This is a genomic window from Streptomyces sp. NPDC046308 (assembly GCF_055588065.1).
On sequence record NZ_JBVJFB010000001.1, the window covers coordinates 1,514,384 to 1,571,293 of the forward strand.

General features: G+C 73.1%; 50 protein-coding genes (1 of these 50 running past the window's edge). 15 read left to right on the forward strand and 35 right to left on the reverse strand.

From position 1 onward, the window contains the following. The 3 genes from ACZ6JT_RS06650 to ACZ6JT_RS06660 form a co-directional block, all read right to left on the reverse strand. Positions 1-548: the 5' portion of a class I SAM-dependent methyltransferase gene (locus ACZ6JT_RS06650; protein ID WP_469207820.1), read on the reverse strand. The gene continues 259 nt to the left of window position 1, outside the view; the window shows 548 of its 807 coding nt (coding positions 1-548); the start codon lies at positions 546-548; the stop codon falls past the left edge of the window. A gap of 82 nt (positions 549-630) precedes the next feature. Then, positions 631-1,518, reverse strand: coding sequence for a class I SAM-dependent methyltransferase (locus ACZ6JT_RS06655; protein ID WP_469207822.1), 888 nt, complete (start codon positions 1,516-1,518; stop codon positions 631-633). Between the two features lie 44 nt (positions 1,519-1,562). Continuing rightward, the gene (locus ACZ6JT_RS06660) at positions 1,563-2,675 is read right to left on the reverse strand and encodes a cytochrome P450 (RefSeq protein WP_469207824.1); all 1,113 of its coding nucleotides are present in this window, start codon (positions 2,673-2,675) and stop codon (positions 1,563-1,565) included. Positions 2,676-2,896: 221 nt separating this feature from the next. Here ACZ6JT_RS06660 and ACZ6JT_RS06665 point away from each other — a divergent pair, with 221 nt between their 5' ends. Continuing rightward, entirely contained in the window at positions 2,897-3,487 is a 591-nt protein-coding gene (locus ACZ6JT_RS06665) for a TetR/AcrR family transcriptional regulator (protein ID WP_362859835.1), read from the forward strand. A gap of 537 nt (positions 3,488-4,024) precedes the next feature. Further along, entirely contained in the window at positions 4,025-5,311 is a 1,287-nt protein-coding gene (locus ACZ6JT_RS06670; protein ID WP_469207827.1) for a cation:proton antiporter, read from the forward strand. 104 nt (positions 5,312-5,415) lie between these two features. Here ACZ6JT_RS06670 and ACZ6JT_RS06675 read toward each other — a convergent pair whose 3' ends face one another. From ACZ6JT_RS06675 to ACZ6JT_RS06710, 8 genes are all read right to left on the reverse strand, one after another. Next, positions 5,416-5,628 (reverse strand): LuxR C-terminal-related transcriptional regulator, encoded by a 213-nt coding sequence (locus ACZ6JT_RS06675; RefSeq protein WP_469207829.1) that lies wholly within the window; start codon positions 5,626-5,628, stop codon positions 5,416-5,418. A gap of 80 nt (positions 5,629-5,708) precedes the next feature. Further along, entirely contained in the window at positions 5,709-6,575 is an 867-nt protein-coding gene (locus ACZ6JT_RS06680) for a TauD/TfdA dioxygenase family protein (RefSeq protein ID WP_362859830.1), read from the reverse strand. Positions 6,576-6,643: 68 nt separating this feature from the next. After that, positions 6,644-7,951 carry an FAD-dependent oxidoreductase gene (locus ACZ6JT_RS06685; RefSeq protein WP_469207831.1) on the reverse strand — a complete coding sequence of 436 codons (1,308 nt, stop codon included), beginning with the start codon at positions 7,949-7,951 and terminating at the stop codon, positions 6,644-6,646. Continuing rightward, positions 7,948-9,672, reverse strand: coding sequence for a prenyltransferase/squalene oxidase repeat-containing protein (locus ACZ6JT_RS06690; protein WP_469207833.1), 1,725 nt, complete (start codon positions 9,670-9,672; stop codon positions 7,948-7,950). The genes ACZ6JT_RS06685 and ACZ6JT_RS06690 overlap by 4 nt, the downstream gene beginning before the upstream one ends. Positions 9,673-9,711: 39 nt before the next feature. After that, on the reverse strand, positions 9,712-10,710 hold the full coding sequence (locus ACZ6JT_RS06695) for a UbiA family prenyltransferase (RefSeq protein ID WP_469207835.1): 999 nt from the start codon (positions 10,708-10,710) through the stop codon (positions 9,712-9,714). A 1-nt stretch (position 10,711) separates the two neighbouring features. Then, positions 10,712-11,743 (reverse strand): polyprenyl synthetase family protein, encoded by a 1,032-nt coding sequence (locus ACZ6JT_RS06700; protein ID WP_469207837.1) that lies wholly within the window; start codon positions 11,741-11,743, stop codon positions 10,712-10,714. Next, positions 11,740-12,492, reverse strand: coding sequence for a fumarylacetoacetate hydrolase family protein (locus tag ACZ6JT_RS06705; RefSeq protein ID WP_469207839.1), 753 nt, complete (start codon positions 12,490-12,492; stop codon positions 11,740-11,742). The genes ACZ6JT_RS06700 and ACZ6JT_RS06705 overlap by 4 nt, the downstream gene beginning before the upstream one ends. 217 nt (positions 12,493-12,709) lie before the next feature. Further along, positions 12,710-13,777: a cytochrome P450 gene (locus ACZ6JT_RS06710; RefSeq protein ID WP_469207841.1), complete on the reverse strand. Its 1,068-nt coding sequence runs from the start codon at positions 13,775-13,777 to the stop codon at positions 12,710-12,712. A 787-nt stretch (positions 13,778-14,564) separates the two neighbouring features. Here ACZ6JT_RS06710 and ACZ6JT_RS06715 point away from each other — a divergent pair. From ACZ6JT_RS06715 to ACZ6JT_RS06755, 9 genes are all read left to right on the forward strand, one after another. Beyond that, entirely contained in the window at positions 14,565-16,100 is a 1,536-nt protein-coding gene (locus tag ACZ6JT_RS06715) for a class I adenylate-forming enzyme family protein (protein ID WP_469207844.1), read from the forward strand. 2 nt (positions 16,101-16,102) lie between these two features. Beyond that, complete coding sequence (locus ACZ6JT_RS06720; RefSeq protein WP_469207846.1) at positions 16,103-16,360, forward strand: phosphopantetheine-binding protein; 258 nt, start codon at positions 16,103-16,105, stop codon at positions 16,358-16,360. Next, positions 16,357-16,941: a flavin reductase family protein gene (locus ACZ6JT_RS06725; protein WP_469207848.1), complete on the forward strand. Its 585-nt coding sequence runs from the start codon at positions 16,357-16,359 to the stop codon at positions 16,939-16,941. Before ACZ6JT_RS06720 ends, ACZ6JT_RS06725 begins: the two co-directional genes overlap by 4 nt. Beyond that, positions 16,938-18,146: a cytochrome P450 gene (locus tag ACZ6JT_RS06730; protein WP_469207850.1), complete on the forward strand. Its 1,209-nt coding sequence runs from the start codon at positions 16,938-16,940 to the stop codon at positions 18,144-18,146. Before ACZ6JT_RS06725 ends, ACZ6JT_RS06730 begins: the two co-directional genes overlap by 4 nt. Before the next feature lie 75 nt (positions 18,147-18,221). Further along, a complete protein-coding gene (locus tag ACZ6JT_RS06735) occupies positions 18,222-19,073 on the forward strand; it encodes an alpha/beta fold hydrolase (protein ID WP_469207852.1) in 852 nt (283 codons plus the stop codon). Between the two features lie 44 nt (positions 19,074-19,117). Continuing rightward, positions 19,118-19,849 (forward strand): tryptophan 2,3-dioxygenase family protein, encoded by a 732-nt coding sequence (locus tag ACZ6JT_RS06740; RefSeq protein WP_469207854.1) that lies wholly within the window; start codon positions 19,118-19,120, stop codon positions 19,847-19,849. A 38-nt stretch (positions 19,850-19,887) separates the two neighbouring features. After that, positions 19,888-21,468: a tryptophan halogenase family protein gene (locus ACZ6JT_RS06745; protein ID WP_469207856.1), complete on the forward strand. Its 1,581-nt coding sequence runs from the start codon at positions 19,888-19,890 to the stop codon at positions 21,466-21,468. A gap of 4 nt (positions 21,469-21,472) precedes the next feature. Then, complete coding sequence (locus ACZ6JT_RS06750; RefSeq protein WP_469207858.1) at positions 21,473-21,721, forward strand: DUF6059 family protein; 249 nt, start codon at positions 21,473-21,475, stop codon at positions 21,719-21,721. Between the two features lie 219 nt (positions 21,722-21,940). Beyond that, positions 21,941-22,591 (forward strand): hypothetical protein, encoded by a 651-nt coding sequence (locus tag ACZ6JT_RS06755; protein WP_469207861.1) that lies wholly within the window; start codon positions 21,941-21,943, stop codon positions 22,589-22,591. Positions 22,592-22,638: 47 nt separating this feature from the next. On the opposite strand, the gene ACZ6JT_RS06760 is transcribed toward ACZ6JT_RS06755, so the two are convergent. The 22 genes from ACZ6JT_RS06760 to ACZ6JT_RS06865 form a co-directional block, all read right to left on the reverse strand. Next, a complete protein-coding gene (locus ACZ6JT_RS06760) occupies positions 22,639-23,175 on the reverse strand; it encodes a S26 family signal peptidase (RefSeq protein WP_469207863.1) in 537 nt (178 codons plus the stop codon). Between the two features lie 11 nt (positions 23,176-23,186). Further along, the gene (locus ACZ6JT_RS06765; protein WP_469207865.1) at positions 23,187-25,073 is read right to left on the reverse strand and encodes an ABC transporter ATP-binding protein; all 1,887 of its coding nucleotides are present in this window, start codon (positions 25,071-25,073) and stop codon (positions 23,187-23,189) included. Positions 25,074-25,087: 14 nt separating this feature from the next. Beyond that, positions 25,088-25,621 carry a TlpA family protein disulfide reductase gene (locus ACZ6JT_RS06770; protein ID WP_469207867.1) on the reverse strand — a complete coding sequence of 178 codons (534 nt, stop codon included), beginning with the start codon at positions 25,619-25,621 and terminating at the stop codon, positions 25,088-25,090. A gap of 19 nt (positions 25,622-25,640) precedes the next feature. Further along, positions 25,641-26,210, reverse strand: coding sequence for a MauE/DoxX family redox-associated membrane protein (locus ACZ6JT_RS06775; protein WP_469207869.1), 570 nt, complete (start codon positions 26,208-26,210; stop codon positions 25,641-25,643). Positions 26,211-26,290: 80 nt separating this feature from the next. Then, complete coding sequence (locus ACZ6JT_RS06780; protein ID WP_319728744.1) at positions 26,291-26,497, reverse strand: hypothetical protein; 207 nt, start codon at positions 26,495-26,497, stop codon at positions 26,291-26,293. A gap of 82 nt (positions 26,498-26,579) precedes the next feature. Further along, positions 26,580-27,440 (reverse strand): helix-turn-helix domain-containing protein, encoded by an 861-nt coding sequence (locus tag ACZ6JT_RS06785; protein WP_469207871.1) that lies wholly within the window; start codon positions 27,438-27,440, stop codon positions 26,580-26,582. Between the two features lie 25 nt (positions 27,441-27,465). Beyond that, positions 27,466-27,789 (reverse strand): hypothetical protein, encoded by a 324-nt coding sequence (locus ACZ6JT_RS06790; protein WP_469207873.1) that lies wholly within the window; start codon positions 27,787-27,789, stop codon positions 27,466-27,468. Between the two features lie 325 nt (positions 27,790-28,114). Beyond that, positions 28,115-29,104 (reverse strand): hydrogenase expression/formation protein HypE, encoded by a 990-nt coding sequence (hypE, locus tag ACZ6JT_RS06795; RefSeq protein ID WP_469208244.1) that lies wholly within the window; start codon positions 29,102-29,104, stop codon positions 28,115-28,117. 64 nt (positions 29,105-29,168) lie between these two features. Beyond that, positions 29,169-30,311 carry a hydrogenase formation protein HypD gene (hypD, locus tag ACZ6JT_RS06800; RefSeq protein ID WP_469207875.1) on the reverse strand — a complete coding sequence of 381 codons (1,143 nt, stop codon included), beginning with the start codon at positions 30,309-30,311 and terminating at the stop codon, positions 29,169-29,171. Further along, positions 30,308-30,643, reverse strand: a complete 336-nt coding sequence (locus ACZ6JT_RS06805) for a HypC/HybG/HupF family hydrogenase formation chaperone (RefSeq protein WP_469207877.1) — start codon at positions 30,641-30,643, stop codon at positions 30,308-30,310. Before ACZ6JT_RS06805 ends, hypD begins: the two co-directional genes overlap by 4 nt. Then, entirely contained in the window at positions 30,612-33,011 is a 2,400-nt protein-coding gene (hypF, locus tag ACZ6JT_RS06810) for a carbamoyltransferase HypF (protein WP_469207879.1), read from the reverse strand. The genes ACZ6JT_RS06805 and hypF overlap by 32 nt, the downstream gene beginning before the upstream one ends. After that, positions 33,011-33,832: a hydrogenase nickel incorporation protein HypB gene (hypB, locus tag ACZ6JT_RS06815; RefSeq protein ID WP_469207881.1), complete on the reverse strand. Its 822-nt coding sequence runs from the start codon at positions 33,830-33,832 to the stop codon at positions 33,011-33,013. Before hypB ends, hypF begins: the two co-directional genes overlap by 1 nt. Before the next feature lie 3 nt (positions 33,833-33,835). Continuing rightward, positions 33,836-34,231 (reverse strand): hydrogenase maturation nickel metallochaperone HypA/HybF, encoded by a 396-nt coding sequence (locus ACZ6JT_RS06820; RefSeq protein WP_469207883.1) that lies wholly within the window; start codon positions 34,229-34,231, stop codon positions 33,836-33,838. Between the two features lie 113 nt (positions 34,232-34,344). Further along, positions 34,345-34,449 carry a DUF6893 family small protein gene (locus ACZ6JT_RS06825; RefSeq protein ID WP_469207885.1) on the reverse strand — a complete coding sequence of 35 codons (105 nt, stop codon included), beginning with the start codon at positions 34,447-34,449 and terminating at the stop codon, positions 34,345-34,347. Positions 34,450-34,459: 10 nt separating this feature from the next. After that, positions 34,460-34,999, reverse strand: coding sequence for a hydrogenase maturation protease (locus tag ACZ6JT_RS06830; protein ID WP_469207887.1), 540 nt, complete (start codon positions 34,997-34,999; stop codon positions 34,460-34,462). Continuing rightward, positions 34,996-36,438 carry a hypothetical protein gene (locus ACZ6JT_RS06835; protein ID WP_469207889.1) on the reverse strand — a complete coding sequence of 481 codons (1,443 nt, stop codon included), beginning with the start codon at positions 36,436-36,438 and terminating at the stop codon, positions 34,996-34,998. Before ACZ6JT_RS06835 ends, ACZ6JT_RS06830 begins: the two co-directional genes overlap by 4 nt. After that, complete coding sequence (locus ACZ6JT_RS06840; protein WP_469207890.1) at positions 36,435-37,199, reverse strand: DUF6084 family protein; 765 nt, start codon at positions 37,197-37,199, stop codon at positions 36,435-36,437. The genes ACZ6JT_RS06835 and ACZ6JT_RS06840 overlap by 4 nt, the downstream gene beginning before the upstream one ends. After that, a complete protein-coding gene (locus tag ACZ6JT_RS06845; RefSeq protein ID WP_469207892.1) occupies positions 37,196-37,846 on the reverse strand; it encodes a DUF5947 family protein in 651 nt (216 codons plus the stop codon). The genes ACZ6JT_RS06840 and ACZ6JT_RS06845 overlap by 4 nt, the downstream gene beginning before the upstream one ends. Continuing rightward, positions 37,843-38,370: a hypothetical protein gene (locus tag ACZ6JT_RS06850; protein WP_469207894.1), complete on the reverse strand. Its 528-nt coding sequence runs from the start codon at positions 38,368-38,370 to the stop codon at positions 37,843-37,845. Before ACZ6JT_RS06850 ends, ACZ6JT_RS06845 begins: the two co-directional genes overlap by 4 nt. Then, positions 38,367-40,151, reverse strand: a complete 1,785-nt coding sequence (locus tag ACZ6JT_RS06855; protein WP_469207896.1) for a nickel-dependent hydrogenase large subunit — start codon at positions 40,149-40,151, stop codon at positions 38,367-38,369. The genes ACZ6JT_RS06850 and ACZ6JT_RS06855 overlap by 4 nt, the downstream gene beginning before the upstream one ends. 75 nt (positions 40,152-40,226) lie before the next feature. After that, the gene (locus ACZ6JT_RS06860) at positions 40,227-41,282 is read right to left on the reverse strand and encodes an NADH-quinone oxidoreductase subunit B family protein (protein ID WP_469207898.1); all 1,056 of its coding nucleotides are present in this window, start codon (positions 41,280-41,282) and stop codon (positions 40,227-40,229) included. Between the two features lie 71 nt (positions 41,283-41,353). Then, positions 41,354-43,063, reverse strand: coding sequence for an enoyl-CoA hydratase-related protein (locus ACZ6JT_RS06865; protein ID WP_469207900.1), 1,710 nt, complete (start codon positions 43,061-43,063; stop codon positions 41,354-41,356). 1,136 nt (positions 43,064-44,199) lie between these two features. On the opposite strand from ACZ6JT_RS06865, the gene ACZ6JT_RS06870 reads away from it, so the two are divergent. From ACZ6JT_RS06870 to ACZ6JT_RS06885, 4 genes are read left to right on the forward strand one after another with little or no spacing between them, the layout of a single operon-like run. After that, positions 44,200-45,972 (forward strand): fatty acyl-AMP ligase, encoded by a 1,773-nt coding sequence (locus ACZ6JT_RS06870; RefSeq protein WP_469207902.1) that lies wholly within the window; start codon positions 44,200-44,202, stop codon positions 45,970-45,972. 32 nt (positions 45,973-46,004) lie between these two features. Further along, positions 46,005-52,343, forward strand: a complete 6,339-nt coding sequence (locus ACZ6JT_RS06875; RefSeq protein WP_469207904.1) for an SDR family NAD(P)-dependent oxidoreductase — start codon at positions 46,005-46,007, stop codon at positions 52,341-52,343. A 1-nt stretch (position 52,344) separates the two neighbouring features. Next, the gene (locus ACZ6JT_RS06880) at positions 52,345-53,508 is read left to right on the forward strand and encodes an acyl-CoA dehydrogenase family protein (protein ID WP_469207906.1); all 1,164 of its coding nucleotides are present in this window, start codon (positions 52,345-52,347) and stop codon (positions 53,506-53,508) included. Positions 53,509-53,537: 29 nt separating this feature from the next. After that, positions 53,538-54,368 carry an alpha/beta hydrolase family protein gene (locus ACZ6JT_RS06885; RefSeq protein WP_469207908.1) on the forward strand — a complete coding sequence of 277 codons (831 nt, stop codon included), beginning with the start codon at positions 53,538-53,540 and terminating at the stop codon, positions 54,366-54,368. Between the two features lie 34 nt (positions 54,369-54,402). On the opposite strand, the gene ACZ6JT_RS06890 is transcribed toward ACZ6JT_RS06885, so the two are convergent. Together ACZ6JT_RS06890 and ACZ6JT_RS06895 are read right to left on the reverse strand one after the other, a co-directional pair. Next, positions 54,403-55,422: a TolB family protein gene (locus ACZ6JT_RS06890; protein ID WP_469207910.1), complete on the reverse strand. Its 1,020-nt coding sequence runs from the start codon at positions 55,420-55,422 to the stop codon at positions 54,403-54,405. A gap of 10 nt (positions 55,423-55,432) precedes the next feature. Then, entirely contained in the window at positions 55,433-56,818 is a 1,386-nt protein-coding gene (locus ACZ6JT_RS06895; RefSeq protein ID WP_469207912.1) for an MFS transporter, read from the reverse strand. Positions 56,819-56,910 lie beyond the last annotated feature (92 nt).

The following is a 56,910-nucleotide window of genomic DNA, read 5'->3' on the forward strand; positions in this document are numbered from 1 at the left end:
AAGGCCTGGTAGCCGTCCATGGCGCCGGTCAGCATCGCCCGGAAGTCGAACGGCGCGTCGGGCATCACCCGCTGGCAGACCTCGGCGATCGCGTCCGCCACCTCGGCCGGGAAGTGGAAGACGTTCCAGAAGGCCGCCAGCCGGCCGCCGGGGCGCAGGATCCGCGCGGCCTTGGCCGCGCCCGTGACCGGGTCGACCCAGTGCCAGGCCTGCGCGGCCACCACCGCGTCGTACTGCCGGCCGGCCGGATCCCAGTCCTCGAACGTCGCCACGTCCACCGCGAGGCCGAACTGGCGGGCCAGTTCGGCGAGTCGCGGATCGGGCTCGACGCCGGACACCTGACAGTCGATCGCCTGGAACTGCCGGGCGGCGATGCCGGTGCCGGTGCCGACGTCGAGGACGTCCTTGCCGGAACTGCCCGCGACGATCCGCTCCACCATGGTCTCGGGATACCGGGGCCGGGCCCTGTCGTAGCGTTCGGCGTCCGCGCCGAAGGACTCCGCGACCTGTCGCTGCTGATGTACTTCACCGTGAGAGTTAGTGGGCATGCGCCCACTTTAAATGGGCGTGCGCCCACTCGTCAACTCCGCCCGCGGAAAGCCCGCTTCGGGGCCCCGCGCGCCGGTCCGGCTACGCGGGAGCCTGCGCGACCACGACGCCGTAGCCGAAGCCCGCCCGCTCCAGGAGGGGCAGGACCGTCTCGTACTGCCGCACGACCTGGCCGCCGTACTTCCGCACGAGCTCCTCGTGGTCGTCGGTGAGCTTCCTGCGGAGGCAGTCGAGCGTCGGGGCCACCGTGTGCTCGGTGACGTCGGTCCCCTCGACCGGCACCAGCCCGGCCCGTTCCAGCAGGGACGCGTACTCCTCCAGGCGGATCGGCTTGGCCACCAGCGGGGAGTGCCCGTGCTCGCGCGAGTGCTCGGCCAGGTCACCCACGGCCCGGCGCATCGGGTCCGGCGCCGGGTCCAGGTCCAGGAGGTCCGTCAGCGCGACCCGTCCGCCGGGCTTGAGCACCCGCGCGACCTGGCGCAGCGCGCCGAGCCGGTCCGGCAGGTGGAAGATCGACTCGATCATCAGGACCGCGTCGAACGACTGCTCCTCGTAGTCGAGGACGGTGGCGTCCGCGCACCGGAACGCCACCTGGTCACCCAGGCCGGCCTCCTGCGCGTTGCGGACGGCGGCTTCGATCTGTACGGCGCTGTTGGTGATGCCGACGACCTGCGCGCCCGTCGTCTGCGCGAGCCGGACGGCCGGCGCACCCGAGCCGCAGCCCAGGTCGAGGACCCGGTCCCCCGGCTTGACCGCCATCTTGCCCACCAGCAGATCGGTGAGCTGCCGGGACGCCTCGGCCATCGACGCGGGGTCGGACGAGGAGGTCCAGTACCCCTCGTGCAGGCTCCCGCCGAACAATTCGGTCAGCAGGCCGCTGAGATCGTTGTAGAAGCCGGCCACCTCCTTCGACGGCGGGGCCTCCCCTCCCGCCTCCTGAGCGCCGACTGCCGTGATCTGATCACTCACTGAGCTCATCTCCTGTCGAATGGGGCGAAGGACGTGCGACGGAGTCACCAGGTGACGGGGAGTTCCCGCATTCCGCTGATGAGCCGCCCCTCGGCGTTGGCGAGTTCACCGGCGGGTACGGCCAGCCGCAGTCCGGGGAACGCGGCGAGCACGGCGCGCAGCGCCACCTCCAGCTCCATCCGCGCCAGTTGGGCGCCCAGGCAGCGGTGCGCGCCGTGGCCGAAGGTGAGGTGTCCGCCGGCGCCCTCGCGGGCGACGTCGAACCGCTCCGGCTCGTGGAACGCCTCCGGGTCGAAATTGGCACCCGGCAGGCTGGCGAAGACCACGCTCTGCGCGGGGATGACGACGCCGCCGAGCTCCACGTCACAGGTGGTGGCCCGTACCTGGCCGGCGTTCTCGCGGGCGCTCAGCGGCGCGTACCGCAGCACTTCCTCCACGGCACCGGGTACCAGGGAGGGATCGGCGCGCAACGCCGCCAGCTGGTCCGGGTGGTCGAGCAGGGCCGCCAGCCCCTTGCCGAGCTCGGTCGCGGTGGACTCGTTGCCGGCCATGAGCAGGCCGCAGCCGAGGTGGACGAGCTCCGTCTCGCTCAGCCTGTCGTCCTCGTCGCGGGCCGTGATCAGTTCCTGGAGCAGGCTGTCGTCGGGGGCCAGGCGCTTGGCCGCCACCAGGTCGGTCATGTACGAGACGACCGCCTCGAGGGCCTGCAGGGACTCTCCGGGCGGGTAGGCGGTGGTGGCCATGACGCGATCGGCCCAGCCGCTGAACAGTTCCCGGTCCCGTTGCGGAACACCGAGGATCTCGAAGATCACGGTGAGTGGCAGGGGGCGGCACAACCCGGCGACCAGGTCGGCGGTGGGCCCGGCGGCGGCGAGACGCGCGACGAGCTCGTCGGCGATCTGCTCGATGCGCGGCCGGAGGGCGCGGATCCGGCGGGCGCTGAACGCCCCCGCCACCAGGCGGCGCATCCGGGCGTGTTCGGGTCCGTCCAGGTCGTTGATCCCGGGTTTCGCCAGGACCGCCGACGGAACGACCACCGCGCCGATCCGGCGCGCCTCGGCCCGGCTGAACCGCGCGTCGGAGAGCACGGTGCGGACCTCGTCCATTCCGGTGACGAGCCAGCCCTTCTGGCCGGACTCGGTGGTGACTTCCCGCACCGGCGCCTGCCGCCATGCCGCGAGGACCGGCGCGGGTACCGTATAGGAGTCACGCCCTGCCACTGCCGCCGTTCGCGGGCACCCCGAGGGCATGCCTGTAGACGCGTTTAAGGGTATAGTGGGCATGCGCCCACCGTAGTGGGCAGATGCCCACTCGTCAACGCCTGGGCTCGTTACGCATGAAACGCACGAGGTGCGCGAGAAAGGCGAGGGAGGCCAGCATGCCGACAGGGGTAGCGATCCGCGACGTGTCCCAGCAGCTGTTCGACGCAGCCGAGCGAGTCCTGCTTCAGCACGGGCCGAACGCGCTGACCAGCCGGGCGGTCACCGCCGAGGCCGGCTGCGCCAAGGGCGTCCTGCACCGGCACTTCGCCGACTTCGACGCCTTCCTCGCCGAGCTCGTCCTGGACCGCATCGGCCGGATCCAGGCCCAGGCCGCCGCCATGTCGGCCTCGGTCGGGACGGGGACGGTCGTGGACAACCTCACCACGGCGCTGACGGACCTCTTCGAGTCGGTCGCCGTGGCGATCGTCGGCCTCGTCACCGCCCGGGACGAACTGCGCGCCCGGCTGCACCAGGCGGGCTCCATGGGCGTCCCGGTCCTGGCCGAGGCCACCGCGATGTTCGCCGCGTACCTCGCCGCCGAGCGCGAGCAGGGCCGCCTCGTGAGCGACGCCGACGTCGACACGCTCGCCCTCACCCTGATCGGATCCGGCCACCTGCTGTTCGCCGGCCGCGGGGGCGTGGCGCCCGACGTCGCCGACGTCCGCAAGGTCGTGAGCTCGGTCGTCGCCGGCGCCGCTCGACCGTAGCGGCGCCCCGGGACCCCGGACCGGGGTCTGCGGACCCGCCTCCGACCCGGCCCGAACCCTTCGGCGAGACGAGCGCGGCCCGACGGCCTCGTTGACGCGTGGGCGGTCGCCCACTATCGTGCGGGCATCTTCACCTCCGCGCTGACGCAAGCGAGTTGCGCCGTCGTCGGCGTCCATGACGCCGGGCCGGGTGCCGCTCGAGGGGACGGACCGCAGCACGGGATCAGGAGCTCCGGCGCCACGGCCCGGGGCCCGGTGCCGCGGCTCTGCGCCCGATCGGCGCTCCCCGTACCGAAACGCCCTCCGGGATCCGGCCGGACGTGCCGGTGCGGCACCGGCCTTGACGCCTCCACCGCCGAGTACGCCCGAACCTCCGCGCAGCCCGGAAGAACGGCGCGCCGGAGTCCCGCGGCCCCCGCCGCCCGCTCGGGCCCGGCCGGCGAGACGTCCACCGGCCGCCGTCACACCCGTGCCGTGGCAGACGAGTTGCCGGCCCGCCACGCCCCGGCTCCCACCCGTCCGACAGAAACGGGTCACATGAAAGCCCAGCACATCACGGAACTGCTCATCGGGCTCGCGACGGTCGTGCTGCTCGCCCGCCTGCTGGGCGCGCTGGCCCGGCGCCTGGACCAACCGGCGGTGATCGGCGAGGTCCTGGCCGGCATCCTGCTGGGGCCGACGCTGGCCGGCGACGTGATCTCCGACCACCTCTTCCCGACGGACATCCGGCCGCAGCTCACCGCCCTGGCCACGGTCGGGGTCGCCGTCTTCATGTTCACCGTGGGCCTGGACTGGGACCTCGACCGGGCCCGGCGCTCCGGTACTCTCGCGGTCACCGTGTCCCTGAGCTCCGTCCTCCTTCCCTTCGGCCTGGGCAGCGCTCTGGGCCTGTACCTCCTGCGGGACCACCACAGCCCGAACGACGTGGCGTTCGTCCTCTTCATTGGCATAGCGATGTCGATCACGGCGTTCCCGGTACTCGCCCGGATCCTCACCGAACGGGGCCTGGACCGTACGGCCTTGGGCGCCCTCGCGCTCGCCTGCGCCTCCATCGACGACGTCCTGGCCTGGTCGGTGCTCGCCGGTGTGACCGCCGTCAGCGGTGCGGCCGGTGTCGGCCAGTGGCGGCTCCTGCTCATGGTCCCCTACCTCCTGGGCATGCTGTTCGCCGTACGGCCACTGCTGCGGCGCCTGTCGGCGCGCGGCACCGGCACCGGCACCGGCACCGGCACCGGCCAGCTCACCCCGACCGGGTTCGCATGCATCCTCGCCGGGCTGCTGCTCTCCGCGGCCGCGACGGAGTGGGCCGGCCTGCACTTCATCTTCGGCGCGTTCCTCTTCGGCGCCCTCATCCCGCGCGAGCAGTCCGCGTCCCTGCGCGCACAGATCCACGACCGGCTCGGGCAGCTGAGCCAGACCCTGCTGCTGCCGGTCTTCTTCCTCACCGCCGGCCTGGCGGTCGACCTGTCCGGGATCGGCCTGGGCGGCCTCGCCGACTTGGCGCTGATCCTCCTGGTCGCCGTGGGCGGGAAGTTCGCCGGCGCGTTCCTCGCCGCACGCGGCCACGGGGTACCGGCCCGGCAGTCCGCGGCGCTGGCCACGTTGATGAACACCCGCGGACTGACCGAACTCGTCGCGCTGAGCGTGGGGCTGAGTCTGGGCATCATCGGCCGGGACCTGTACTCGCTGATGGTGGTCATGGCGGTGGTGACCACGGCGATGGCCGGGCCCCTGCTGCGGTGGTTCCTTCCCCGGCGCCGCCCCGAGGCCGAGGACGACTGGGAGCCTGTCGCCCGGAACGCGCCCGCCGCCGTCCGCCGCTGACTCCTGGTGGACCGCACCGGCGGACGGGTAAGGACGGTGGCCCGGCTGATGCTCAACCGGGCCACCGCCCCTCGCGTCATGCAGGCGCCTTCGGGAACGGACCGTCAGAACTGGACGATCCCGGAGGCGACCGCCCACCCGATCAGCCGCGACTTGGTGCGTGCCCCGACCCGCAGCCGGGCGTCCCGCAGGTGCTCGTCCACCGTGTTCTTCGAAATGCCCAGTCGACGGGCGGTTTCCTTCGCGGTCAGGCCCAGAACGGCGAGCCGGACCACCTCGGTCTGCCTGGGGGTGAGTAGTTGCGATGTTCCTAACACGTCACTCAACACCTCGCTTTAGCCTGCGCATGAACGCATATGAGATCGAGCTGTCCGTCGGATCCGTCGCGAAAAGGCCGTCAGTAGGACTCCTTGGCATTGATCCGGGCCGGCGCGTAGCGCTCGCCCGGCTTGGGCTCGTACCGCGCCCACCGGGCCTCGTTCCCGGTGGGCGTGTCGCCGAGCACGACGACTCGCAGACCCGTGCGGCGCTGCTCGTAGTCGTCGACGGCGTAGTGCTGCGTGACCCGGTTGTCCCAGATCGCCACGTCCCCCTGCCGCCACCGGTACCGGCAGGTGAACTGCGGAGAGGTGGAGAACTCGGCGAGGTACTGCAGGAGCGCATCGCTCTCGGTCCGGCTGAGCTGCACGATGTGCGAGGTGTGGGCCCGGTTGACGAAGAGCGAGCGGCGGCCCGTCTCGGGGTGGACCCGGACCACGGGGTGCTCGGCCCGGCTGTCCAGTCCGGGGATGTGGATGGCGTGGACGGCGGTGAGCCCGTCGAGCAGTTCCCGCAGCGGGGCGGAGAGCGCCTCGTAGGCCAGGTACTGGTTCGACCACATGGTGTCGCCCCCCACACCGGGGCTGCGCACGATCTGCAGGATCGACCCGATCGGAGGGTTCGGCGAGTAGGTCATGTCGGTGTGCCAGATGGGGATCTTGCCGTCCTGCTCCGAGTCGATGATCTGGATCTCGGGATGTCCGTCGAGGTGGGGCAGGTAGGGGTGGACCTCCAGTTCGCCGAGTCTGCGGCCGAAGGCGGTGCGCGCCTCGGGCGACCATCCCTGCTGGTCCGGGATGAAGAGAACCAGGTGCTCCAGCAGCAGACGGCGCAGCTCGGCGAACTCCTCGTCGGTGACGGCCTCCAGTCGCAGGCCGTGGATCTCCGCGCCGAGAGCAGCGGTCAACGGGCGGACTTCGAAGGCCGTCCCGCGTAAGTTCGACATGGTTGCAACCCTTTCACTCGTCTTCCAACCCCTGTATGGGTCGTGCTCGTTCGGTCCGCGGTGGCGGATCACCCGGCCCCGCCGACGGGCCGTGCCCTCCGGTCGGGCAGCAGCCCGAGCTGGACCAGCCGGTCCAGAGCGGTGAGCGGTCGCATGCCGAGGCCCGACATGTTGTAGGTCGTCAGGTGGCGCAGCCGGGGGCTCCTGGACGTTCCGGTGAGCAGGCGCCGGCCCAGCATCCGGCCGCCGCGCGAGGTGCTCGTCATCATCCGCGCGGCGTTGTGGCTCATGGTGTGGATCGCCTTGACGCTGCCGAGGCGTTCGCCCTCGTACGCGCGCAGCGCGGCATCGGCGGCGGCCGGATCGGTGAGGTCCACCGCGGCCAGCCGGGAGGCGAACGCGGCGGCATCGGCGATGGCCGTGTTCATGCCCTGGGCCGCCAGCGGGTGCACGCCGTGCGCCGCCTCACCGATCAGCGCGATGCCCGGCCGTACCAGGGACGGCGCCCGGAACTGGAAGACCGGCAGCAGTTGCCGGCTGTCCAGGCCGCCCTTCAGCGCCGTGGCGAGCGGAGCGAGGGCGGGCACGTCGGCGAGGAGCTCGTCGCACCACTGCTGGAGCCGCGCCTGGTCCGCCTTGCGCAGCTCGTCCGCCGCGACCTGGACGTAGACCCGGATCCGCTCGTCCGGCAGCGGATAGACCATCACCAGCCCGCGGTCCGTGACGTAGGCGGAGACCTCGTCGTCCGCCGTCGGCTTCCCTTCGAGTTCGAAGGAGAGCAGCCGGTGGTCGTACGCGACCGGGTCCGCGGTCATCCCGGACAGGCGGCGCAGGCGTGAGGACCTGCCGTCGGCGGCCAGCACGACCCCGGCGCGGATCTCGCGCTCGTTCCCGCCTTCGGTGACCCGCACCCCCACGACGCGGCCTCCGCCGTCCCTGACCAGGTCGTTGACCAGTACCCCGCGCCGTCGGCGCACGACGGCGCCGAGCGACTCCTCCAGGCATTCCAGGATCGCCGCGTAGTCGAGGGAGAGCATCCAGGGCCGCTGGCCGTCGAGCGCCCCGAAGTCCATGGTGAGCAGTTCGCTGCCGTCGGCGCGCCGGGCGACGAGCCGGTCGAGGCGGACGGCCCGCCGGGTCTCCAGCGCCGGCAGGACGCCCCAGCGGTGCAGGAGGTCCAGCGAACCGGGCTGGAGCACCTCGCCCTTGGCGACCGGGGGCTGCTTGCGCTGCTTCTCCAGCAGCAGGACGTCCACGCCCTGCCGGCCGAGCGCGCAGGCCGCCGCGAGGCCGGCCACTCCGGCCCCGCAGATCACGACACCGGCCTCCTCGGCTGGGTTCGTCTCCCGCACGTGTCCCTGCCCCGGGCCCCTCACACCTCCTCCTTCTCGGCAGCCGTCGTGGTCGTGGTCGTGGCCAGAGCGGACCGGTATCCGCCCAGTGCCGTCAGGGCGAGACCGTTCACGATGAGTCCGTCCACGTAGTAGGCGAGGTTGCGGACGTGCATGCAGACCTGACTCGCCGGCCACAGCCCGTCCGGCTGCTGCGCCGCCAGGATCCAGTCCGCCGCACGCCGGATCCGGGGGTCGTCGGCCGGCACCCCGCCGGCGAGCAGTGCCCGCAGGGCCCAGGCGGTCTCCTCCACCGTCCCCCGCGCGGGGTCGTCGCCGAGGATCCCGGTGTCGCCCGGCCCCCAGGAGCCGTCGGGGAGCTGGGCCCGCAGCAGGGCCTCGCGGGCCCGCCGGGCCACCGGATCGGCGGTGAGCCCGGCACGGCCGAAGGCCACCAGCACCATGGCGGTCCCGGGGATGAGCCCCCGGTACCAGAGGGCCTCGTAGGTGCCGTCCGGCCGCTGGCGGGCACGCAGCCAGGCCAGGGCCCGGCGCACTCCTGGGTGGTCCGGGGAGGCGCCGCCGGTCAGGGCGACGTCGACGGCCTGTGCGGTGACGTAGGGGCAGGGGCCGTCGTTGGCGAGTGTGGTGTCGGGGACGAAGGTCCCCCACGAGCCCGTACGGTCCTGCCGGGACTGGAGCCAGCGCAGCCCGCGGCGCAGTTGCTCCTCGCCTTCTGTCTCACCGCCGGTCTGGAGGGCGGACAGTACGTTGGCGCTGTCGAGGAAGTTCGGCCAGCCGCGCGGGCCTTCCCACCCCCAGCCGCCGGGCGGAGCATCGAACACGGGGAAGGGCTGGTCCTGCTGGCAGTCCCGCAGCCACTGCCGTGCCCGCGCCAGGCGTTCGTCACGGGCGTAGCCGGCCTGGGCCAGGCCGCGGGCCACGAAGGATCCGCCGATCAGGTCGAGGCCCTGCATGATGTGCCAGGAGCCGTCCGCCTGCACGTGGGAGCGCAGGTAGTCGACCGTGTCCGCGGTCATCGCGGAGGGGGCCCCGGCGCCGCTGAGACCGAGGCACACCACGGCGACCAGCCAGTTGTCCCCGCCGTATCCGCCGCGCTCGTTCTCGCCCGCTTCCACCCGGGCGAGCGTGCGGAGACCGGCCCGCCGGGCGGAGCGGTACAGGAGGCGGCCGAGCCCGGCCGGCGGGGCGAGGTGCGCCTGGAGGAACGCCATCGCGACGAACGGCGCCACCCGGAAGGACAGCCTGCCGCGCCACAGCCGGCGGGGCAGGAGGAGGAGCTCCAGCGGGATGCGCCGTGAGCCCTTGACGTCCCCGAGGCCCGCGAGGGCGAGGAACGTCCTCGCCAGGTGGGCGATGCCGGGATCGGCGAGCGCCTCCACTCCGCCGTGCGCGCGCACCAGGTCCAGGGCGCGGCGTACGGGCTCCCGGTGCCCGGCCGGATCCAGCAGGTGCAGGCTCGCCGCCGCGATCACCGTGGGGACGAGCTGGGTGGGGGCGCCGCCGACTCCGCCCCAGCCGCCGTCGGCGTTCCTGGCGGCCAGCAGCCACCGCGCTCCGCCATCGACGAGATCACGGGAGCGCTCGCGGTCGGCGATGTGCAGGGCGGCCACCGCTCCCGCCGTCCCCAGCACGGCGGTGGGCCGCCGGTTGGGCCAGGAGCCGTCGGGGCGCTGTAGGGCGAACATGGCGTCGGCGGCCTGCGTGATCGACGCCTCGACGCGACTGTCCAGAGCTGAGCACACGGAATGCGTTCTCCTTCTCCCCGCCAGGGGTCGGTCGGTTCATGAGGCGGACGGTGCGCGGTCCCCCGGTGCGAACTCGTGCCGGGAACGCATCGTCCGCTGGGTGCCGATGGTCAGTACGAGTGCCAGGGCGAGGATGCCGAGTGCCGCCGGCAGCCCGAGGCCCGGCACGAGGAGGGCGTCGGCGAGGACGAGGCGCTCGGCGACCAGCACTTCGTGCGAGCTGAGGGCGACGCGCGGGGTGAGGGCGCGCCCCGGGACGAGGAGCAGCCGGAAGGCTCCGCATCCGCCGATCGCGGCGAGCAGCACCAGCAGGAGGTAGCCGGTCTCCCGGCCCGGTACCACCGCCGCCCCCGCCAGCGCCGTCGCGACGGCCGCGCCGTAGAGGACCGCCGCCGTACGCGCCGCCGTACGCAGGCCGTGGCGCACGGCGAAGGTGGCGTATCCGCCCTCGCGGTCCCCGGCGACGTCGCGCAGGGTGCCGACGAGGTTCGAGGCGGCGTCGTGCGCCCAGAACACCGCGGCGAACAGCAGCAGTCCGGCCGGCGGAAACGGTGCCGCGGTCATCGTGCCGAAGACGAACGCCGCGCCGGTGAGGGCGCCGCGGACGATGTTGCCCCAGATCCCACGGGCCTTGAAGAGGCCGTTGTACGCGATCGCCCCTCCGATTCCGACCGCCAGGAGCAGGATCGTGTGCCAGTTGAGGAGCACCGCGACGACGGTCGCCGCCGCGGCCAGGACGGCGCCGCAGGCGAGCGCTGTCGGGGGTCGCATCCGGCCCGAGGGGATCGGCCGCTGCGGCTTGTCGATGGCGTCGAGGTCCCGGTCGAGGTAGTCGCCCAGGTAGTGCGCGGCCGTCCAGACCGCGGTGGGGACCAGCCAGGCGACCAGCATCCGCGCGGCCGAGAGCGGGGCGGAGTGCGCGGCGGCGGTCAGGGTGGCGCCGGCCAGACCGACCAGACCGGGATACCAGAGCGTGTATGGCCGCCAGGTGTGCAGGTGCGCGCCGAGCGTCCGGCCGAGCGGGGTGCCGGCCACGTCAGAACGCGCGGCCGGACGAGTAGTCCGCGATCTGCGCGAGCGTCTCGGTGCTCTCGCCGGCGGGCAGTCTCGTGAGGCAGTCCTTCGCGTCGGCGACCAGGTCGGCGGCGAACTGCTGCGCCGCCTCGCGGCCTCCGGTGCTCTCGACGATCTTGGCGACCACGGCGAAGGACTCCTCGCTCGCGGAGTCCTCGCGGAACACCCGCTCCAGCTCCCAGCGTTCGCTGGGTGAGGCACGCTGGTAGCTCAGCAGGATCGGCAGGGTGGGCCGCCGGTTCTCCAGGTCGCTCTCGCGCGGCTTGCCGATGAGCGCCGAGGAGTCGTCGAAGGCCAGGAGGTCGTCCCGGACCTGGAACGCGGTCCCGATCCGCATGCCGAAGGTGCCCAGGGCGTCGATCCAGTCCTGGCGGTCGGTGCCCAGCACCGCACCGATCCGGCAGGCCGCCTCGAAGAGCGCCCCGGTCTTCAGCTGAGCCATGGTCACGTATTGGTCCACGCCGCAGTCGAGGTCGCCGACGAACTCGGACTCCAGCAGCTGTCCGCGGCACACTCCCACCCCGGCCGAGGCCATGATGGACGTGACCGCCACGATGTCGGCGGCCGAGACCCCCGCGGGCCGGGCGCCGGTGAGGGCGGCGAAGGTCTCCAGGATCAGACCGTCGCCGGCCACGATGGCCGCGGGGATGCCGAAGGCCGCCTGGACGGACGGGCGCCCGCGCCGGATGTCGTCCTCGTCGATGATGTCGTCGTGGATCAGCGTGGCCACGTGCAGGTACTCGATGGCCAGGGCCAGTTCGGTCAGCTCTGCCGGGGACCCGCCGACGCACCGGGCCGACTCCAGCACCAGGAGGGGCCGGAGCAGTTTCCCGGCCGGGACCAGGGCGTGCTCGGCGATGGCGCCGAGCGGCTCGCGGCGTCCGCTCCAGATCGCGGTCAGCTCGCGTTGCAGCAGGTCGCCGCCGGAGAGTAAGGAGGTCAGGCTGGACAGCCCCGACTCCCCGGGGCGGGTCATGTTGTTGACGGTCGTCATCCCTCGCACTGCCTTTCTTCCGGCTTGCCGATGGTGGTGGTGAGGGTGCCGATGCCCGTGATGGACACCTCGACGCGGCTGCCGGGCGACAGCGGACCCGACCCCGCCGGTGTCCCGGTGAGGATCACGTCTCCGGGCAAGAGCGTCATGTGCTCGCTGACCGCCGCGATCACCTCGTGGACGGGGGTGAGGAGGTCACGGGTCGTCGCACGCCGGACGGTCTCGCCGTCCACCGCGCAAGTGATCTCCACGTCCGCCGGATCGAGGTCCGTGGCCAGCCAGGGGCCGAGGGGCGTGAACCCGTCGAAGTGCTTCGCCCACACGGGCGGGTACGGCGTCCGCGCGGCCCCGTCCGAATCGTCCGCGGCGGGCAGCGCGTACGCCGTGAGGTCGTTGGCGCAGGTGTACCCCGCGACCACGCGGGCCGCGTCCCCGGGCCGGACCCGCGTACAGCGCACTCCGACCACGACGGCCAGCTCGGCCTCGTACTTCAGCTCCCAGGCGCTTCCCGGATGGACGACGGTGTCTCCGGAGCCGGTCAGCGAGGACGGCGGTTTGAGGACGACCGCGCACGAGGCGGCGCCGGCCGGCCGGCCGCCGGCGCCGGGCACGTGACCCTCGGGCGCCCGGTTGAGCGCGACGCAGGCGATCTTGCTCGGCTCGGCGGGCGGCAGGAGGGTGACCTCCGGGAGCGGGCGGGCCGGGCCGTCGGCTTCCACCCAGCGGCCGGCCGCCCGGTCGTACGCCACGGGAACGACGTGGCTGCCGTCCCCACGAAGCTCCAGGCGGCCGTAACGGGGCCGCCCGTCATCGATATATCGACAGACAAGCATGTGCAGGTTTCCTTCCTGGCCGTGACAGACGAGGACGGACGAGGGGGGAGGGCCGTCACCGGGGAGGCCCGTCCACGCCGGGTGACGGGATGCCGTCAGATGCGGCGGGCACGCCTCACCCGGTGAGGTGGCCTCACCAGGCGACGGGCAGCGCCGTCAGCCCCAAGGTGACGTGGCCTCCGCGCCAGCGCAGGCTCTCCGGGGGCACCGCCAGGTGCATGTCGGGGAAGCGTCGGAGGATCGCCGAGAACACCGCTCGCATCTCGACCCTCGCCAGGGCGGCGCCGAGGCAGTGGTGGGCTCCGTGGCCGAACGCCAGATGCGGGTTGGGCCGGCGCCCCACGTCGAACCGCGCGGCGTCGGGGAAGACCTCGTCATCCCGGTTGGCGGCGTTGACGGAGATCTGGACGAGTTCGCCGGCGCGCACGAGCCGGCCGCCCAGCCGGACGTCCTCGGTCGCCACCTGGACCCGGTTCAGGTCGATGACCGGCTGGTGGCGGAGAAGTTCCTCGATCGCCGGGTCCAGCAGCCCGGGGTCGTCGCGCAGTCTCACCAGCTGATCGGGATGCCGGAAGAGGCGGAGCAGTCCGGCACTGATCGCGGTCTGGGTCGTCTCCAGCCCTCCCGCGAGGACCACGATGACCAGTGTGACGAGTTCCTCCTGGGTGAGCGCCCCCTCCTCGTCGTGCGCGCGGACCAGGGTGCTCAGCACGTCCTCGTCCGGCGGGGCTTCCTGCCCGAGCGCGGCGCGCTTCGCGTCGGCCGCGCGGGTCACGTAGCCGCTGAGCTCCCGCCACGCCTCCTGGTCGACACCATCGGCGCCCACCGTGGTGATCCGGTCGCACCAGTGGCCGAGCACCTCGTGGTCGGCGACCGGGACGCCCAGCAGTTCGCAGATGACGAGGGCGGGCAGGGGGGCGGCGACGTGGCGGACCAGGTCAGCGGGTCGGCCGTCCTTCTCCAGGGCGTCCAGCAGGCCGTCCGTCAGCTCCGCCACGCGCGGGCGGAGCGCCTCGATCCGGCGGACCCCGAAGGCCTTCGAGACCAGACGGCGGAGTTCGAGGTGCGGACGGCCGTCCATGTTCACGGTTCGCATGGGGCTTGCACCGGCTGCCGGCCGCGCGCCACCGGCAGCGGCCGACAGGTCGCGGGTGAAGCCCGCCCCGGAGAGCACCGTCCGCACGTCCTCGTGGCGCGTCACGAGCCAGGCGGTCCTCCCGTCCGGCAGGCGGACCCGGGAGACCGGATCCGCCCGGCGTAACCGTTCCAGCTCTTGCGGGACTTCCCCCGCATGGTCGGCCGAGCTCGGGTAATCGGCGATGTGGTCCATAGACTGAATTCCGATCTGCACGCGTTCGCGACGGAGCGCGCGCCGAAGCGGCCCACGATGTCGGACACCGCGCGGCACAGGTGACAGGGAATACCGGTGGACGTGTGAAGAGGAAATGACCGGAGGCCGGCGGCGCCTCAGACTCGGGCTCGGCCCGGGAGCGCCGAACGGGTCCACGGGAAACCAGGAGCACCCTGTTTCGGAATATCAGATGCCATCTCACTACCCCCGTACGATCGCAACTCTTCGGCAACGAAGCAGCGATGAGGGCGGAGTCGGGGAGCCGACCCGCCAGAACATCTCGCGCTTGTACCGCTTCCGTATCAATAGAAACATCGCCGAGGGACCCACGACGTAACAACCCTCATTTTGGAGGGTACCCAAGTCCCTTAGGATTGGCTATACTTCGCCCGCCGTCGGGCCCGCGTGGACGCGAGCGTGAATAGCTCACGACTCCCCTCTATTCGCAACTCATTTTCCGGAGCCCCGGCGAGGATCGCCGACGTCGGCCCGCGTGCGCGGAGTCGGTCCATTAGCAGACGAATGCCCGATCGGGTACCCCAGCAAAGTGAGGGTTGTTGGCGCAACCCCTGTCCCGGCAATGTGCCTGTTGCCGATCAGGACCAGGAATACCGAGAGAGGGGGGAGGTGTTCATCCATGTCATGGATGGCTCAACTACTGGAGAGAGGCCGGCAGCGCCAGGGCGAGCGGATTGCGGTCCGCGACGGCGAGAGGCAATGCACCTATGCCGAGCTGGACCGGCGGACCGACGCTCTGGCCACGGCTCTCCTCGGCCTGGGTATCGGCCGCGGCCACCGGGTCGTGGTCGTCTCGCACAACCGCCTGGAGGTGCTGGAGACCTACTTCGCCCTCGGCAAGATCGGGGCCACCGCAGTTCCGCTCCACTACGGGGCGGTGGCCGGGGAAGTGGCCTCCGCGGTGCGGAGGTTCGAGGCCGCGGCCGTCATCGGCGAGGCGGGGCTCCCCGGTACGGCGGATCTCGGCCACGGCCTGCCCGTGCTGCGGTACGAGAGTGAGGAGTACCGGCAGGCCGTTTCCCGCGAACCCGACCTGCCCGACGGCGAGGTTCCCGACGACGAGTTGATGTTCATCCTGCAGACGTCGGCGACGACGGGCCGGCCCAAGGGCGTCTGTGTGGACCACCGTTCGCTGCGCTCCGTGGCCCTGGGCTACCTGGCCGACGTCCGGACGGACCAGGACACCGTCTTCCTGCACTGCGGGCCACTTTCCCACGGGGCGATGGTGATCCCCCTGATCTACCTCGCTGCCGGCGCGACGGTGGCGCTGATGCGCATGTTCAGTCCGCAGGAGTGTCTCGCCACGATCCGCCGGGACGCGGTGACCCACCTGTTCGTCGTCCCGGACATGCTCAGGTTCCTGCTCAGGGCCAAGGGGTTCGCGCCGGAGCGGATGACCGGCCTCCAAGAGGTTGTCTACGGTGCGGCGCCGATGCCCCGGTCGCTGCTCCTCGAGGCCCACGAGGCGCTCGGATGCGGGTTCCGCCAGCTGTACGGGCTGACCGAAGCCGGCGGCCCGGTGGTGACCCTGCCTCCCGCCGACCACGACTACACACCGGGGGAAGCCCGGGGCCGGGCCGCGTCGATCGGCCGGGCCACCGCGGGCACGGTCGTCCGGAGCCGCGACGACCGGGAACACCCCTCCCCCACCGGGCGGATCGGCGAGCTTTGGGTACGCAGTCCGGCCGTCATGCGCGGCTACTGGGCGGACCCCGCGGCGAGCGAGGACGCCGTGCGCGACGGCTGGGTGCGCACGGGGGATCTCGGGACGGTCGACGAGCAGGGCTACATCCACCTCACCGGCCGCGTCAAGGACGTCATCGTCCGCGGCGGCCAGAAGGTCTATCCCGCCGAGGTCGAACAGGTCCTTCTCGGCCATCCGGCCGTACGCGAGGCGTGCGTCGTCGGAGTTCCGAGCGAGGACTGGGGCGAGCTCCCGTACGCCTGCGTCGTGACCGACGGACCGGATCCGGGGCTGGCCGGCGAACTGCGCGACCTCACCATCCGAGAACTGGCCCGCTACAAGCGGCCGGTGGAGTTCCTGACCGTGCCGGAGCTGCCGCGCAACAACGCCGGGAAGATCGACCGGCGCAGCCTCCGCGCGGCGGCGGCCGAAGCGGCCGCCCCGACCGCCCGACCGACGCAGGGAGAGTGAGCATGGCGAGCACCGAGCTGGAACACGTCCTCACCCGACTCGAGTCCCTCCTGGTGGAGGTCTGGGACGAGCTCCCCGACGGTACGCCGGTCCCCCGCGACGTCTCGCTGCTGGACCTCGGCGTCGATTCGCTCACCCTGACGATCCTCCTGGACCGTCTGGAGAACGAGTTCCGAGTCGAATGGGACGCGGACCGGCCCCCCTCCGCCTTCAGTTCGCTTCTCTCCCTCGCCGAGTCCGTGACCGGACGGTCGGAGTGAAACCCCTTCCCACCGCCGCCGCCGGCCCCGAGCCGGCGCGCGCCGTCGACCGGTGCCACGTCGACGGAGCCGGTTTCCGGTCGCTGATGAGCTCGTTCCCCGCCGGGGTGACCGTCGTGACGAGCACCGGCCGGGACGGGTCGCCCCGCGGAGTCACCTGTTCCTCGCTCAGCAGCGTGAGCCTCGATCCGCCGACCCTGCTCGTGAGCTTGAAGACACACGGCAGCACCCTCGACGCGATCAGGTCCCGGGGCCTGTTCGCCGTGAACCTGCTGCACGCGCGGGCGCGCCGTACCGCGGAGGTCTTCGCCTCCCCGGTGGAGGACCGCTTCGCACACGTCACCTGGCGCCCGACCGGGGCGGAGGGACTCCCGCGGCTGGTCGAGGACGCCTTCGCGGTCGCCGAATGCGCCGTCTCCTCGCTGTTCGACGTCGGCGATCACACGGTCGTCCTCGGCGAGGTGGCCGCGGTGGACGTCCGGCCGGACACACCGCTGCTCTACGGCCTCCGGGAGTTCTCCGCCTGGCCTGCGACCGGCCAGGACCACCGTGCCGACCGAACGAGGGGGATACCGCGATGACCGCAGCCGAACGCGGGGCCGGGCTGGCCGACCAGTCCGGAGACGCAGAGACCGTACTGGCCTGGTTTCGGCGGATGAGGAAGGAGGAGCCCGTCAGCCACGACGAGCAGGCCGGCGTCTGGCACGTCTTCCGGTACACCGAGGCGGAACAGATCCTGGCCGACCCGGTCACCTTCTCCTCGGACTTCAGCGATCTCACCCCCTCCCAGGAGGACGTCGACCTCTTCTCCCGGGGCAACCTCATCCGCAAGGACCCTCCCGACCACCGCAAGCTGCGCGCCTTGGTGGGCAAGGCGTTCACGCCGCGTGTGGTGGCCCGGCTGGCACCCCGTATCGCCGAGATCACCGCCGAGCTGCTGGACGACATGCGGGGATCCGAGCGGATCGAACTGGTCTCGGACCTGGCCTACCCGCTGCCCGTCATCGTCATCACCGAGCTCCTGGGTATCCCGGCCGAGGACCGGAAGACCTTCCGGCGGTGGGCGGAAGCCCTCGTGTCGCCGGACGGACAGACCGGGGGCCTCATCCCGAACGAGCAGCGCGTGCAGTCCATGGCCGCGGTCATGCGCGAGATGAACCCCTACTGCCTGGAGCACATCCGCTCCCGGCGCGCCCGGCCCCAGGACGACCTGATCAGCGCGCTCGCCGCCGCGGAGGTGGACGGCCAGCGCCTGGAGGACGAGGAGATGGTGGGCTTCGTCAGTCTGTTGCTGCTCGCCGGCCACATCACCACCACGGTGCTGCTCGGCAACGCCGTGCTGTCCCTGTCCGAGCACCCCGAGGCCGCCCGGGCCCTGCGCGCGGACCCGGGCGGGCTGCCCACCGCGATCGAGGAGGTGTTGCGCCACCGCGCGCCGCTCGCCCCCATGACGCGGAGGACCAGCAGGGACGTCCGGATCGGCGGGCACACCGTGCCGGCGGGCCGGATCGTCGTCACCTGGCTGTCCTCGGCCAACCGGGACGAGCACCGGTTCGCCGACCCGGACCGCTTCGACTTCCGCCGCACGCCCAACCCGCACCTCAGCTTCGGGCACGGGATCCACTTCTGCGTGGGCGCTCCGCTGGCGCGCCTGGAAGCCCGGATCGCGCTGGAGATGATGCTCGACCGGTGGAGCGGCTTCTCGGCCGGCCCGGACGTCGAGTTCCACGACTCGCGCGGGATCTTCGGCCCGAAGCGGCTCCCGCTGCGGTTGAGCTGGGCCTGAGCACGGGCCGGCCCGCCGCTGCGCCCGCGTCTGCGGGACACAGACCACGAGAACCAGAGAGAGGACGAGCCGGACATGGCGACGACCACCGACCCGACCGCACGCACGCTGGACGTGCCGGGCGCACGTATCTGCTACGAGACCAGCGGAGCGGGCCCGCTGCTCCTGCTGGTCGGTGCGCCGATGGGCAGCAGGGGATTCGCGACCATCACACCGCTGCTCGCCGAGCACTTCACCGTCGTCACCTACGACCCCCGCGGCATCCTGCGCAGCACCGTCGAGGACCCGGACGCGGAGGTGACGCTCGACCTGCTGACCGACGACGTGCACCGCCTGTTGGAGGCGCTCGGGGGGGAGCCGGCGTATGTCTTCGGCAGCAGCGGCGGTGCCTCCATCGGCCTCGCGCTGGTCGCCGGCCACCCCGAGCAGGTCCGCACCCTCGTGGCCCACGAGGCACCCCTGGTCGAACTGCTGCCGGACCGGGTGGAGTTGCGTGCCGGGATCGAAGAGGTCTACGCGACCTACGCCGGCGAGGGCCGCAACGCGGCGCTGAAGAAGTACGCCGCCCTGACGGGCGTCGAGCGCTTCTCCCGGCCGCCCGGCGGCGGCCGGCACGAGGTGACCGACCTGGAGTCGTTCACCCCGCCGGACGACGTCCGGGCCATCCTCGACCGGTTCTTCCTGCACATCCTGCGCCCCACCGCTCTCCACCGCCCCGACCGGGCCGCGCTGCGGGCCGTGGCCGACCGCATCGTGGTGGCGGGCGGTGCCGCCGCCGAGGGTCAACTCTCCCACCGGTCCGCGACCGCGCTGGCCGAGGAGCTCGGCACCAAGCTCTTCGAGTTCCCCGGCGACCACACCGGCTTCCAGGGCGAGCCCGAGCCGTTCGTCCGTCTCCTGCGCCAGGTGCTCACCGAGACGGCCTGAGCCGGCGCCGTGCCATCGACCGCGTGCTGCACCCGGAGTGACCCATGACCGATCTGACCACGACCGATCCGACCTACTCGGACTACCTGCAGGTGGACACCCTGCTCTCGCTGCAGACTCCCCGTACGCCCGCCACCGCCGACCGGGCGGTGGCACTGTCCGAGCACTTCTTCATCGTCGCGCACCAGTCCTGCGAGCTGTGGCTCAAGCAGGTGATCGCCGACCTCGACGCCGTGGTGAAGGCCCTCGCGCCGGAGTCCGGCCCCGAGGGCATCGAGACCGGCGTGGAGCTCCTGCGGCGGGCGGGCGATCTGCTCCGGGTGCTGCACGAACAGGTCTTGGTGCTGGAGCGGCTGCCCCTACGGCACTTCGCCGAGTTCCGGCCGTACCTCGGCACCGCGAGCGGGGCCCAGTCCGAGCAGTTCGCCCGGCTCACCCGGCTGATCGGGGACGGCCGGCGGGCCGGCGCGCTGTACGAGGCGTTCGCGGCCGCCGCGGCCTGCCGCGGCGCCTCGGTCGCCCAGGTGTGCCGCCCGGGGAACGACGAGGGCGGGCTGTACCGCGTCGGCGAGGGGCTGCTCGACGTCGGCGACGGATTCTGGCGCTGGAAGGTCGCCCACCTCGGTCTGATGTCGAGGATGGTCGGCGACGAGCCCGGCACGGGCGGCAGCAGCGGGGTCGACCACCTGGTGCGGCGCATCGTCCTGCCCTTCGCCGAGCTCCGGCGGCACCGGGGCGCGTCGCACGCTCCGGAGCTCGCCGGCAGCGCCGGCTGACGACCCCTTCGACTACGGAAAACCGAGGTGAGGACCAGATGATCTCCCGTGTGGTAATCGTCGGCGGCGGGACCGCCGGGTGGATGACCGCCACCTACCTCAAGGCCGCCCTAGGCGAGCGGATCGATGTGACCCTCGTCGAATCGGAGAACGTCTCGACGATCGGGGTGGGCGAGGCGACGTTCAGCACCGTGCGGCACTTCTTCGAGTTCCTCGGCCTGGCCGAGCACGAGTGGATGCCCGAGTGCCACGCCTCGTACAAGCTCGCCATCCGCTTCGAGGACTGGCGGGCCAAGGGGCACCACTTCTACCACCCGTTCGAACGCCCGCGGTCCGTCGGGGGCTTCTCGCTGGCCGACTGGTGGCTGCACCTGCGCCCGGGTGACCGGTACGACCGCGACACGTCGGTGCTGGCCGCGCTGTGCGAGGCGAAGAGCTCGCCCCGGTACCTCGACGGGACCATCTTCGAGCAGGAGGTCACGGCCGGCGGCGACCGCCCCATGCACCGCGCGGCGCCGGCCGGCCAGGGCACGCAGTTCCCGTACGCCTACCATTTCGACGCCACCCTGCTGGCCCGCTTCCTCACCCGGTACGGAACCGAGCGCGGCGTCCGGCACGTCGTCGACCACGTCCTCGACGTACGCCTCGACGAGCGCGGCCACATCCGGAACGTGCTCACCAAGGACCACGGCGAACTCGCCGGAGACCTGTTCGTCGACTGCACGGGCTTCCGCGGCAGGCTGCTGAACCAGGCCCTGGGCGTGCCCTTCCTCTCGTACCAGGACAGTCTGCCCAACGACAGCGCGGTGGCCCTGCGCGTACCGGTGGACGTGGCCTCGCGGGGAATGCGCCCGTGCACCACGGCCACCGCCCAGGACGCCGGTTGGATCTGGACGATCCCGCTGCTCGACCGGCTGGGCACCGGGTACGTGTACGCGGGCGACTACCTGTCGAAGGAGGGCGCGGAGCGGACCCTGCGGGAGTTCGTCGGCCCGGCGGCGGACGACCTGGAGGTCAACCACATCCGGATGAGGATCGGGCGCAGCGCGCAGTCCTGGGTGAAGAACTGCGTGGCGATCGGGCTCTCCAGCGGGTTCGTCGAACCACTGGAGTCGACCGGCATCTTCTTCATCCAGAACGCCATCGAACAGCTGGTGCGCCACCTCCCCGACCGGGAGGACGACGACCGCCTGCGTCAGGCGTACAACCGGCAGGTCGGGCGCGTCATGGACGGTGTCCGGGAGTTCCTCGTCCTCCACTACTACGCCGCCGCCCGCGACGACAACCAGTACTGGCGGGACACCAAGACCCGTCCGCTGCCGGACGGCCTCGCCGAGCGCATCGAGCAGTGGCGCACCAAACTGCCCGACGCGGACTCGGTCTACCCCTATTTCCACGGCTTCGAGCCCTACTCGTACACCGCGATGCTGTTGGGCCTCGGCGGTCTGCGGGTCCCGGCGCTCCCGGTGCTGGGCAGGCTCGACGAAGCCGAGGCGGTCAGGGAGTTCGAGCTGGTGCGCCACCAGGCGAAGACCCTCGTCGACCGGCTGCCGAGCCAGTACGCCTACCTGGCGCACCAGCACGCCGCCGCCGCGGGCCGGACCCCCGCGGGCGCCTGATCGCATGGCGCACCGAGAACGACACTGGCTGGTCAGGTTCACGGAGTGGATGCAGCCGGGGTTCATGGCCTTCGGCACGCTCTGGGGCCTCACACCGCCCCTGGAATGGATCACCGCGGACGAGGCCCACCCGCCGGAGCGCCCCTCGCTCCCCGGCCCTTGCCACCCGGAGTCCCTCGTCCCCGACCTCCCGCCCTCCCCCGCCGAGCGGGCGCTGTGGAGCCAACTCACCACCGGAGCCCGCGGCTCGTAGGGCTCCGGCCGGTACGCCGATGCGTCGATCGTTGTCAGCGGACGGCGATCTGTGCGCAGGGCAGGGGGGAGTTCGGCACGATACGGGATCAGGCCGAGGCGGCGTTGTCGGACCGTCGCCGCCACCGTGACGTGGGCCCGCGTCGGAGCGCCCGCCGGGGTCCGGACGATGAGGGCGAGGCGAGGTACCCGGCTCGGCGCAGGGCGCGAAGCGCTGGGTGTGGGCCGAGGCGAGGGTGACGCAGCGCCGGGCCGTGCGACCGGGCGACTCCTCGGGGAGCGCAGCCACGCGGGCGAGCAGCTCCACGGCCGCGTCGGCGTCGGCCAGGCGGGCGGCCGCCAGGCGGGCGGGGTCCGCGGCACGCCCGCGGAGGGCGAGGCCGAGCGTGGTGTCACGGTAGGGACCGGCGGGCGCGCCATGGAGGAGGTGCACCGCCTCGTCGAGGGCGGCAGGATCGCCGCCCTCCTCCACATCCATGACGAGGTCGCTCGCATGGTCCACCGAATCCTGCCACGGGTCGCGGCCGGTCACCTCGGTGAGCCGGGGCCACAGGGCGCGGGGTACGCGCCGGTGGTCGGCCGCGAACAGCAGCGCGAAGACCTCCATCGCCCGCGCCTGCTGGCCGGCGGACAGCTCGGCGTCACCGTGGGCGAGGGACCGTGCCCAGTGGTACGCGGCGACGGTGTGCAGGATGTCGGTGTCCACCGCCCGGGGGTCGCCCCGCTCCAGGCCCGCGAGCCCGAGCAGCTGCGCGGCGGCCCTCGCCCCCGCCTCGTCGAGCACGGCGCCCGGCGCCTCGCCGTCGCCGAAGTCGCGGATCCGGTCGGTCAGTTCCCTGAGCAGTGCGTCCCTCACGCCCGTACCCCCTGAGGTCCCAGGGTAGACCGGCCGGTGCCGGCCGGCAGGCGGATGCGCCGTCAGGGACGGCGCCAGAGGTCCCGCAGGAGCCGGCCCAGGACGGCCGAGGCCGGGAAGTAGCCCAACTGCCGCGAATCCAGGCTGTGTCCGGGGTTGTCGCCGACGAGCACGAGCCTGCCGGGCGGCACGTACCGCTCCGGTACGCCGGCCAGGGCGGGGACGAGGTCCCGCGGCACGGGGTCGCCGGGCACGGCGAGCACCCGCTTGATCAGGTGGGCCCCTTCCGTCCGCGGGTTGGCGACCACGACGACCCGGCCCCGGCGGGCCTTCGTGCCGCGGACCACGAGGACCCGGTCCCGCTCGTGGTGGGTGGGCTCCATGCTGCGGCCCCGAACCGTGACCAGGACCAGTCGGCGGGCCGGCAGCGCGGTGAGGGTCCGCGCGAGCCGTCCGAGCCGGGATCCGTGCGCTGCGGGGGTCCGGGGCGAGGGCCAGGACACCGCGAGCGCGTCGAGCTCCTGCCGGCTCGGCATCACCCCGGCCGCCGGATCGTACGAGGGGCCGCGCCCGGAACCGCGGCGGGCTGCGGCGCGCACCGGACGGGGCCTCACCGCGGGACCGCCGTATCGCGGACCGCCGTATCGCGGACCGCCGGGGCCTGGTGCGGGGCCCCGTCCCGGTAGTCCTTGGCCTGCAGGTGGAACAGGTCGGCGTACGCCCCGCCCGCCGCCAGCAGTTCCTCGTGGTCGCCCTGCTCGACGATCCGTCCGTTCCGGAGCACCACGATGACGTCGGCTTCCCGCACCGTGCCGAGCCGGTGGGAGATCAGCACGCTGGTGCGTCCGGCGCGGAAGCTCCGCAGCGAGGCGTGGATCTCGTGTTCGGCCTCGGCGTCGAGGCCGGAGGAGGGTTCGTCGAGGATCATCAGTTCCCGGTCGTGCCGCATCAGGGCGCGGGCGAGGGCGACCCGCTGGTGCTGTCCCCCGGACAGGAGGACGCCCACCGAGGGGTCGGAGTCGTCCGGTGCCGTCGTGAACGTGCGGGAGAGCAGGGTGTCGTAGCCCTGGGGCAGCGCGGCCAGCACGCCGTCGATGCCCGCGCGGCGGGCCACCTCCCGGATGCGCGGGCGGTCGCCCAGTGCCTCCAGGTCGCCCAGTCCGATGTTCTCCGCGGCGGTGAGGTCGTAGTGCATGGAGTCCTGGAAGACCGCGCCGATCCGCGACCGCAGCTCGGCCGGGTCGATCTCCCGGATGTCGACCCCGTCCCACAGGACCGCGCCCCGCGTGGGGTCGTAGAGCCGGCACAGCAGCTTCACGAAGGTGGACTTGCCCGCGCCGTTGAGGCCGATCAGGGCGAGGGCCCGGCCGTGGGGGATGAAGACGTTCACGCCCCGCAGCACCCACGGCAGTTGCTCGGAATACCGGAACCACACGTCCCGGAACTCGATACCGCGGCGCATCGAGGGCAGCGGTGCGGGCCGCTCGGCCAGGGGCAGGTCGGATCCCAGGGCCGTGACGGCCCGGTAGCGCCCGAAGAGGAGCAGCGCCTCGGCCGTCGACGCCATCTGCGTGGCCAGCGCGCCGAGCGCGCCCTGCACGGCGGTGACGGCGGCGACGAAGAGCGCGATGCCGCCCACCGTCATGCTGCCGTCGCGCGCGGCGCCCACGGCCCACAGCAGGCCGCCGCCGGACACGGCCGCGGCCACGCCCTCCAGGCAGAACTGCACGGACAGTTCCCTGCGGTCCATGCGTTTGCGGGCCGCGTTGTTGGCGAGGCGTTCTCGGCGCATCGACGTCCGGAAGAACCCGCCGAGCCCGAAGAGCCGTACCTCCTTGGCTCCCTCGACGGTGCTCAGGAGCTGGTTGTAGAAGAACTCCTTGCGTTCCATGGGGCTCACGTCCATGACCAGCTGGGCGCGCCGGCGCGAGAGCAGCCATTCCGCGATCACCGCCGGGACGGCGGCCGCCAGGACGACGAGGGCCATGACCGGGCTGAGCGCGAAGAGGGAGGCCGCGAATCCGAGGACGGGGAGCACCTGGCCGGCGATGTCCAGTCCCCCGCTGACGATCTGGACCGGGGCGCTGCGGCTCGCCGTCTGGGCCAGCCGCAGTTCGTCGAGGAAGCGGGGGTCCTCGAACCGGCTGATGCCGATGGACCGGTCCACGGCGGCGAACAGCCGGTCCATGGCCACCACGCCGGTCCTGCGGTCCAGCTCGGCGTGCAGGTACCGGGACAGCTGGGGGATGACCGCCGAGGCCACGCCGACGACGGCGAGGGCGCTCGCCAGTCCCACCAGGCCGGACGGTGCGACGCCTTGGACGAGGTCGTCCAGCAGCGTCTTCATGAGCCAGGCGGCGGCCAGCGGGAACGCCCCCCGGCAGAGGGTTACCACGGCGAAGGCCGACAGGTGCCAGGGGACGGTCCTCCCCACCAGCAGCAGGGCCGCGGCCGCGAGCCGGAGGGTCCGCAGGAGCCCGGACGGTGTGGCGCGCATGCGATCGCCCCTGGTCATACCGCTGTCGCGGCGGGCATGGCCAGTACCCGGTCGGAGGTCACGACGGTCCGGCCGCGGGCGGCGGCGACCCGGAGCACGGTCGGTGTGCCGGAGGTGCGGAAGGCGGTTCCGACGGGGCCGAGGGGTTCCTCGACGACGACGTGGGCGACGGGGTTCAGCAGGGCCACGAGGTCCTGGGAGGCCTCCGGTGTGCCGATCACGACGGCCATCCGGCGGTCCCGGCCCGACGCGTCGGCTTCGGCGAAGCGGACGAACTCGGGGAGCAGGACCTTGCACGGCTGGCAGTCGGGGGCGAAGAAGGCGACGACGGTGTCGTCGGCCAGGGAGCCGCGCTCCAGCGGCCGGCCGTCGACGCTGACGGTCTGGAAGTCCCCGACCTCGTCTCCGGGCCGGATTCCGGCCTGCTGCCGGATGGGGGCGAGGATGTCGGTGTGTTCGCGCAGGCGTTTGACGACGCCGACGGTCAGCAGGATGTTGAGCAGGCAGAGGGCCGAGAGCAGCACGACGGCCGCTGTCAGGACGTACATCGGGACTCCTGGGGTTCGGTCATGGGGCGGACGGGCGGACGGGCGCTCGGGGGGTGCGGGTGTCCGGCAGGGGCCGGAAGAGCGCGACGATCTCGTCGAGGGCGGTGGTCACCAGGCCGGTGACCAGGCCCGCGAGCGCCGCCACCAGCGCGTGGCCCGCGCCTGCCGGGCCGCCCGCGGCGGGCGCCGCCAGGCAGCCGAGGGCGGCGGCCGCGAGGAGGACGTTGCGTACGGCGTGCCGCGCGCCGACGGGTGTGGTGGAGAGCCCGAAGCAGTTGCACGCCACGGGAGAGCGTCGGCGCAGGGTCCGGACGATCCCGAACGTGAAGGCGGCGAGCAGCAGCGTCGCGAGGAGCAGCCCCAGCCGGCCGGCCGGGCCGGCCGGTACCGCGAGGAGCGTCCAGGTAGCGAACTCCGCGGCCAGGACCGCCCTCGCGGCCGGCTCGTCCAGGGCCGGGGGTCCTACGCGCATGTGGGCCAAGGACCGTACGAACCCCCGGTAGGCCGCCCGGTCGCGCGCCTTGCTCAGGGACGAGACCAGGAAGACCGTGCCGAGCAGGCTCCGGACGGCGATCTCGAACGAGGACATGGGCGTTCCCTTCGGCGGTGGGCCCCGCCACCGGATCGTTGCGGCGGCGGGGCGGTGTTTCACCCGTGCGTGTTCCGGGTTCAGCCGCAGATGCCGCGCGTGAACTTGGCGCCGTTCCAGTACGCCTCGCAGGGGGCGTTGTAGCCGAAGTGGCCCCACGGGCCGTTGTTGCACTGCCAGCAGGCGCCGTAGCTGTACCAGCCGGGCGCGGCGGCGGCGTCCGCGGTGACGGTGGGGACGACGCGCTCGAGCAGGGCGGCGCCCATGGCTTCGATCTTGGCGAACATGTCGGTCTCTTCTCTGTCGTGGTGTGGCCACCGCTCCGTCGTGGTGCCTGCGGCGATATGTCATGAGCATGTCGGAACGACGTCAGGGTGTCGTTGACCGCACGAGCACGCTTGTTGACGGTTCTTGTACGCCGCTCGGGAGCGCGGCCGTCTGCCGGTACTCCGTCGGCGACATCCCGTACGCGGTGCGGAAGGCCCGGCTGAAGTGGGCGTTGCTGAGGAAGCCCCAGCGCGCGGCGATCACGTGGACGGGGTGGGAGTCCAGGCGCGGGTCGGACAGGTCGCGGCGGCAGCTCTCCAGACGCCGTTCCCTGATCCAGCCCGCGACGGTCAGCCCCTCCTCCTGGAAGAGCTTGTAGAGGTAGCTGACGGAGATCTGGTGGGCCGCCGCCACCGCCCGGGGCGAGAGGCGGGCGTCCCCGAGGTGCCGCTCCACGAAGCCCTGCACGCGGAGCATCAGCGCACGCCGGTACGACGCGGGCGCCGCGCCGTCCCCGGCGTCCGGCTCGTGGGCGAGCAGGGCCGTCAACAGGTCGAGGAGGACGCCGCCCAGCCGGGCGGTGTCGGCCGGCCGGTAGTGCCGGGCGTCCCTGACCAGGCGGACGAGGAAGTCCGTCAGCAGCGGGCCGATCCCCTCACGGCCGGACAGCCGCTCGCCCGCGAGGCGTTCCATGCGCGCGGCAGGCACGGGCAGCAGCGCCCCCGGGAACCGGACCTGGATGAGCTCGGCGGGATCCGGGTGCGCCGTCACCACCGAACGGAACGGCCGGGAGCCGTCGTAGAGCACCATCTCCCCGGGCTCGAGCACGCTCTCCCGGCCCGCACGGGTCAGCAGGGGCCTGCCGTGCAGCGGGAGCGCCAGGTGGAACAGGCCTGGATCGGCCCCACGGATCAGGTGCGGGGTCCGGAGCACTTGCAGCGAGCGGAAGGCCAGCGCGGGCACGTTCGTGATCGGTGCCGCGCCGTCCTCACCACGGATGGCCGTCTGTAACAGGATTCTCTCCTTCCTGGTGGGTTCCCTCGAAGGGGACCGGGTCGATTCGCCAGCCGGCCAGGGCCGGCGCCACGGCGAGGGCTCTGCGGACGATCCGCTCGCCGGCCGAAGCGGCTTCCTCCGCGCCCGCGGCCAGGAGGAACAGCGCGATGTCCAGGCGCGCTTCGGCGCAGCCGGCGTACACGTGCTCCAGCCGGTCGGCGGGAACCGCGGTGGCCCAGATGACATCGGTGACGAGGTGGCGGTCGACGCGCCGGACGGGTCGGTCCGGTGGCGCCGACAGGAACACGAGGGTCATGACGAGGTGCACGACCCCGGTCAGTCCCAGATCAGGCCGAAGAAGACGAAGAACACGGCAGGCCTCGTTTCTGAGGTCGAGGGGGATCACTCGGTCGGTGTACGGGGGAGGCAGGCCCGCCTTGTTCCCGGTGACGAGTCTTCCGGCCGGCCGCCGCGCACGGAAGGCAGACCGGGTGAGAGCAACCGCTCCGGAGCGGTTGCTCTCATGTGCTCGGCGCCGCTCGTGCGGCGGCACGCGAGAAGCCCCTGGCGGAGCCGGGGTTCTCCCTCGAGAACCGGTTCCACCAGGGGCTTTCTTCGTACGCCGAGGGCCGCGGCCGGCGTCAGCAGATGCGCGGCAGCTGCTCTCCGAGCGGGAGGTCGACCACGCGGGTGCCGCCGAGGGCGGTCCGGGAGACGACCATGCCGGGGTGCGCGTCGACGGCCTCGCCGATCACCGTGGCGTTCCGGCCCAGCGGGTGGGCGCGCATGGCGTCGAGGACGGCGTCGGCGTGCTCGCGGGGGACGAAGGCGACCAGCTTGCCCTCGTTGGCCACGTAGAGCGGGTCGAGGCCGAGGATCGAGCAGGCGTTCGCGACGGCCGGCGGGACCGGGACACGGCTCTCGTTGATCACGACGCCGGTGCCCGATGCGGCCGCGATCTCGTTGAGCGAGGCCGCCAGGCCCCCGCGGGTGGGGTCGCGCAGGACGTGCAGGTCAGGGGTGACGGCGAGCATGCTCTGCACGAGGCCGCCCAGGGCCGCGCAGTCGCTCTCGATGTCCACGCCGAATTCCAGCCCCTCGCGGACGCTCATGATCGCCACCCCGTGGAGGCCGATCTCGCCGCTGACGATGACGACGTCGCCGGGCACCACGCGCTGCGGGCGCAGGTCCACCCCGTCGGGGATGATCCCGATGCCCGCGGTGTTGATGTACACGCCGTCCCCGTGGCCCACTTCGACCACCTTGGTGTCGCCGGTGACCACCTCCACGCCCGCGGCCCGCGCGGCGGCGCCCAGGGCCTCGGCCACGCGCGCGACCGCGGACATCTCGACGCCCTCCTCCAGGATGAACCCGCAGGAGAGGTAGGCCGCCCGGGCGCCGCTCATGGCCAGGTCGTTGACCGTGCCGTTGACCGCGAGGTCGCCGATGGTGCCGCCGGGGAAGAAGAGCGGCCGCACCACGTACGAGTCGGTGGAGAAGGCCAGTCGGACTCCGCCGAGGGTGAGCGCCGCGGAGTCCCCGAGCTGCGCCAGCGCCTCGCCGCCGAAGGCGGGGGCGAAGAGGTGCTGGACCAGCTCGGCGGAGAGCGCTCCCCCGCCGCCGTGGCCCATCACCACGCGGGGGTGGTCGCGCAGCGGGGCCGGGCAGGTCCAGGCCGTGATGTCGAGTGCGGTGTCAGACAACGGGGCTCGCCTCCAGCGGAGCGGTCGGGGCGGCGGGCACGGTCCTCAGTTCCAGCCGCCGGTAGAGGTAGTACGCGGCGCAGGCTCCCTCACTGGAGACCATGGTGGCGCCGAGCGGGCTGCGCGGGGTGCACAGCGTGCCGAAGGCCTCGCACTCGTGTGGCTTGAGCAGCCCCTGGAGCACCTCGCCGCTGCGGCACGCCGCCGGCTCGCGGGTGTTGATCCCGGTCACCGAGAAACGGTGCTCGGCGTCGAACTCCCGGTAGCGGGCGGACAGCCGCCAGCCGCTGTCGGGGATGACGCCGATGCCGCGCCAGGCGCGGTCGGTGACCTCGAAGACGTCCTCCAGCATGGCGAGGGCCGCCGGGTTGCCCTCCGGGCGGACGGCCCGCGCGTACGCGTTGTCGACGGTGTGCTCGCCGCGCTCGAGCTGCCGCACCGCCCGTCGTACGCCCTCCAGGATGTCCAGCGGTTCGAAGCCGGTCACCACGATCGGCACCCGGTGGCGCGCGGCCAGCGCCGGGTACTCGCCGACGCCCATCACGCTGCACACGTGTCCGGCGGCGAGGAAGCCCTGGACCCGGCAGCTGGGCGACTGCATGATCGCCTCGATCGCCGGGGGCACCCGGACGTGGGACACCAGCAGGCTGAAGTTGCGGATGCCCAGCTTCTTCGCCTGGTGGACCGTCATGGCGTTGGGCGGTGCGGTGGTCTCGAATCCGATGCCGAAGAACACCACCTGCCGGTCCGGGTTCTCCCGGGCGACCCGCAGGGCGTCGAGCGGCGAGTAGACGACGCGTACGTCGCCGCCCTCGCTCCGCACCCGGAACAGGTCTCGGCCGGTCCCCGGCACCCGGAGCATGTCCCCGAAGGAGCAGAAGATCACGTCGGAGCGGGAGGCGATCTCCAGCGCCTTGTCGATGACCTCCAGCGGGGTCACGCACACCGGACAGCCCGGACCGTGGATCAGCTCCACCTGGTCCGGGAGGAGCTGGTCGATGCCGTGCCGGATGATGGTGTGGGTCTGGCCGCCGCAGACCTCCATCAGCGCCCAGGGGCGGGTCACGGTGGCGTGGATGTCGTCGAGCAGCCGCCGGGCCAGCTCCGGGTCCTGGAACTCGTCGATGTACTTCACGGCGTGACCTCCTCCTGCGGCGCGGCGACGGCCGGTCCGTCGGCGAAGGGCCAGGGCTCGCCGCCCGCTTCGGCGGCCTGTTCCCACGGGTCGCCGAACTCCTCCTGGAGCATGCCGAGTTCGGCGAAGAGTTCGAGGGTGTGGCGCGCCGACTCCTCGTCGAGGCGCTGGAGGGCGAAGCCCACGTGGACGATGGCATACTCACCCACCCGGAGGTCCGGGAGGTACTCCAGGCACACCTCCTTCTGCACGCCGCCGAAGTCGACGGTAGCCATGCGGGTGCCGTCCCTCTCCCCGATGTCAAGCACTCTGCCGGGTACCGCCAGGCACATGGGCTTCTCCTTGCTGTGGGTGGTGCGCGGTGTCGGCGGCGGCCGCCACCACGAGCTGGCCGAGGGACAGACCGCCGTCGTTCGGGGGGACCCGGCCGTGGCGCAGGACGGTGAAACCGCTCGCGCGCAGGGTGCGGGCACACGCGGACGAGAGCAGGGTGTTGGCGAAGACCCCGCCGGTCAGTGCGACGGTCTCCAGTCCGTGCCGTTCGCGCGCGAGGGTGCAGAGCGTGCCGACGAGGGCGCCGACCGCGGTGTGGAAGCGGGCGGCGATCAGCCCGGGGGGCGTGCCCGCGCGTACGTCGGCCACCACGGCGGCCAGTACGGGCGCGGGATCGGCGGTGACCGGACCACCGTCGGCCGGGCCGGGCGGGAGGCGCAGTGCGAAGGAGTAGCCGGGGCCGGCCGGGCCCGCGGCGAGGGCCGCGCCCTCCAGCTCGATCGCGGCCTGCGCCTCGTACCCCGCCCGGTGGCAGACGCCGGCCAGGGAGGAGACGGCGTCGAAGAGCCGGCCCATGCTGGAGGTGGGGACACAGTTCAGGCCCCGCTCCAGCTGCCTTTCCAGCACCGGGAGTTCGTCCGGCGGGCAGGCGGCGGTGCAGGGCAGGTCCGGGCTCCAGCCGATGCCCGCGGCCCGCAGATGGGCCAGCGCCATGCGGTACGGACGCCGCACGGCCGCGTCCCCGCCCGGGAGCGGCACGTACCCGAGGTGGGCGAAGCGGGTGTACCCGGTGTAGTCGGCGAGGAGGATCTCGCCGCCCCACACGGCCCCGTCGTCGCCGTAGCCGGTGCCGTCGAAGGCGACGCCGATGACCGGACTGCTGCCGTCCAGGCCGTGCTCCGCCATGGCGGAGGCGATGTGCGCGTGGTGGTGCTGGACGCGCACGAGCGGCCGGCCGGCCGCGGCGTGCGTCGCCCAGCGGGTGGAGCGGTAGCCGGGGTGCCGGTCGGCGGCCAGGCGCAGGGGGGCGACGCCGGTGATGGACTCCAGCTGGCGCTCGGCGCGTTCGAAGGCGTACCGGGTGGCGAGGTCGTCCATGTCCCCGACGTGGGCGGACAGCCAGGCCTGGCGGCCCGCCCCGAGGCAGAAGGCGTTCTTCAGGTCCCCGCCCACGGCGAGGGTCGGCGGGACCGGCAGCGGCAGGGGCAGCGGGAGCGGGGCGTACCCGCGCGAGCGCCGCAGGGTCAGCGTCTCGCCGTCGCAGACCCGCACGACGGAGTCGTCGCAGGGCACGTGGATGGGGCGGTCGTGCGTGAGCCAGGCGTCGGCGAGGCCGGCGAGTCGCTGCAGGGCCTCGTCGTCGTCGGTGACGATGGGCTCTCCGGCGAGGTTCCCGCTGGTCATGACGAGCAGCCGGGGACCCGGGGGGTCGCCGGGCAGGCCCAGCAGCAGGTGGTGGACCGGGGTGTACGGGAGCATCACGCCGAGGTCGGGACAGCGCGGGGCCACCCCGTCCGCCAGGGAACCCGGGGCGTCCTGGGCCGCCGTGCCGCCGTCGCGGCGGCGCAGCAGCACGATGGGCCGTACGCCTCCCGTCAGCAGCTCCCGCTCCTCGGGGCCGACGTGCGCGAGCCGTTCGGCGTCGGCGAGGTCCCGGGCCATCAGGGCGAAGGGCTTGTCCCCGCGGTTCTTGCGGCGGCGCAGTGCGGCCACGGCTCCCGGCTGGGTGGCGTCGCAGGCCAGGTGGTAGCCGCCCAGTCCCTTCACGGCGAGGACCGCCCCGGCCGCCAGGAGCCGGCGGGCCTCGGCGACCGGGTCGACGCCCGGGGTCTCGCGGGGCGGCTGTCCGGTGAGCAGCCTCAGCCGGGGGCCGCAGGCCGGGCAGGCGACCGGCTGGGCGTGGAAGCGTCGGTCGGCGGGGTCGCCGTACTCGCGGGCGCAGTCGGCACACATCGGGAAGGGGGCCATGGTGGTGTGGGCGCGGTCGTAGGGCAGCCCGGTGACGATGGTGAACCGCGGCCCGCAGTGGGTGCAGGTGATGAAGGGGTGCCGGTGGCGGCGGTCGGCCGGGTCGGCCAGTTCGCCGAGGCAGTCGGCGCAGGTGGCCGCGTCCGGGGAGACCAGGGTGCGGGCGGGGCCGCCGGTCCGGGAGGCGATGATGGTGAATCCGGCGCCGCCCGATACCGGGAGCTCGCAGTGGTCGACGGCGTCCACGACGGCCAGCGGGGGCGCGTCGGCGGCGAGCCGCTCGCAGAAGCGGTGGACGTCGTCCGGGGCACCCTCGACCTCCGCGACCACGCCCTCGGGGGTGTTGGTGACGTGCCCGGCGAGGCCGAGTCCGGTCGCGCGGGTGTAGACGTAGGGCCGGAAACCGACGCCCTGGACCACGCCGCGGACGATGACCCGGCGGCGCTGCACGGCCTCCATCAGCGGGTCTGCGCGGCGGAACGCACGTGGGGGTGGTCGTCATCGTGGCCGTGGCCGTCCCCGTGGACGTGCACATGACCGTCGCCATGATCGTGGTCGTGGCCGTGGCCGTGGCCGTGGCCGTGCGGCTGCTGCAGGCCCGCCATGACCGGGGTGTGCGTTCCGGCGCCCTCCCCCGCCGCCAGCGCCCGGTCGAGCAGCAGGCCGATGCCCTCGCCCGCGCGGGCCGAGGTGAGGACCACCTCCACACCGGGGTTGACCTGCTCGACGTGGGCGCGGAAGGCGGCCTCGTCGAAGTCGACGGCCCGCGCGATGTCGGTCTTGGTGACCACCACCAGCTGGGCCAGTCCGAAGGCGGTCGGGTACTTCAGCGGCTTGTCCTCGCCCTCCGTCACCGACGCCAGGACCACGCGCAGCGACTCCCCCAGGTCGTAGGAGGCCGGGCAGACCAGGTTGCCCACGTTCTCCACGAAGAGCAGCCGGGTGTCCTCGGGCAGCCAGCCGTCCAGGTGCCGGCCGAGCATCCCGGCCTCCAGATGGCACAGCCCGTCGGTGAGCACCTGCTTGACCGGGGCTCCCGAACGCGACAGCCGCTGCGCGTCGTTCTCGGTGGCCAGGTCGGCCGTCAGCGCGGCCACCGCGACGCCCCGCTCACGGGCGAGGAGCAGTTCGCGCTCCAGCAGCTCCGTCTTCCCGCTGCCGGGGCTGGAGAGCAGGTTGACCACCGTTGTTCCGCGGGCGGTGAGTTCGGCGCGCAGGACCTGGGCCGCCATGTCGTTCTTGGCGAGTACCGCCTGCCGCAGATCGACCACTCGGCACATGGTTCAGGCCTCCTCGGGAATCGGTTCGCGGGTACGGGCACCGGCGGGGCCGTCCTCCCAGCGCACGCTGAGGATCTCCAGCTCACGGCCCGACAGCAGTTCCACGGCGGTGGCCCTGCCGCATCCGGGGCAGCACAGTTCGGGGGGCATCCCCACGGCCCAGGTGCCGGGGCAGGAGGCGCAGCGGGCGCGGGCCGGCACGGACTCGGTGACGAGCGTCGCGCCGTCGAGGGCCGTTCCGGCACAGGCCAGTTCGAAACAGAAGGCCAGCGCGTCGGGCACCACGCCCGCCAGCTCGCCGACCCGCAGCCGTACGGAGGTGACGGCGCGCGCGCCGCCCGCCCGGGCCGCCTCTTCCACCTGGCCCACTACGGCCATGGCGATGGACATCTCGTGCATGGGACTCCGTCCTGCCGGGGCTCATTACACCGGCGGGACGGGGTCGTCAGGGTCGGGCACGCCGGTGCGCGGCGCGCCCCGTACGCCATTCGGGCGCGGCAGGGGCAGCGGCGTCACATCCTGCGGATGCGCAGGTAGCGCCTGAGGTCGGGGAGGACCACGACCAGGACAGCGGCGAGGGCGGCGGCCGCGGCCCCGCCGATGAGGGCGTTCTTCATGGGGTTCTCCTCAGTTCGCGGCGGAGGCCGCCGGTTTCGTGGGGGCCGGGGTGCGGATCACGTCCAGGACCATGCGTACGGCTTCCGGCACGGCGGCGGTCACGGCCGCGCTGAGCCCGATGCCCTCGTCGAGGCGGGCCGGTTCGCAGCCGAGGACCAGCGTGCGCCGGGGCGGGGTGGCTCCGGTGCCGGCGCACAGGGTGCCGAGCAACGCGAGGACGGCGTCGGGGGACATGTGGTGGCCGTCGAGGAGGGGCGGGCCGGGTGCCGTGCCCGCGGGGCCGGCGCCGTCCGGGTCCTCGCCGCCGTCGGCCTCGATGAGGTAGAGCGTGCCCGGTTCGCCGCCGCGTGCGGTGGCGTCGACGAGCAGGAGCGTGTCGTAGCCGTCGAGGAGCTGGTAGGCGAGGTGGACCCCGCGTACGCCGAAGTCCACCGCCTCGACCCCGTCGGGCAGTGGGTGCGCGGCCAGCGCCCGTACGGTCTCGACGCCGAACCCGTCGTCGCCGAGGAAGACGTTGCCGATGCCCGCGATCAGGACCCTGTCGCTCACGCTTCCTCCAGGGGGGTGACCTCGTCGGGCTGGAAGTAGAGGAACCTGCCCTGCTCCCGGCGGATGTCCGCGCCCGGGTCCTCCTCGACGGTGACGGCGAGGTGGACCCCGCCGTCGACGTCGTGGAGGACCGCCTCGACCAGCGCGGCACGGCCCTGGAGGAAGAGGTCCTGGGCGTCGGTGCGCCGCAGTCCGGGGCGGAGCAGGACCCGGCTGCCGGGGCCGACCGAGGCGCCGGCGATCGTGATCCGGTCGTGGGCCGGGGCCGCGGTCCGGGCCCGGGCCGGGTCCCACCAGGGGGTGTCCGGGCTGAACACCGTGTCCTCGGAGGGAAGTTCCGTCAGCAGGGGCGGCTGGTCCGGGCCGGTGATCTCCCGCAGGGCGCGCACCGCGCCGTGCAGGCGGTCCAGTACCTCGGGGGGCATGGAGTCGGCGAGGTCGATCACGGCGGCCGCCCGGGCGTCCGTACCGCGTGCCTCGCGCTTCTCCCGGTCGGTCAGGGCCGCCGTGCGCAGGGCCAGGATCTCGTCGATCTCGGTGGAGTCGTACATCGCGCCCGCGCTCTCGGGGGCGATGGCCGCGTGGTCCTCCAGGATGATCGGGGAGGACAGGACCACGTCGGCGCGGCCGGGTTCGCCCGCGAGGACCGGCCAGGTATGGCGGTTGACGCACGCCGCGGCCGCCTCCCGGGCCCACTCGGGCGGGTCGGTCATGGACAGGAAGGATCCGGAGTCGAGGCCCAGCAGGAGGTGGGCGGCGACGAGCGAATACGGCAGCGCGGCCTCCCGGTCGGCGCAGCCGTTCCCCGATCCGGGCGCCGGGGCCCACGGGCTGGTGTTCTCCACCACCGCGCGGAGCCTGAACACCCGGTACGCGCCGTCGAGTTCGGTGGCCTGGAGCCGGACGCGTCCGTTGGCCTCCTCGGTACGTCGCACCAGGCGGCCCACCGTCCGCCCGTCGGCGTCCCGGACGGTCTCGGTCTCGTCGCGGGCGGGGCGGTGGAAGGGGACGGTCACCTCCCCGGCCGCCAGTTCGGCGACGGGGACGGACAGTTCGACCCGCTCCTCCACACCCTCGTCCCAAGGGACGAGTACGCGGTCGTCCAGGTGCAGCTCGGCCGCCTCCGCGAAGTGGCCGCCCTCCAGGGCCTGTTGGACCGTACGCCGCTGCGCCCGCAGGAACCGCAGCTCCAGGGCGAGCGTCGCCGCACCCCGCGGCTCCATCAGGAGCTCGGTCTGCTGGAAGGCGTGCTCTTCGTGCGCGCGGCCCCACGCCGGGGGGACGAGCACGCCGAACTGCCACCGCAGCCGGTTCTTGGCCGCCGAGGCCCGGTACGGGTAGAGCACGTACCCCTCGAGGAGGACGGCGTCGGCCACCTGCCGGGCGGCGGCGAAGCGGGAGCCGTCGGCGGTGGCGGTCGTGGTCGGGGAACCGGTCACGGGGCGGACCTCCCGGCTCGGCGGGGCAGGACCGCACCCGGCCGGGGCGCCCCCGGCGGGGGCGGCTGCGGCGGCGGGGCGGCCGCGTCCAGCAGGGCCCGTACGGTCGCCTCCCACGAGGCGAGCGCGTTGCGGGAGCGGAAGGCGAGCAGCGCGTCCATGGTGTCGCGGGGCAGCCGGAGCCAGCCGCAGCCGGGGAAGTGCTGCTCGACCATCTCGCGCCACACGGCCACGGGCATCCGGTACGCGGCTTCGCGGTCCCAGGGCACCGGCTCGACCCGGAAGCCGCCGGCACCGGTGAAGGCGGTGCCGGAGAACAGCATCAGCAGCGGGACCTCCCCGTCCGCCAGGGCTTCGAAGTAGCGGGTCGCGGCGATGTCCATGTCGTAGGTGCACGGCACGACCAGGTCGGTCTCGGTCTCCCCGGTGAAGCTCGGGACCATGGCCTGCACCTGGGCGAACTGCACGGGCTTGAGCGAGGTCCCCCACCGGGAGCGCTCCCCGAACAGGTCCGCCAGCCCCTCCGCCTCGGCGGGGCCGTAGCCGCGCCGGGCCGGTTCGATGCGGATCTGGCAGCGCAGGGCGAGGGCGTGCACCCGGGCTCCCCCGGCGGCGGTGATGCGCAGCCGGAAGACGAGGGTGGGGCCGGCGGCGTAGGGGTCGGCCCGCACCCCGGTGCAGGTGAAGCCGAGCTCCGCCGTGCCCGACGTCGCCGTCGCCGTCGTCCCCGCCTCGGCGGGCCTCGCCGGAATCGCGGTCATCGGACCCCCTCCTGCGCCAGGACCCTGGCCCGGCTCTCCACCTGCGCGAAGAACGCGCGCAGCGCGGCCCGGGCCTCCGGTCCGCCGTCGAAGCCCTGCCACAGCAGCCGCATCCGCCCCACCAGCTCGTAGCAGATGTCGATGGGCACCAGGTAGCACTCGGTGCGGCCCTCCGAGCGGCGCAGCAGCAGCGCCTCCACGTCCGGTTCGAGCAGTTCGGCGAGCCGGCCCGTGCCCAGTACGGTCTGCCAGGTCTCCGGGGCGAGTTCGCTCTCGGTGGCTCCGGCGGGGCTCGGGTAGAGGGCGACGAGCCGGTCGAGGGCGGCGTTGCGGAAGAAGAACGCGACCCCGACCGGGATCTGGAGGAGTTCCCACGCGCCGTCGTCGAGCCGGTGGCCCGGGTCGGTGAGGTAGCGGACGGGGACGGCCCGCAGCCGTCCGGTGGCCGCGCCCGGCCGGTCGAACAGCAGGGCGCAGGGGGTGCAGGCGCAGAGCAGCGTCCGCTTCTCGGTCTCCACCAGGTGGCGGTGCGACTCCCCGGGCACGATCACCCCGCACAGTTCGCAGGTCTCGGGCCGGGGCGGGCGCGGGCCCGCGAACCTGCGGAGCCCGCGCGGGCCGTTCGTACGGGTTCCGGGCCCGGTCACGGGACCCGCGCCGGGCTGGGGGGCCGGGTGCCGATCTGGAGGAGGGCGGGCGGCGGGGCCGCGGCGGGTTCCATCTCCACGCTCGTCACTTCGGGCGCGAAGCAGGCGAGGGTGTCCTCCAGGGTCCGCAGGGCGGCGTCCTGGCCGCCGCTGCCGCAGCCGCAGCCGCCGGAGGCGGCCCGGGGGCGCAGCCGCAGGACGCCGGTGCTCTCGTCGAAGCCGACCAGCTCCACCGGGTCGGCCACACGGTCCAGGGCGCGGGCGATCCGGGTGGGCGCGTCCTCGGGGTGCAGGCCGTGCAGGGAGAGCAGGCTCGCCACGAGTTCGTCGTCGAGCACCGCGTCGAGCGGGCCCTTCCCCAGGCCCTCGACGATCCGGGCGAGCCCGGCGCCGTAGAAGTCCATGAGGACCCGCACCAGTTCCTCGGCGGCCGCGCAGGCCGCCCGGTCGCCGGTGGCGGCGATCCCGTCGAGCACTTCCTCGACCCTGCGCCCCGCCTGGGCCGCGTCGAGCACCGCGCTCATCCGCCCAGTCCGCTCAGGCCGGTGGGCACGTGCATGGTCTTCACGGTCTTGCCGCCGCCGACGTACATGTGGACGCCGCAGGGCAGGCAGGGGTCGAAGCTGCGCACCGCGCGCATGATGTCGATGCCCTTGAAGTTCTCCGGGGTGTTCTCCTCGAAGATCGGGGTGTTCTGGACCGCGTCCTCGTACGGGCCCGGCGTGCCGAAGGTGTCGCGGGTGCTCGCGTTCCACGGGGTCGGCGGGTACGGGTGGTAGTTGGCGATCTTCCCGTCGCGGATCACCATGTGGTGCGACAGGACGCCGCGTACGGCCTCGGTGAAGCCGACGCCCAGACCCTCGTCCGGCACCTCGAACTTCTCCCAGGTCTGCGTGCGTCCGGCGCGGACCTCGGCGAGGCCCTTCTCGGCGCAGTGCAGGGCGATGGCGGCCGCGTACGCCTGGAAGTAGGTGCGGGCGCGGTTGCGCTCCAGCGCGTTGCTCCACTTCGGGATCTTCCACTCGAAGCGGGTCTCGGGCTTGGTCATGGTGCGCGGCAGCGTGATGACGACGCTGTTGCCGGTGGCCTGGACGTAGTCGGTGTGGACGAGTCCGGACAGGGCGGTGGACCACAGGCGGGCGATGGGGCCGCCGCCGGTGTCGAGCGCGAGGTGGTCCTTGCCGTCGAACCAGCGGGGGGACATCACCCAGCTGTACTTGTCGTCGAAGTTCCGCTTCTGCGGGGCCGGGATGGTGTGCTGGTTCCACGGGTGGCGGGGGTCGACGGGGTTGCCGAGCGGGTCGTGGGTGACGAACTGCTCCTGGCCCTGCCAGTCCTCGTAGTACGAGCTGCCGAGCAGGATGCGGATGCCGAGGTTGATCTCGGTGAGGTCGTTGGTGACCAGTTTGCCGTCGACGATCACGCCCGGGGTGACGAACATCTTCCGTCCCCAGTCGGTCATGTTGGCGTACGTGAAGTCGCAGTACTCGGGGTCGTTGAGGGCGCCCCAGCAGCCGAGCAGGACGCGCCGGCGGCCGACCTCCTCGTAGCCGGGCAGCGCCTCGTAGAAGAAGTCGAAGAGGTCGTCGTGGAGGGGGACGACCTTCTTCATGAACTCGCAGTACCGCATGAGGCGGCTCATGTAGTCCGTGAAGAGCTGGACGGAGGCGATGGTGCCGACGCCGCCCGGGTAGAGGGTGGAGGGGTGCACGTGGCGTCCCTCCATCAGGCAGAACATCTCGCGCGTGTAGCGGCTGACCTGGAGCGCCTCGCGGTAGAACTCGCCCTCGATGGGGTTGAGGGAGCGCATGATGTCGGCGATGGTCCTGTAGCCGTGCTCCCCCGCGTGCGGGGACGGCGTGCGCTCGGCGAGCTCCAGGACACCGGGGTTGGTCTCGCGGACCATCTTCTCGCAGTAGTCGACCCCGACCAGGTTCTCCTGGAAGATGTTGTGGTCGAACATGTACTCCGCCGACTCGCCGAGGTTGATGATCCACTCGGCGAGGTGCGGCGGCTTCACCCCGTAGGCCATGTTCTGCGCGTACACGGAACAGGTGGCGTGGTTGTCACCGCAGATCCCGCAGATGCGGCTGGTGATGAAGTGCGCGTCGCGCGGGTCCTTGCCCCGCATGAAGACGCTGTAGCCGCGGAAGACCGACGAGGTGCTGTAGCACTCCGCGACGCGCTTCTGCTTGAAGTCGATCTTCGTGTGGATGCCGAGGCTGCCCACGATCCGGGTGATCGGATCCCAGGCCATCTCCACCAGGCCGCTGCCGTCGCCGGCCGCCTTCGTGTTCGCTGCCATCGTGTCTGCCGTGACCCTTCTTCGGTGCGGGGAGCGGGAGTTGCTGCGCGTGCGGGGCTGGGGAGGAGCGGGACGTCACCAGGGCGGGCGGTAGCCCGTGGTCAGGCTGCGGCCGCCGTGCCGCCACTTCGGTTCCTCGTCCACGGTGTGGGCGGTGACCGACCGCAGCTTGCGGACCAGTGCGCCGTACGCGCCGCTGGCCTTCGTGGAGACCTTGGCGCCGGGGGGTTCGTCCATGAACGGCATGAACTTGTCGGGGAAGCCGGGCATCGTGCAGGCGATGCAGATGCCGCCGACGTTCGGGCAGCCGCCGATGCCGTTCATCCAGCCGCGCTTGGGGACGTTGCACTTGACGACGGGGCCCCAGCAGCCGAGCTTGACCAGGCACTGCGGGGAGTCGTAGGTGTGGGCGAACTGGCCCTGCTCGTAGTAGCCGGCGCGGTCGCAGCCCTCGTGGACGGTGGCCCCGAAGAGCCACGTCGGGCGCAGCTTGTCGTCGAGGGGGATCATCGGGGCCGAGCCCGCCGCCTGGTAGAGCAGGTAGGTCAGGGTCTCCGAGAAGTTGTCCGGCTGGATCGGGCAGCCCGGTACGCAGACGATCGGGATGCCGGCCTTGGAGGTCCAGTCCCAGCCGAGGTAGTCGGGCACGCCCATGGCGCCCGTCGGGTTGCCCTCCATGGCGTGGATGCCGCCGTACGTGGCGCAGGTGCCGATGGCCACGACCGCGAGGGCCTTGGGGGCCAGCCGGTCGATCCACTCGCTGGTGGTGATGGGCTGTCCGGTCTCCGGATCGTCGCCGAAGCCGCACCAGTAGCCCTCGGGCTTGATCTTCTCGTTGGGGATGGACCCCTCGACGACCAGGACGAAGGGGTCGATCTCGCCCCGCTCGCCCTTGAAGAACCACTCGATGAACGTGTCGGCGCCGCCGACCGGTCCGCATTCGAAGTCGATCAGCGGCCAGTGCACTGCGATCTTGGGCAGACCGGGCAGCACGCCGGACACGATCTCCTCGATGCTCGGCTGCATCGCGGCCGTCAAGGACACGGAGTCGCCGTCGCAGCTCAGTCCCGCGTTGATCCAGAGGATGTGGATCGGGGGGTCTTCGACCGGGTCCTTCGTCACTGCGGCCATGGATGCCTCCTCGGGGAGGGGGTCGGGAAGGGGGTGCGGAGAGGCGGCCTGTCTCGTCCTCACCCTTCTTGCTAACAGCAGGCGGGACCGGGCGCCGCGTCTGGTACGGCCAGTCCAGTGACGGGCGGGGGGACTGCCGCGCGTTCCTTGCGCACGAAGGCGCGGCGCAGGGCGTGGTACGGGGCCTGCGGGTCGAAGAAGGTGCGGTGCATGTGGGCCAGCTCGGCCTCGCGGTGGGCGGCCAGCGGCCGGTGCGCCTCGTCGCGCTCGCGGACGGCCTTCTTGGCCGCGATGCGGGCCGTGGTGCCGGGCAGGGCGGCGAGGCGGGCCGCGAGGCGTTCCGTCTCGCCGGTGAACTCCGCGGGCGCGCAGGGCACCGTACGGTCGACCAGGCCCAGGCCGTGCGCGGCGGCGGCGCTCAGCGGCTGGGCCTCGGCCATGAGGCGCTCCGCGACGCCGGGGCCGACGCGGCGGGGCAGGGTGTACGTCCAGTACTCGGAGCCGTACAGGCCCATCAGGCGGTAGTGCGGGTTCAGGACGACGCCCGAGCGGCACCAGACCTCGTCGGCCGCGAGGGCGAGGACGGCCCCTCCGGCGGCGGCGTTGCCGCCCAGCGCGCTGACCACGAGGCGGTCGGTGGTGGTCAGGACCGCCTCGACGAGGTCGTCCATGGCGTTGATGTTGGCCCAGGACTCCTCGGCCGGGTCGGCGGCGGCCTCGATGACGCCCAGGTGGATGCCGTTGGAGAAGAAGTCGCGTCCGCCGCCCAGGACCAGCACGGAGGTGGGGCGGGTACAGGCGCTCCGGTACGCGTCCAGCAGGCGGCGGCAGTGCGCGGTGCTCATCGCGCCGCCGGGGAAGGAGAAGGTCAGGAAACCGGCCCGGCCCTCCTCGTGGTAGCCGATGTCGGACCAGGTGCGGCGGTGGGGGCCGGCGTGCGGGGGTGCGGGCACCTCCGGAAGCGGGGGCAGACGGTCCGCGAGGGCCACGGTCGCGGGCAGTTTGGGCTCGGCCGGCCGGCCGGGCCGGCGGCGGGCGCGCAGCTCGGGGATCCAGACGGCGCCGTCCGCGGTGGCCCGGCAGACCGCGCCGGCGCGGGTGGCCAGCAGCTCGCCGGGGCGGCCGCGCAGGTGGCCCTCCCGACGCCCTCCGTGCAGGAACCACTCACCGCCGAGCAGGTCGTCGCGTACGCCGGGCTGGGAGTCGGCGGCGCGCAGCGTGCGCAGGACCCGCTCGGTGCCGTCCGCCTCCCAGTCGATCCGGCGGTCCTCCTGGCGCAGGAGGGGCCGGGCCCGGCCGCCGGTCTGCGGCCGTGGGACGTAAGTGCCGGAGGCGAAGCGTTCCACCGCGAGGAGGACGGCCTCCAGGGCCGCGTCGGCGATCTCGCCGCGGTAGAGGTCGCTCTTGCCGACGGGCGGCACCGGGCAGTCGGCGCTCGCCCAGACGTCGCCGGCGTCCATCTCCGCGTTGGCCTCCAGGACCGTGACGCCCCACCGGGTCTCTCCGTCCTGGATCGCGTGGTCCAGGGAGGAGGGGCCGCGGTCGCCGACCGGTCCCGGGTGGACGATCAGGCAGGTGTGGGCGGACCAGACCTCCTCGGGGAGGGCCGTCCGCAGCATCGGGGCGATGACGAGGTCGGGCCGGTGCCCGCGTACGGCTTCGGCCAGGGAGGCGCCGGGCAGGGCGAGTTCGACGGCGACGCGGTGGCCGTGGTCGCGCAGCTCGGCGTGGACTCGCTGCGTGAGGCTGTTGAACGCGCTCGCGACGAGCAGGACGTACACGTGATCTCCCAGCGGCGGCCCGGAGCCGCGGTACGGCGGTGCGCGGCCGAGCGGCCGTGCGTGACCGGAACATGACCGGCCGCCTGAGATGGTCGAGTACTCCGGGGCCGTGGCGGTCGAAGCTGCGCGGCGGTGTCACTCGAAAGCGCGCCTTGCGACGGCCGATCAGCCGTGCCGCCGGGGGGTCATCCCGGACCCCGCGCCTCAAACGCCGGCGGGGCTGAAGTGGCAGCCGAGCAGCGCGGCCCAAAGCCCGGGGCTCCGCCCCACACCCCGCCGGGCTCCGCCCGGACCCGCTCCTCAAACGCCGGAGGGGCTGACTTTGTTCGGCGCAGCCGGAGGGTACGGCTCAAAGATCGGGGCTCCGCCCCGGACCCCGCTCCTCAAACGCCGGAGGGGCTGGATTTGGTGCGGCGGGGCTGGATTTGCGCAGGCAGGCCGGATGGTGCGCCAGCACCGGGAAGTTGGTCAGCCCGGTCGGTTGGGGTGGGGGTGGGTGTGTGTCGGGGTGATCCCCGCAGGGTGCCAAACGCACTGCCGCCCAGCTCTCCGACACCCCGAGACGTTTGGCGCCCGAGGAGACGCCCCGGCGCGCGCCCACCCCCACCCCAACCGACCCCCACACCGAAGCCCGACCCCGCCCAAGCGGCGCAGCCAACCCGCCGGAGGCTACGCGGCCCCTCGAACCCCCCGGAGGCCACTCTTTGTGAAGATATCGCGCCAGGCTGGCGAGATATCTTCACAATAGGCGGTCATTTTCGCTCAGTGAGCGTCATCTACGGTCGCCGAGCGCCGATACCGTCCTCCCCGCTCGGAGCCACGTCGGCGTGCGCCGGCAATCCTTCGAAGCCTTTCGAGAATGGCCGAAAACAACGGACCGCTATCGGTTCACGGACATCATCCGGCCATTCAACGTGAGTTGACCGGGTAGCGAGGGCCGACCTAAGGTTTGGACCAGTACTGCCCGGTACCCCATATCCGGCTTGACCTTTTCTCCGCTGCACTCCGCCCGGGCGGATCGAAGAACGGGTATTTCGCGCCGACCGCGCTCCTGGAGTCGCGTGTCGCTTTCGCCATGTGCCCGCCGGCCCGCACCCGGTCCGAGCATCAACTTCCGGCACTGATTGAGGCTGAGAATGCTTGACGAATCATTATCGCCGCTGCCCGCCGCCCTGGACGAAATCCGCCACGCGACCGTCGTCGACGCCCTGCACGCCCACGCCGCCCGCATTCCGCAGGACGCGCTCTTCACCTTCCTTCCCGACGGCGAGGAGGCGGAACCCTCCCTCACCTTCGCCACGCTCGACGCCAGGGCGCGCGCCGTCGCCGCGGACCTGCGCGCGCAAGTGGAGCCGGGCTCCCGGGCGCTCCTGCTGTTCACTCCCGGCCAGGACTTCGTCGTCGCCTTCTTCGGGTGCCTGTACGCGGGCGTGGTCGCGGTGCCCGCCCATCTCCCGCACCCCGAGCAGCGCGCCCGCGGGCTGCTGCGGCTGGCCGGCATCGCCGAGGACGCCCAGCCCGCCGCCGTGCTGACCACCGCGGACATCCAGGCGGTCCTCGAGACGACGGCACGCACCATTCCGGAAATCCGGGGAACGGCGTGGCTGGCCGTCGACACGATTCCCGAGGAAAACGGAGCGGAATGGTTCGCCGCGGCCCCGGATCCGGATTCCCTCGCATTCCTGCAGTACACCTCGGGTTCCACCGGTCAGCCGAAGGGGGTGATGGTCACCCACCGCAACCTGGCCCACAACATCGACCTCATCCGCACGTCGCTCGGGCTCGACTCGTCCACGGTCGTGGTCGGCTGGCTGCCGCTTTACCACGACATGGGGCTCATCTCCATGATCATCCTACCGGCGATGATGGGGATCCGTTCCGTTCTGATGCCCACCGTGGCGTTCCTGCAGAGCCCGGTGCGCTGGCTGCGCGCGATATCGACGTACCGGGGGACGCTTTCGGCGGCCCCCAATTTCGCGTTCGACCTGTGCACGCGAAAAGTGACCGCCGAGGACCGCGCGACGCTGGACCTCTCCTCCTGGTCCGTCGCGACGAACGGCGCCGAGCCGATCCGCGCGGACTCGATGATCCGGTTCGCCGAGGCCTTCGCCTCCACGGGGTTCCGCCCGGAAACCATCATTCCGGTGTACGGGCTCGCCGAGAGCACGCTGCTGGTGAGCGGTGCGCCGCTCGCACGGCCGTGGACGTTCCGCTCCTTCGACGAGAACGAGCTGGAGCGCGGTTTCGCGGAGAGCGTGCCGCAGGACAGTGCGGATGCGCGCGTGCTCGTCAGCTGCGGCGTCAGCCGGACCCTGGACGTGGCCGTCGTCGACCCGGAGAAGCACATCCGCTGCCTTCCGGGGCAGGTCGGTGAGATCTGGGTCGCGGGCGAGAGCGTCGCCGTCGGCTACTGGCAGCGCCCGGACCTCAGCCGCGAGGCCTTCGGGGCCACGCTGGGCGACAGCGGCGAAGGCCCGTACATGCGCACGGGGGACCTCGGCTTCCAGACCGAGGACGGCCTGTTCGTCTGCGGCCGCATCAAGGACGTCGTCATCGTGGGCGGCCGCAACCACCACCCCCACGACATCGAGCGGACCGCCGAGAGCGCGCACCCCGCGATCCGCCCCGGATGCGTGGCGGCCTTCGGCGTGGTCAGCGACGGGGAAGAGGCGGTCGTGGTCGCGGCCGAACTCCGCCGGGAGGCGGCCGACGGCAAGGGCGCGGCGGAGCCGGAGAGCGTGGCGAACGCCGTGCGGCGCGCCGTGATGCAGGAGCACCGGCTGACCGCGCGCGACGTCGTCCTCCTGCCCGCCGGAACCCTTCCCAAGACGTCGAGCGGGAAGTTGCAGCGCGGTGAGACCCGGAAGGAGTACCTGGCCGGCCTCGATCCGTGGAACGCGAAGCGCTGACGTGCACGACAGCACACCACAGGGGGAAGCACATGACGGACACGGAGCTGGAGACCTGGCTGCGCCGGCGCATCGCCGAGCTGGCCCACATGGGTTCGGGCGACGACATCTCGGCCCACGAACCGCTCGCCGCGTACGGCCTGTCCTCGATCGACGCGGTCGCGCTCGCCGGTGAGATCGGCGCCCGGCTGGGCCGGAAGGTCTCGCCGACGCTCGCGTACGAACATCCCACCCTCGGGGAACTTTTGGACCACCTCCAGGGCTTGCGGCCCGCGCGGGCCGCCCACAGCACGCCGAGCCGCGCGGCCGCCGGGCAGCGGCCCGGCGAGCCGATCGCGATCATCGGCATGGGGTGCAGGTTTCCCGGGGCCGACGGCCCGGAGGCCTTCTGGGACCTCCTCGAGCAGGGCGTGGACGCCATCGGACGGATCCCCGACGGGCGGTTCTCCCGCTGGGGTCGCGGGAACAGCGGCACGGACCGCGCCGGCCTCGGCGGCTTCCTCGACCGCGTCGGCGGCCTGGACCTCGACTTCTTCGGCATCGGCGAACACGAGGCCGCCAGGATCGACCCGCAGCAGCGGCTCGTGCTGGAGGTCGCCTGGGAGGCCGTCGAGGACGCCGGGATCGACCCGTACGGCCTGGCAGGTTCGCCCACGGGCGTCTTCGTCGGCATCTCCAGCTCGGACTACCGCGACGCGCTGTCGAACGCGCCGTCGGCGGACGCCTACTCCCTGCTGGGCGGGGCCTCCAGCGTCGCCGCCAACCGGCTCTCGTACGTACTGGACCTGCGCGGACCGAGCCTGACGGTCGACACGGCCTGCTCTTCCTCCCTCGTCGCCGTCCACCTCGCCTGCGACGCGATCCGGCGCGGTGAGTGCGGCGTCGCCCTCGTCGGCGGGGTCAACGTGATCCTGAGCCCGGCGATCACCGAGGCCTTCGACGCCTCGGGCGTCATGGCGCCCGACGGGCGCTGCAAGGCCTTCTCCGCGCAGGCCGACGGCTATGTGCGCAGCGAGGGCGCGGGCGTCGTCGTACTGAAGCCGTTGAGCGAGGCGCTGCGCGACGGCGACCGCGTCTCGGCCGTGATCCGCGGCTCGGCGGTGACCTCCGACGGGCGGACCAACGGGCTGCCGGCGCCCAGCCGTCAGGCGCAGGAGGACGTCGTACGCCGCGCGCTCGCCCAGGCGGGCGTCGCGCCGTCGGAGGTCGGCTACGTCGAGGCCCACGGTACGGGGACGGCCATCGGCGACCAGATCGAGGCCGCCGCGCTGGGGAACGTACTGGGCCGGGGGCGCGCCGCGGACCGGCCGTGCGCGATCGGTTCGGTGAAGACGAACGTCGGGCACCTGGAGGCGGCGGCCGGCATCGCCGGCCTGATCAAGCTGGCCCTGAGCCTCGAGCACCGGGCCCTGCCGGCCTCCCTGCACTGCGAAGAGCCGAACCCGGACATCGACTTCGCCGGACTCGGGCTGCGCGTGCAGTCCTCGCTGCGGCGCTGGGAGTCCCCCGACGAGGTCGGCGTGGTCGGGGTGAGCTCCTTCGGCTTCGGCGGCACCAACGCGCACGCGGTCCTCGGCCCCGCCCCGCAGGCGGAGCCGGTGGCCCTCGCGGAGCACCCCGTCGGGCTGCTGGCCCTGTCCGCGGGCACCGAGGAGGCCCTGCGCGCGCAGGCCGCGGACCACGCGGCGTGGGCCGGCGGACTGAGCGGCGACGAGCTGAGCCGGGGGACGGCCGCGGCGACGCTGCTGCGGGGCCGCGGCGGGCCCCGGGGGCGCGCCTTCCGCGCCGCGTTCGCCTTCGAGGACAAGGACGAACTCCTCGCCCGGTTACGGGAGGGGTTCACGGCCGTCCGGCACGTGCCGGACGACGCGGGCGTCGTCTTCGTGTTCCCCGGGCAGGGCGCCCAGTGGCTCGGGATGGGCCGGGCCCTGCTCGCCTCCGAGCCCGCCTTCGACCTGGCCGTCTCGCGCTGCGAGCAGGCGTTCGCGCCCCACGTCACGTGGTCGCTGCGCGAGGTCCTGACGCGGGAGGACGCCGCCCCGCTGCTGGAGCGGATCGATGTCGTGCAGCCGGCCGTCTTCGCGATGCAGGTGGGTCTGGCGGCCGTCTTCCAGACCTGGGGCGTGCGGCCCGCCGCGGTCGTCGGCCACAGCATGGGCGAGGTCGCGGCGGCCCACGTGTCGGGCGCGCTGCGCCTGGAGGACGCGGCGCGGATCATCTGCCGCCGCAGCGCCCTGATGATGCGCCACCGGGGGCAGGGCGCCATGGCGCTGGTCTCGCTGCCCGTGTCGGACGTGCGCAAGGCCGTGGAGCCGTACGGGGAGCGCCTGTCGCTCGCCGCGCACAACGGCCCGGCCACCACGATCGTCTCCGGGGAGACGGGCGCCGTCGACGCGTTCGTCGCCGCCATGGACGCCAAGGGCGTCTTCAGCCGCCGGGTCAAGGTGGACGTGGCCTCGCACTGCGCCCTGCTGGAGGACCTGCGGGAGGACCTCCTCTCGGAGCTGTCCGGGCTGTCGCCGCGTCCCGCGGGCATCGCCTTCCACTCCTCCCTCACCGGGGAGCGCTTCGACACCAGCGGGCTGACCGCGCCGTACTGGTGGCGCAATCTGCGCGAGCCCGTGCTGTTCGCCGACGCCGTCCGCGGCGCCGCAGTGGCCGGCCACCGCGTGTTCCTGGAGCTGAGCCCGCACCCCCTGCTGTCGGTCTCGGTCACCGAGTGCCTGGAGGACGAGGACCGTCCCGTGGCCGCCGTACCGGCGATGCGGCGCACGGACGACCGGGCCCCCTACGAGGCGGTCGCCGCGCTGTTCGAGGCCGGGTGCGAGATCGACTGGCGTGCTTTCTTCGGCGGCGCGCCCCGGGCCGGCACCCGGTTGCCCGCGTACCCCTGGCAGCGTCAGGAGCACTGGATCGAGCCGCCGGGCCCGCAGGCGGAGGGGACGCTGGTCACCGGCTCGCTGCCGGTCATCCGCGACCACCGCGTGCAGGGGCGGGCCATCGCGCCCGCCGCGTGGATGCTCGACGCCGCGCTGAAGGAGCTCCACCCCGGCCCGGTGGGCGGCTACGGGCTCGACGACGTCCTGGTGACCAACTCGCTGGCGGTCGCCGAGGGCGAGTCCCGGCACGTACGGGTCTCCCGGCGGATGCGCGCGGGGGACGAGCCGTACCTGTCCGTGGAGAGCCGCGCGGCGGACGACCCGGGTTCGGCGTGGGAGGAGCACGTCTGCGCCGCGTGGTCGGCCACCGGGCCCGTGCCGCCCGCGGTCGACCCGTCCGAGATCCGGCGGCGCTGCCCCCGGCCGGTCGAGCCGCGGGCCCTGTACGAGCACCTCGCGGCCTCCGGACTGTCGTACGGGGACAGCATGCGCATGGTGACCGGGATGTGGCTGGGCGAGGGGGAACTGCTCACCGAGCTCGCACCGCCCTCGTCGCGGACCCTGGGCCGACCGCTTCCCGCGGACGTCGCGGACGGGGCGATGCAGTCGATCGCCGGGCTCTCCTTCGACGCCGGTGCCCAAGGGACCTTCGTCGGCTTCGGCTACCGCCGCGTCGACGTCTTCGCGCCGTGGTCCGGCCCGGCCCTGGCCCACGTACGGCTGCGGGGCGAACTGAACGAGGACGAGGACGCGGACACCTTCGACTGCGACGTCGACGTCCTCGACCCCGGGGGCCGGGTCCTCGCCCGGTTCACCGCTGTGTCGCTGAAGCGGATCCGCACCGGGCACTCCCTGCGTTTCTTCGCCGTGGACGAACGCCCGCGGGCCCGGCCCGCCGAACCGGGCGAACGCCCCCGTCGGGTCGTCCTCCTGACCGGGGACGCCGAGCGGTGCGCGCCGCTGGTGGAGGAGCTGCGCGGGAGCGGCGCCGACTGCACCGTGCTGCCGCTGCCCGGGGGCGAGGACGGCACGGCGTTCCTGGAGGCGCAGCCGGCGGCCGCGCGCCTGCTCGTCGTCGAGCCGGAGCGCGAGGCCTTCCTCGCGCTGCTGCGCTGCGCCGCGCGGACCGGCACGGCGCCCCGCCGCGAGCTCGCGCTGGTGAGCAGCGACGTGGCGCTGCCCCCGCTGCTGCGCGCCCTCGAAGAAGAGACCGCGACCTGGTCGGGACGGGCGATCCGGATCGAGGCGGACGAGCTGGCGACGCGCGAGCTCGCCCGTGACGTCGTCGCGGAACTCGCCGTACCGGCGGACGCGTTCCTCGTCCGGTACCGGCACGGGGAGCGCACGCTCCCGGCCCTGACCCCGGTGGAGCCCGGCTCCGTACCGGCGGACCTGCGGCCCGGCGGCGTCTACTGGATCACGGGCGGCCTGGGCGGCCTGGGTTCGACCCTGGCGGTCACCCTCGCGCGTGAGGCGGGGGCCCGGGTGGTGCTCACCGGCCGCCGGGAGGAGGTCGACCCGCGGCTGGAGGAGGCGGTCGACGCCGCCGGCGGACGGCTGCTGTACATCCGGGCCGACGTGACCGACGCGGCCGCCGTACGGGGCGCCCTGGACCTGACGCTGCGCCGGTTCGGCGCCCTGCACGGCGTGATCCACACCGCGGGGATCCTGGACGACGCGCTGATCGAGTCCACGCCGCCCGAGCGCATGCACGCGATCATGCGGCCGAAGGAGCTCGGCGCCCGGATCCTCATCGACGCGGTGGCCGCGGAGGACCTGGACTTCCTCGTCCTGTTCTCCTCCATGGCCAGCCTGTTCGTGACGCCCGGCCAGGGCGCCTACGCGGCGGGCAACGCCACGCTCGACGCGCTGACCGGTACCGGGCGCGGCCGGCGCACACCGGTGCGTACGGTCAACTGGGGCCCGTGGGCGGAGCTGGGCATGGTCGCGGACCCCAGGTACCAGCGCCGGCTGATCGAATCGGGGCTGCACCCGATGTCCCCGGACGAGGGGGCGCGCGCGTTCCTGCTCGCCCTGGCCGGCTCCCACCCGCAGCTCGCGGTCCTAGACGTACGCGACGAGGTCGCGGACGGGCTGGTCGCCCGTTTCAACCGCGGCTCCGGCGGGGCCGGGGCGCCGCGGGCCCGGGCCACGGCGCGGCCCGAGGGCAGGGCGGGCTCCGCGGCCGAGTTCGTGCGGGCGGAGCTGGCCCGTGCGCTGCGGCGCGCGCCGGGCGAGATCGACACGTCGGTCCGCTTCGACCGCCTGGGGGTCGACTCGCTGCTCGCCGTCTCCGTCACCCGCAGGATCGGGGCCCACTTCGGGCTCGAACTGCCGGCGACGTTCATGTTCAACCACCGGACGGTGGACGCGGTCGGGCTCCATCTGGACGGCCTGCTCGGGACGGCGGAGCCCCAGGAGGACTCCCGGAAGGATCTCCGGGACGATTCCCGGGGGGAGCGGGCGGCGCCGAGCGCGCGCGAGATCACGCCGGCCGAGGAGGAGCGCCACAGCACCGTCCGCGGCTACACCGTCGTCGCGACCCCGTCCGGGCTCGCCATGCGGCTGCAGGACGTGCCCGTGCGCAAGCCCGCGCCGGGCGAGGTCGTCATCGACGTGCACGCGGTCGGCGTCAACTTCATCGACGTCCTGGCCTCCACCGGCTTCCACCCGTTCCTCTCCCGCCCGCCGTTCGTCCCCGGGCACGAGGTGGCCGGTGTCGTGCACGCGGTGGGTGACGCGGTCGAGCACATCCGGCCCGGCGACGCGGTCATCGCGCTCACCCCGCAGGGGGGTTACGCGGCCCGCGTGACGACGGAGGCGTACACGGTCGCTCCGCTGCCCGCCGGTGTCTCCTTCACCGACGCGGTGGCCATGCTGATCAGCGGTCTGACCGCCATCGCGTGCCTGGAGCGCGAGGCGCGCGTGGACCCGGGCGACCGGGTGCTCGTCCAGGCCGCGGCCGGGGCGACGGGCACGGCGTGCGTGCAGCTGGCGCTGCACCACGGCGCGACGGTGTTCGGTACGGCGAGCACCGAGGCCAAGCTGGAGCACCTGCGGGCCCTGGGCGTCCAGCACCCGATCAACTACGCGGAGGCGGACTTCGCCGACGCGGTCCGGGAGATCACCCCCGACCAGGGGCTCGACCTCATCGTCGACTCCCTCTCCGGGGACGCCGTGGGCAAGGGCCTCGCCCTGCTGCGGCCGGGGGGCCGCTTCGTCGAGATCGGGGCAGCGGGAGTGCTCGACCTGGCCGTGAACGGCCGGGACCTGTTCATGAGCAGCCGTTCGTTCTGCACGGTGAACGTCGGTGCGCTGGCGCGTGATCCGTCCCGGCTCCGGCCCCTGATGGACCGCCTCGTCGAGCTGGTCGACGCGGGTGTGCTGCGTCCCGCCGTGGGTGGGGTCTTCGCCCTCGAGGACGCCCCGCAGGCGATCACCCGGCTCCGCAACCGGGACAACATCGGCAAGTTCGTCATCACCGTTTCTTAGGATGGTCGTGGAAGAATCGCGCAGTCGATCAGAGTGGAAGCAGATATTCCGCACCTTTGCGGACGAGGTGATGGCACCGCACGTACGCCACTACGACGAGGAGCGGACGTTCCCCGTCCCGATCCACGAACGGGCGGCGGCCCAGGGCATCCTCAACGCGGCCTTCCCCGAGGAACTGGGCGGCGCCGGGCTCTCGTACACCGAGTTCGCCGAGGGCATCGCCGAGCTGTCGGCGGTCTGCCCCGGGATGACCTGGACGCTGGTGTTCAACCGCGGCGCCCTGCATCCCGTGGTCGCCGCCGGCACGCCGGAGCAGAAGGAGCTCTTCGTCACCCGGCTCCTGAAGGACAACGGGTACGCGGCGCTGGGGCTCACCGAGCCCGAGAACGGCTCGAACCTGCTGGCGGCCACCACCCGCGCCGTGCGGACGGACTCGGGGTGGCTGCTCAACGGCGGCAAGTGCATGTCCGGCAACGGGACCGTCGCCGACGTGTTCCTCGTCCTGGCCAACACGGTGACGGACAACCGCAAACGCGGTCTGTCGTTCTTCGCCGTCCCGCGCGATGCTCCTGGCGTGACCGTGAGCGAGGACATCGAGAAGGCGGCCTTCCGCTGCCTTCCCACGCCCTCGGTCACCTTCCGGGACGTGGCCCTGGAGCCGGTCAGCCTGATCGGACGGGCCGGTGACGGCGAGTTCCTGCTGAACGAGCTCCTCGCGACCATCCGCATCGGCGGGGCCGCCTGCGGCACCGGGCTCGTCGCCGCCATGCTCACGGACGCGCTGACGTGGGTGGGCGAGCGCCGGGTGTACCCCGACGACCGCATGGACACCCTGAGCCACGTGCAGCTGACCCTGGGGCGGCTGTACGTGGAGCTCTGCGCGGCGCGGGGGCTCCTGGAGGAGGCCACGGCCCTCGCCGACCAGGGGCTGCCGTTCGGCAAGGAGAGCTCCATGGCGAAGTACGCCGCGACGGAGCTGGCCGTGCGCGCGTCGAACGAGATACTGCAGCTGTACGGCTGGCGCGGCATCGCCGCCGACTACGGGGTGGAGAAGCGCTGGCGCGACGCACGCGCCCTCACGATCTTCGAAGGGTCCAGCGAGATCCAGCTGTTGAACGTGTTCCGGGAGATGCGCCGGATGGTCACGAGCGAGGGAGGCCTGTAATTCCGTCCACAGAACCGACCACGGAGACCGTGCGCGCCGAGGACGGCGCCACGGCCGACGTCCGGCTGTACCGCCGGCCCGACGAGCCGTCGGCTCCCGTACTGGTGTGCATGCCCGCCATGGGCACCAGAGCCGCCTCCTACACTCCGCTGGCCGAGGCCCTCGCCGGGGCGGGGTTCCAGGTGGCCGTCGGCGAACTGCGGGGGCAGGGGACCAGTTCCGTCCGCCCGGGGCGGGGGGTGCGCTACGGCTACCACGAGATCGTGGCGTACGACTTCCCCGCGCTGTTCCGCACGGTCGCGGCCGCGTTCCCGGGAGCGCCGCGCCATCTCCTGGGGCACAGCCTCGGGGGGCAGCTCGGCACGCTCTACCTCAGCCAGGAGCCGCACATGGCCGCGGGCGCGGTCCTGGTGGGCGCCCCGTCCTGCCACTACCGCGGCTGGCCGTTCCCCCTGGGTCTTGGGATGCTCGCGGGTTTCCAGCTCGCCGCCGCGTTCTCCTCGGCGTACGGGTACTTCCCCGGCCGGCGGATCGGCGTGCTGGGCGACGACTCCGCGCAGATCCTGCGGGACATGGCCACCCAGGTCCGGACGGGCCGCTACGACGTGCCGTCCTCCCCGGTGGACTTCGAGCCCTGGCTGGCCAAGCTGGACCTGCCGGTGCTCGCGGTGACCGTCAGGGGCGACGGGATGGCCCCGCCCGCCGGGGTGCGGGGACTCAGCGACAAGCTGACGAGCGCGCGGGTGACGCACTGGGAGCTGGTGCTCGGCGAAGGGGTGCGGGGCAGCAGACACTACGGCTGGATCCGGGACCACGCCTCGCTCGTCGAACGGGTCAGGACCTTCGTGGACCGGGCCTGACCGCCGCGGCGTGACGGGCCCGTGCGCGGTGCCGTCACCGCGGGGCGGACGGGGAGGAGGCGCCGGAGGCCAGCAGCCGGGGCGCGCCGGTGCCGTCGGCGGGCACGGTCCACAGGTCCGTGCTGTCGGCGGCCCCGTCGCTGGGCAGGGCGTAGGCGAGGGTCCGGTCGTCGAGCCAGGCGGCCTGGTCGTCCACGCTGCGCTTCTCGGCGAGCGCGTGCTCGCGGAGTGTGCCCAGGTCCATGACGTGTTCGCGCCACAGCGTGGCTCCGGGCCGCACCCGTTTCTTGTATGCGATGCGGGTCTCGTCCGGCGACAGGGACGGGCATTCGACGTTCTGCGCCAGGGTGGTGACGGTGCGCCGGGAGATCGACCCCTTCACCAGATGGGTCTGGCCGGCGGTGGCGAGGGTGGCGTAGAAGGTGTCGTCGTCCTTGGAGAAGGTGACGCCCCAGAAGTTCACGTCCTGGGCTCGGTGGTCCCGGCCGTCCATGGAGACGGCGAACTCCTCCAGGCTGGATTCCAGCTTCCCGGTGCGGGTGTCCAGGATCGCGGTCCGGGTGGAGAAGAACGCGGAGCCGTAGGACTCGCCCGAGACGAAGACGGTCCACGCGGCGAACCGGCCGCTGGGCGAGACGCGGGCGCGGCTCGGAGTGCCCGCGAGCGGCAGGCTGCGCACGGTGCGCAGGTCGGCGTCGACGATCAGGGCCTTGTTGTCCTGGGCGAGCGCGCCCGGCGAGGAGCGCAGGCACACGCCGGTGCCCGCGGCGGCGTGGAACCGCTGGCAGTCCAGGTCGGAGGCGGTGCGCGCGGACTGCGGCGCACCGGCCGGGACCGAGGCGAGGGTTCCGCGGTGGGGGCCCTGTCCGCTGTTGAGGAGGAGCAGTTCGCCCTGCCGGGTGAGCGTGACGCCGCCCGCGGCGATCTCCGGGCCACCCGTCCCCGGCCGGTCGGCGCGGTCCGCGGCGCGTACCACCAGCACGGCGGCGAGGCCTGCGAGCAGCAGCACCGCCACCGCGAGGACGAGCAGGCGGCGTGACAACGACAGCGTCATACGGGGGGCCTCACGGGCTTCGGGTCGGGTCGGGAAGGACGGGCGGGTCGGCGGGCGGGTCGGCGGGCGGGTCGGCGGGCGGGTCGGCGGGGGCGCCGCCGGGGGCCTCGGGGCGCAGGACCAATCCGGCGACGGCCGCGCAGCACAGCAGCCCGGCCGCGGCGGCGGCGAGCGCCGGGCCGGTGCCCCAGAGGCTCCACGCCCCGCCGAAGGCCAGCGAGCAGCCGAAGCGGGCCAGCGCCTGGCCGGTGCCGACCACGGCCAGGCCGGTGGCGCGCAGCCGTCCGGGGACGGTGGCGGCCACGGCGGCGGGCAGCACTCCGTCGGTGGCGGCGTAGAACATGCCGTGCAGCGCGAGGACGAGGTAGGGCAGCGGCGGCCAGTCGGGGGCCCACAGCAGCAGCGCGTACCCGGCCAGCAGGAGGCCGTGCCCGGTCAGGAACACGGTGCGCCGGCCGATCCGGTCGGCGAGGCTCCCGGCGGGGACGGCCAGCAGCAGGAACACCGCGGCCGTGCCCAGCGGCAGGAGCGGGAACCACTGGTCGCCGATGCCGGTGCGGCGCTGCAGCAGCAGGTAGACGAAGGCGTCGCTGACGGTGGTGAGGCCGAGCAGGACGGCGCAGAGCGCCAGGGCGCGCAGCCGGGGCAGCCGCAGCAGGGCCGCCGCGTCGCGCAGCCGTACGGGCTCCGGGCGGGCGGTGGCGCCGCGGCCACCGGCCGGCCGGGGCGGGACCTCGCCGCCGCCCGACGGGACGAACAGCACGAGCACCACGACACCGAGGACCGCGACGCACGCGCTCACGCCGAAGACCGCGTCGTAGCCGTCGACCGCGACGCTCAGGACCAGGAACGCGGCGAGCGGGCCGAGCAGCGCCCCGGTGGTGTCCATGGCCCGGTGCACGCCGAAGGCGCGGCCCTGTGCGTCCGCCGGGGTGGACAGGGAGATCATGGCGTCGCGCGGGGCGGTGCGCAGGCCCTTGCCGGTGCGTTCCAGCGCGAGGATGACGCTGATCGGGCCGAGGCTGTGCGCCAAGAGCAACAGCGGCTTGCACAGGGCGGAGAGGCCGTAGCCGATGCCGGCGATCAGTTTGTGGTTGCGGACCCGGTCGGCGAGGTGGCCGCCGGTCAGCTGCACCAGCGCGCTGACCCCGTTGTAAAGGCCGTCGAGCGCGCCGAAGCCGAGCGGACTCAGGCCCAGCCCCGCGATCAGGTAGAGGGGCAGGACGGCCGTGACCATCTCGGAGGAGACGTCGGTGATCAGGCTGACCGTGCCGAGGGCCAGCACGGCCGGACCGACGGCGCGGGCCCGTAAGCGTCTGCCGTCCGGCGCGGTCTGCTTGTCCTCGGGCGAGGGCGTGGCCCCGGGCGAGGGCGCGGAGCGGTCCGCGAGGTACATGCTCTGGAGCTCCCGGTGCCGACGGTCTGAGTCACTCGGACGTGCGAGTGGAACCCTAATGGTCGTACGCGCCCACGGTGGTTCGTACGGCC

Excerpts from the sequence above, each read along its gene's own strand:
- ACZ6JT_RS06665 (WP_362859835.1), top strand. The coding sequence starts at position 2,897 with ATGCCGACAGGGGTAGCGATCCGCGACGTGTCCCAGCAGCTGTTCGAC.
- ACZ6JT_RS06670 (WP_469207827.1), top strand. The coding sequence starts at position 4,025 with ATGAAAGCCCAGCACATCACGGAACTGCTCATCGGGCTCGCGACGGTC.
- ACZ6JT_RS06680 (WP_362859830.1), bottom strand. The coding sequence starts at position 6,575 with ATGTCGAACTTACGCGGGACGGCCTTCGAAGTCCGCCCGTTGACCGCT.
- ACZ6JT_RS06700 (WP_469207837.1), bottom strand. The coding sequence starts at position 11,743 with ATGACGACCGTCAACAACATGACCCGCCCCGGGGAGTCGGGGCTGTCC.
- ACZ6JT_RS06715 (WP_469207844.1), top strand. The coding sequence starts at position 14,565 with ATGTCATGGATGGCTCAACTACTGGAGAGAGGCCGGCAGCGCCAGGGC.
- ACZ6JT_RS06720 (WP_469207846.1), top strand. The coding sequence starts at position 16,103 with ATGGCGAGCACCGAGCTGGAACACGTCCTCACCCGACTCGAGTCCCTC.
- ACZ6JT_RS06730 (WP_469207850.1), top strand. The coding sequence starts at position 16,938 with ATGACCGCAGCCGAACGCGGGGCCGGGCTGGCCGACCAGTCCGGAGAC.
- ACZ6JT_RS06735 (WP_469207852.1), top strand. The coding sequence starts at position 18,222 with ATGGCGACGACCACCGACCCGACCGCACGCACGCTGGACGTGCCGGGC.
- ACZ6JT_RS06740 (WP_469207854.1), top strand. The coding sequence starts at position 19,118 with ATGACCGATCTGACCACGACCGATCCGACCTACTCGGACTACCTGCAG.
- ACZ6JT_RS06745 (WP_469207856.1), top strand. The coding sequence starts at position 19,888 with ATGATCTCCCGTGTGGTAATCGTCGGCGGCGGGACCGCCGGGTGGATG.
- ACZ6JT_RS06750 (WP_469207858.1), top strand. The coding sequence starts at position 21,473 with ATGGCGCACCGAGAACGACACTGGCTGGTCAGGTTCACGGAGTGGATG.
- ACZ6JT_RS06765 (WP_469207865.1), bottom strand. The coding sequence starts at position 25,073 with ATGCGCGCCACACCGTCCGGGCTCCTGCGGACCCTCCGGCTCGCGGCC.
- ACZ6JT_RS06770 (WP_469207867.1), bottom strand. The coding sequence starts at position 25,621 with ATGTACGTCCTGACAGCGGCCGTCGTGCTGCTCTCGGCCCTCTGCCTG.
- ACZ6JT_RS06775 (WP_469207869.1), bottom strand. The coding sequence starts at position 26,210 with ATGTCCTCGTTCGAGATCGCCGTCCGGAGCCTGCTCGGCACGGTCTTC.
- ACZ6JT_RS06780 (WP_319728744.1), bottom strand. The coding sequence starts at position 26,497 with ATGTTCGCCAAGATCGAAGCCATGGGCGCCGCCCTGCTCGAGCGCGTC.
- ACZ6JT_RS06790 (WP_469207873.1), bottom strand. The coding sequence starts at position 27,789 with ATGACCCTCGTGTTCCTGTCGGCGCCACCGGACCGACCCGTCCGGCGC.
- hypE (WP_469208244.1), bottom strand. The coding sequence starts at position 29,104 with ATGGGCCACGGCGGCGGGGGAGCGCTCTCCGCCGAGCTGGTCCAGCAC.
- ACZ6JT_RS06805 (WP_469207877.1), bottom strand. The coding sequence starts at position 30,643 with ATGTGCCTGGCGGTACCCGGCAGAGTGCTTGACATCGGGGAGAGGGAC.
- hypF (WP_469207879.1), bottom strand. The coding sequence starts at position 33,011 with ATGGAGGCCGTGCAGCGCCGCCGGGTCATCGTCCGCGGCGTGGTCCAG.
- hypB (WP_469207881.1), bottom strand. The coding sequence starts at position 33,832 with ATGTGCCGAGTGGTCGATCTGCGGCAGGCGGTACTCGCCAAGAACGAC.
- ACZ6JT_RS06820 (WP_469207883.1), bottom strand. The coding sequence starts at position 34,231 with ATGCACGAGATGTCCATCGCCATGGCCGTAGTGGGCCAGGTGGAAGAG.
- ACZ6JT_RS06825 (WP_469207885.1), bottom strand. The coding sequence starts at position 34,449 with ATGAAGAACGCCCTCATCGGCGGGGCCGCGGCCGCCGCCCTCGCCGCT.
- ACZ6JT_RS06840 (WP_469207890.1), bottom strand. The coding sequence starts at position 37,199 with ATGACCGCGATTCCGGCGAGGCCCGCCGAGGCGGGGACGACGGCGACG.
- ACZ6JT_RS06850 (WP_469207894.1), bottom strand. The coding sequence starts at position 38,370 with ATGAGCGCGGTGCTCGACGCGGCCCAGGCGGGGCGCAGGGTCGAGGAA.
- ACZ6JT_RS06855 (WP_469207896.1), bottom strand. The coding sequence starts at position 40,151 with ATGGCAGCGAACACGAAGGCGGCCGGCGACGGCAGCGGCCTGGTGGAG.
- ACZ6JT_RS06860 (WP_469207898.1), bottom strand. The coding sequence starts at position 41,282 with ATGGCCGCAGTGACGAAGGACCCGGTCGAAGACCCCCCGATCCACATC.
- ACZ6JT_RS06870 (WP_469207902.1), top strand. The coding sequence starts at position 44,200 with ATGCTTGACGAATCATTATCGCCGCTGCCCGCCGCCCTGGACGAAATC.
- ACZ6JT_RS06875 (WP_469207904.1), top strand. The coding sequence starts at position 46,005 with ATGACGGACACGGAGCTGGAGACCTGGCTGCGCCGGCGCATCGCCGAG.
- ACZ6JT_RS06880 (WP_469207906.1), top strand. The coding sequence starts at position 52,345 with ATGGTCGTGGAAGAATCGCGCAGTCGATCAGAGTGGAAGCAGATATTC.
- ACZ6JT_RS06890 (WP_469207910.1), bottom strand. The coding sequence starts at position 55,422 with ATGACGCTGTCGTTGTCACGCCGCCTGCTCGTCCTCGCGGTGGCGGTG.
- ACZ6JT_RS06895 (WP_469207912.1), bottom strand. The coding sequence starts at position 56,818 with ATGTACCTCGCGGACCGCTCCGCGCCCTCGCCCGGGGCCACGCCCTCG.